This is a genomic window from Faecalibacterium sp. Marseille-P9590 (genome assembly GCF_017377665.1).
Lineage (GTDB): Bacteria > Bacillota > Clostridia > Oscillospirales > Ruminococcaceae > Faecalibacterium.
Window position 1 is genome coordinate 1 of sequence record NZ_JAFREF010000017.1, and the last position, 46,736, is coordinate 46,736.

44 protein-coding genes and 1 riboswitch are annotated in these 46,736 nt (G+C 59.2%); of the genes, 12 read left to right on the plus strand and 32 right to left on the minus strand.

Annotated features, from left to right (window positions below; all coding sequences use genetic code 11):
* Positions 1–233 precede the first annotated feature (233 nt).
* Positions 234–309: riboswitch (cyclic di-GMP riboswitch) on the minus strand.
* A 204-nt stretch (positions 310–513) separates the two neighbouring features.
* From acrA to coaD, 7 genes are all read right to left on the minus strand, one after another.
* On the minus strand, positions 514–1,608 hold the full coding sequence (acrA, locus tag J3349_RS13305; protein WP_015565089.1) for an acryloyl-CoA reductase electron transfer subunit beta: 1,095 nt from the start codon (positions 1,606–1,608) through the stop codon (positions 514–516).
* 21 nt (positions 1,609–1,629) lie between these two features.
* Positions 1,630–2,424 carry an acryloyl-CoA reductase electron transfer subunit gamma gene (gene acrB, locus J3349_RS13310; RefSeq protein ID WP_158394818.1) on the minus strand — a complete coding sequence of 265 codons (795 nt, stop codon included), beginning with the start codon at positions 2,422–2,424 and terminating at the stop codon, positions 1,630–1,632.
* A gap of 17 nt (positions 2,425–2,441) precedes the next feature.
* Positions 2,442–3,611, minus strand: coding sequence for an acyl-CoA dehydrogenase (locus tag J3349_RS13315; RefSeq protein ID WP_015565091.1), 1,170 nt, complete (start codon positions 3,609–3,611; stop codon positions 2,442–2,444).
* A gap of 120 nt (positions 3,612–3,731) precedes the next feature.
* Positions 3,732–4,604: a 3-hydroxyacyl-CoA dehydrogenase NAD-binding domain-containing protein gene (locus tag J3349_RS13320; RefSeq protein ID WP_149794635.1), complete on the minus strand. Its 873-nt coding sequence runs from the start codon at positions 4,602–4,604 to the stop codon at positions 3,732–3,734.
* Positions 4,605–4,696: 92 nt separating this feature from the next.
* Positions 4,697–5,482: an enoyl-CoA hydratase-related protein gene (locus J3349_RS13325; RefSeq protein WP_149794634.1), complete on the minus strand. Its 786-nt coding sequence runs from the start codon at positions 5,480–5,482 to the stop codon at positions 4,697–4,699.
* Positions 5,483–5,602: 120 nt separating this feature from the next.
* Positions 5,603–6,820 carry an acetyl-CoA C-acetyltransferase gene (locus tag J3349_RS13330; RefSeq protein ID WP_158394820.1) on the minus strand — a complete coding sequence of 406 codons (1,218 nt, stop codon included), beginning with the start codon at positions 6,818–6,820 and terminating at the stop codon, positions 5,603–5,605.
* A gap of 88 nt (positions 6,821–6,908) precedes the next feature.
* Positions 6,909–7,412, minus strand: a complete 504-nt coding sequence (gene coaD, locus J3349_RS13335; protein WP_207677742.1) for a pantetheine-phosphate adenylyltransferase — start codon at positions 7,410–7,412, stop codon at positions 6,909–6,911.
* A gap of 516 nt (positions 7,413–7,928) precedes the next feature.
* Here coaD and J3349_RS13340 point away from each other — a divergent pair.
* A complete protein-coding gene (locus tag J3349_RS13340; protein ID WP_207677743.1) occupies positions 7,929–9,275 on the plus strand; it encodes a butyryl-CoA:acetate CoA-transferase in 1,347 nt (448 codons plus the stop codon).
* A gap of 48 nt (positions 9,276–9,323) precedes the next feature.
* On the plus strand, positions 9,324–10,604 hold the full coding sequence (locus J3349_RS13345; RefSeq protein WP_207677744.1) for an AI-2E family transporter: 1,281 nt from the start codon (positions 9,324–9,326) through the stop codon (positions 10,602–10,604).
* A 93-nt stretch (positions 10,605–10,697) separates the two neighbouring features.
* On the opposite strand, the gene J3349_RS13350 is transcribed toward J3349_RS13345, so the two are convergent.
* Together J3349_RS13350 and J3349_RS13355 are read right to left on the minus strand one after the other, a co-directional pair.
* The gene (locus J3349_RS13350) at positions 10,698–12,137 is read right to left on the minus strand and encodes a radical SAM protein (RefSeq protein WP_207677745.1); all 1,440 of its coding nucleotides are present in this window, start codon (positions 12,135–12,137) and stop codon (positions 10,698–10,700) included.
* A gap of 140 nt (positions 12,138–12,277) precedes the next feature.
* Positions 12,278–12,853, minus strand: a complete 576-nt coding sequence (locus J3349_RS13355; protein WP_347565016.1) for a TetR-like C-terminal domain-containing protein — start codon at positions 12,851–12,853, stop codon at positions 12,278–12,280.
* Between the two features lie 305 nt (positions 12,854–13,158).
* On the opposite strand from J3349_RS13355, the gene proC reads away from it, so the two are divergent.
* The 3 genes from proC to J3349_RS13370 are packed head-to-tail and all read left to right on the plus strand — an operon-like array spanning position 13,159 to position 16,012.
* Entirely contained in the window at positions 13,159–13,965 is an 807-nt protein-coding gene (gene proC, locus J3349_RS13360) for a pyrroline-5-carboxylate reductase (protein WP_158394825.1), read from the plus strand.
* A 3-nt stretch (positions 13,966–13,968) separates the two neighbouring features.
* Entirely contained in the window at positions 13,969–14,748 is a 780-nt protein-coding gene (gene proB / locus J3349_RS13365) for a glutamate 5-kinase (protein WP_207677747.1), read from the plus strand.
* 1 nt (position 14,749) lies between these two features.
* Positions 14,750–16,012 (plus strand): glutamate-5-semialdehyde dehydrogenase, encoded by a 1,263-nt coding sequence (locus J3349_RS13370; protein WP_207677748.1) that lies wholly within the window; start codon positions 14,750–14,752, stop codon positions 16,010–16,012.
* Positions 16,013–16,035: 23 nt separating this feature from the next.
* Here J3349_RS13370 and J3349_RS13375 read toward each other — a convergent pair whose 3' ends face one another.
* Positions 16,036–16,197 (minus strand): hypothetical protein, encoded by a 162-nt coding sequence (locus tag J3349_RS13375; protein ID WP_207677749.1) that lies wholly within the window; start codon positions 16,195–16,197, stop codon positions 16,036–16,038.
* A gap of 255 nt (positions 16,198–16,452) precedes the next feature.
* On the opposite strand from J3349_RS13375, the gene J3349_RS13380 reads away from it, so the two are divergent.
* A complete protein-coding gene (locus J3349_RS13380; protein ID WP_158394827.1) occupies positions 16,453–16,887 on the plus strand; it encodes a methylglyoxal synthase in 435 nt (144 codons plus the stop codon).
* Between the two features lie 135 nt (positions 16,888–17,022).
* On the opposite strand, the gene J3349_RS13385 is transcribed toward J3349_RS13380, so the two are convergent.
* On the minus strand, positions 17,023–19,050 hold the full coding sequence (locus J3349_RS13385; protein WP_207677750.1) for an FAD-binding protein: 2,028 nt from the start codon (positions 19,048–19,050) through the stop codon (positions 17,023–17,025).
* Positions 19,051–19,321: 271 nt separating this feature from the next.
* Entirely contained in the window at positions 19,322–20,020 is a 699-nt protein-coding gene (locus tag J3349_RS13390) for a response regulator transcription factor (protein ID WP_158394829.1), read from the minus strand.
* A gap of 85 nt (positions 20,021–20,105) precedes the next feature.
* Between J3349_RS13390 and J3349_RS13395 the strand changes: the two genes are divergently transcribed.
* Positions 20,106–21,860 (plus strand): HAMP domain-containing sensor histidine kinase, encoded by a 1,755-nt coding sequence (locus J3349_RS13395; RefSeq protein ID WP_207677751.1) that lies wholly within the window; start codon positions 20,106–20,108, stop codon positions 21,858–21,860.
* 157 nt (positions 21,861–22,017) lie between these two features.
* Here J3349_RS13395 and J3349_RS13400 read toward each other — a convergent pair whose 3' ends face one another.
* The 4 genes from J3349_RS13400 to murD all read right to left on the minus strand — a co-directional run bounded on the left by J3349_RS13400 (position 22,018) and on the right by murD (position 26,724).
* Positions 22,018–23,214, minus strand: a complete 1,197-nt coding sequence (locus J3349_RS13400; RefSeq protein ID WP_158394831.1) for a pyridoxal phosphate-dependent aminotransferase — start codon at positions 23,212–23,214, stop codon at positions 22,018–22,020.
* 66 nt (positions 23,215–23,280) lie between these two features.
* Positions 23,281–24,543, minus strand: coding sequence for a methionine gamma-lyase family protein (locus J3349_RS13405; protein WP_207677767.1), 1,263 nt, complete (start codon positions 24,541–24,543; stop codon positions 23,281–23,283).
* Between the two features lie 25 nt (positions 24,544–24,568).
* Entirely contained in the window at positions 24,569–25,327 is a 759-nt protein-coding gene (locus J3349_RS13410; protein ID WP_207677752.1) for a GNAT family N-acetyltransferase, read from the minus strand.
* Positions 25,324–26,724 carry a UDP-N-acetylmuramoyl-L-alanine--D-glutamate ligase gene (gene murD / locus J3349_RS13415; protein WP_207677753.1) on the minus strand — a complete coding sequence of 467 codons (1,401 nt, stop codon included), beginning with the start codon at positions 26,722–26,724 and terminating at the stop codon, positions 25,324–25,326. The genes J3349_RS13410 and murD overlap by 4 nt, the downstream gene beginning before the upstream one ends.
* 335 nt (positions 26,725–27,059) lie before the next feature.
* Between murD and J3349_RS13420 the strand changes: the two genes are divergently transcribed.
* Complete coding sequence (locus J3349_RS13420; RefSeq protein ID WP_207677754.1) at positions 27,060–28,631, plus strand: ABC transporter substrate-binding protein; 1,572 nt, start codon at positions 27,060–27,062, stop codon at positions 28,629–28,631.
* 60 nt (positions 28,632–28,691) lie between these two features.
* Here the strand turns inward: J3349_RS13420 and fabZ are convergent, their stop codons facing one another.
* From fabZ to J3349_RS13485, 13 genes are all read right to left on the minus strand, one after another.
* The gene (gene fabZ / locus J3349_RS13425; protein ID WP_158394835.1) at positions 28,692–29,150 is read right to left on the minus strand and encodes a 3-hydroxyacyl-ACP dehydratase FabZ; all 459 of its coding nucleotides are present in this window, start codon (positions 29,148–29,150) and stop codon (positions 28,692–28,694) included.
* A 3-nt stretch (positions 29,151–29,153) separates the two neighbouring features.
* Complete coding sequence (gene fabF, locus J3349_RS13430; RefSeq protein ID WP_158394836.1) at positions 29,154–30,392, minus strand: beta-ketoacyl-ACP synthase II; 1,239 nt, start codon at positions 30,390–30,392, stop codon at positions 29,154–29,156.
* Between the two features lie 15 nt (positions 30,393–30,407).
* Entirely contained in the window at positions 30,408–31,157 is a 750-nt protein-coding gene (gene fabG / locus J3349_RS13435; protein WP_149794615.1) for a 3-oxoacyl-[acyl-carrier-protein] reductase, read from the minus strand.
* On the minus strand, positions 31,154–32,092 hold the full coding sequence (gene fabD, locus J3349_RS13440; RefSeq protein ID WP_207677755.1) for an ACP S-malonyltransferase: 939 nt from the start codon (positions 32,090–32,092) through the stop codon (positions 31,154–31,156). The genes fabG and fabD overlap by 4 nt, the downstream gene beginning before the upstream one ends.
* Positions 32,089–33,156 (minus strand): nitronate monooxygenase family protein, encoded by a 1,068-nt coding sequence (locus J3349_RS13445; protein ID WP_207677756.1) that lies wholly within the window; start codon positions 33,154–33,156, stop codon positions 32,089–32,091. The genes fabD and J3349_RS13445 overlap by 4 nt, the downstream gene beginning before the upstream one ends.
* On the minus strand, positions 33,150–34,145 hold the full coding sequence (locus tag J3349_RS13450) for a nitronate monooxygenase (protein WP_207677768.1): 996 nt from the start codon (positions 34,143–34,145) through the stop codon (positions 33,150–33,152). Before J3349_RS13450 ends, J3349_RS13445 begins: the two co-directional genes overlap by 7 nt.
* 4 nt (positions 34,146–34,149) lie before the next feature.
* Positions 34,150–35,106, minus strand: coding sequence for a beta-ketoacyl-ACP synthase 3 (locus J3349_RS13455; protein WP_207677757.1), 957 nt, complete (start codon positions 35,104–35,106; stop codon positions 34,150–34,152).
* The gene (locus J3349_RS13460; RefSeq protein ID WP_158390715.1) at positions 35,103–36,068 is read right to left on the minus strand and encodes an acetyl-CoA carboxylase carboxyltransferase subunit alpha; all 966 of its coding nucleotides are present in this window, start codon (positions 36,066–36,068) and stop codon (positions 35,103–35,105) included. Before J3349_RS13460 ends, J3349_RS13455 begins: the two co-directional genes overlap by 4 nt.
* Positions 36,065–36,940, minus strand: a complete 876-nt coding sequence (gene accD, locus J3349_RS13465; protein WP_207677758.1) for an acetyl-CoA carboxylase, carboxyltransferase subunit beta — start codon at positions 36,938–36,940, stop codon at positions 36,065–36,067. The genes J3349_RS13460 and accD overlap by 4 nt, the downstream gene beginning before the upstream one ends.
* Positions 36,941–36,942: 2 nt before the next feature.
* The gene (gene acpP, locus J3349_RS13470) at positions 36,943–37,176 is read right to left on the minus strand and encodes an acyl carrier protein (protein WP_149794608.1); all 234 of its coding nucleotides are present in this window, start codon (positions 37,174–37,176) and stop codon (positions 36,943–36,945) included.
* 386 nt (positions 37,177–37,562) lie between these two features.
* Positions 37,563–37,946, minus strand: a complete 384-nt coding sequence (locus tag J3349_RS13475; RefSeq protein WP_207677759.1) for a VOC family protein — start codon at positions 37,944–37,946, stop codon at positions 37,563–37,565.
* The gene (locus tag J3349_RS13480) at positions 37,943–38,161 is read right to left on the minus strand and encodes a hypothetical protein (RefSeq protein ID WP_207677760.1); all 219 of its coding nucleotides are present in this window, start codon (positions 38,159–38,161) and stop codon (positions 37,943–37,945) included. The genes J3349_RS13475 and J3349_RS13480 overlap by 4 nt, the downstream gene beginning before the upstream one ends.
* Positions 38,162–38,189: 28 nt before the next feature.
* The gene (locus tag J3349_RS13485; protein WP_207677761.1) at positions 38,190–39,083 is read right to left on the minus strand and encodes an AraC family transcriptional regulator; all 894 of its coding nucleotides are present in this window, start codon (positions 39,081–39,083) and stop codon (positions 38,190–38,192) included.
* Positions 39,084–39,377: 294 nt separating this feature from the next.
* On the opposite strand from J3349_RS13485, the gene J3349_RS13490 reads away from it, so the two are divergent.
* Complete coding sequence (locus tag J3349_RS13490; RefSeq protein ID WP_149794605.1) at positions 39,378–39,617, plus strand: hypothetical protein; 240 nt, start codon at positions 39,378–39,380, stop codon at positions 39,615–39,617.
* A 105-nt stretch (positions 39,618–39,722) separates the two neighbouring features.
* Here J3349_RS13490 and J3349_RS13495 read toward each other — a convergent pair whose 3' ends face one another.
* Positions 39,723–40,100: a PH domain-containing protein gene (locus tag J3349_RS13495; protein ID WP_158403534.1), complete on the minus strand. Its 378-nt coding sequence runs from the start codon at positions 40,098–40,100 to the stop codon at positions 39,723–39,725.
* Between the two features lie 158 nt (positions 40,101–40,258).
* Here J3349_RS13495 and J3349_RS13500 point away from each other — a divergent pair, with 158 nt between their 5' ends.
* Genes J3349_RS13500 through J3349_RS13510 form a run of 3 tightly spaced genes read left to right on the plus strand, consistent with a single transcriptional unit; the run spans position 40,259 to position 42,772 of the window.
* The gene (locus J3349_RS13500; RefSeq protein ID WP_207677762.1) at positions 40,259–41,254 is read left to right on the plus strand and encodes a nucleoid-associated protein; all 996 of its coding nucleotides are present in this window, start codon (positions 40,259–40,261) and stop codon (positions 41,252–41,254) included.
* Between the two features lie 15 nt (positions 41,255–41,269).
* Positions 41,270–42,199 (plus strand): AEC family transporter, encoded by a 930-nt coding sequence (locus tag J3349_RS13505; RefSeq protein ID WP_207677763.1) that lies wholly within the window; start codon positions 41,270–41,272, stop codon positions 42,197–42,199.
* 12 nt (positions 42,200–42,211) lie between these two features.
* Positions 42,212–42,772 (plus strand): GNAT family N-acetyltransferase, encoded by a 561-nt coding sequence (locus J3349_RS13510; RefSeq protein ID WP_207677764.1) that lies wholly within the window; start codon positions 42,212–42,214, stop codon positions 42,770–42,772.
* A gap of 47 nt (positions 42,773–42,819) precedes the next feature.
* Here the strand turns inward: J3349_RS13510 and J3349_RS13515 are convergent, their stop codons facing one another.
* The gene (locus J3349_RS13515; protein ID WP_207677765.1) at positions 42,820–44,706 is read right to left on the minus strand and encodes an ABC transporter ATP-binding protein; all 1,887 of its coding nucleotides are present in this window, start codon (positions 44,704–44,706) and stop codon (positions 42,820–42,822) included.
* Complete coding sequence (locus J3349_RS13520) at positions 44,703–46,484, minus strand: ABC transporter ATP-binding protein (protein WP_207677766.1); 1,782 nt, start codon at positions 46,482–46,484, stop codon at positions 44,703–44,705. The genes J3349_RS13515 and J3349_RS13520 overlap by 4 nt, the downstream gene beginning before the upstream one ends.
* Positions 46,485–46,736 lie beyond the last annotated feature (252 nt).

Consider the following 46,736-nt stretch of genomic DNA (forward strand, 5'->3'; position numbering starts at 1 on the left):
GGATGTCAACACTTTTTTGCAAGTTTTTTCAGGTTTTTTCGCGCTGACTCAAATCAGCTTCATCCTCTTGGATTCTTTGTGTAAGGCGTCCCGACACCGCAGACAAAAATAAAAACCCCACAGATGTTTCCTGCTCATCTGTGGGGTTTCGAGAGACATCATCACATGAACTGTTCCGGCGACTAAAAAAAGGAATCACGATACTCAAAGACAAAGTAAAGGTAATTCCTTAAAAATGCAACTGGCTACCATTTTACAGGCCCTTTAGCTTTGCGTCACAGCTTTTCAACTGCTTTGCTAAATATTCTATTCGCAAACTCTTTTTTGAGTCAATTACATTCAAGTGATTTTCCAGTGCCTGAGCACCTTCATCTCTCTGGATAGAATATATCATATTTCTTCTTTCCTGTCAATGGGAAAATCATAGAGTTTTCTTTCTTAATTTATAAAAGTAAAATGCAAAAAGAGGGCAGCTCTCTCGAGCTGCCCTCCCGGACCTTATTTCTCAGCTGATCACTGAGCAGCCTTTGCTGCCTCGACCTGCTTGATGAGTTCGGGAACGACCTTGAACAGGTCGCCCACGATGCCGTAGTCAGCCACACCGAAGATGGGGGCGGACTCATTCTTGTTGACGGCAATGATGCACTCAGAATCCTGCATACCTGCGGTGTGCTGGATAGCGCCGGAGATGCCCAGAGCCACATAGATCTTGGGATGGACGGTCTTACCGGTCTGACCGACCTGATGATCAGCGGTCATCCAGCCGGCATCGGTGACAGCACGGGATGCGCCGACAACGCCGCCGCCCAGAGCTGCAGCCAGCTGCTCAGCCAGCTCGATGCCCTTGTTGACGTCCTTGCTGATGCCACGGCCAACAGAGACGATGACGTCTGCACCGATGAGGTCGACCAGCTTCTCAGCTGCCTTCTCAACGCTCAGGACCTCAGTCTTGATGTCGTCAGCGGTCAGGCTGAATGCGGGCTTCACGATCTGGCAGGCATCGGCCTTGGCCTGATCGAAGGGAGCCTTCTTCATGACGCCGGGACGGACGGTAGACATCTGAGGACGGAAACGGGGGCAGATGATGGTAGCCATCAGATGGCCGCCAAAAGCAGGACGGGTCATCTTCAGGTTGCGGTCCTCGTAATCGAACTTCTGCTTGGACAGGTCGATGGTGGAGCTCTCCTTCAGGAACTCGACATACTTTGCAGTGTCGATGTCCAGATGGGTAGCATCAGCGGTCAGACCGGTGTGCAGACGAGCTGCGCAGCGGGGGCCAAGGTCGCGGCCGATGTTGGTAGCACCGATCAGCAGGACCTCAGGCTTGTACTCGTTGACCATGTCGCAGACGACCTTGGCGTATGCGTCAGTGGTGTAATCCTTCAGCAGCGGGCTGTCGCAGACCATGACCTTATCGGCACCATAGCCGCCCAGCTCTTTTGCAATGCCTTCGACGTTGTCGCCCAGCAGCAGGCCGGTGACTTCGCAGCCCAGCTCATCAGCCAGCTTGCGGGCCTCGCTGACCAGCTCAAAATCAGTGGACATCAGTGCGCCCTGGCGCTGCTCGCAGAAGACCCAGACGCCCTTGTATTCGTTAAAATCAGCCATTGTAATCCTATGCTCCTTTCATCAGATCAGGTGCTTCTTGGCCAGGATACCAGCCAGCTGTGCAGTGGTATCGTCGCCAGTCAGCATAGTGCCTGCGCCCTTCTGCGGAGGAGTGAAGGACTTGAAGACGTTCGTCGGAGAACCCTTCAGACCGATGGTATCGACCTCGATCAGCGGATCGTCCTTCAGAGCGTTGTAATCGAACACTTCCATCGGCTTGTCGTAGCAGGTGAAGATGCCGTTGACGCTCATGTAGCGGGGCTGATTCAGCTCCTTGATGCAGGTCAGCAGGCAGGGAGTCTGCACCTTGACCATCATGTAGCCGTCTTCCAGCATACGCTTGACCGTGAGGCTGTTGCCATCCTTCTGGATGTCAGCAACATAGGTCACCTGAGGCAGGTGCAGCTTCTCAGCGATCTGAGGACCGACCTGTGCGGTATCACCGTCGATTGCCTGACGGCCGCAGAACACGACGTCCTCGGGGCCGACACCGATCTTATTGACAGCAGCAGCGAGGATCTGGCTGGTTGCGAAGGTATCAGAACCACCGAACTCACGACCAGAGACCAGAACAGCTTTATCAGCACCGCGGGCCAGCAGCTCACGGAGCATACCCTCGGCCGGCGGGGGACCCATGGTGACGACGACGACTTCGCAGCCGGTCTCGTCCTTCAGCTTCAGAGCGGCCTCCAGAGCGTTCAGGTCATCGGGGTTGGTGATGGTTGCCATAGAGGCACGGTCCAGAGTACCATCCGCCTTGACAGCCACCTTACCGGAGGTATCAGGAACCTGCTTTACACAAACGATTGCTTTCATTGTAAATCTTGCCTCCCTTACTTCAGCAGCGCGCCGGAAATGACCATCATCTGCACTTCGCTGGTGCCCTCGTAGATCTCAGTGATCTTGGCATCACGCATCATGCGCTCGATGGGGTAGTCACGGGTGTAGCCGTAGCCACCGAACAGCTGCAGGCAGCGGCGGGTCACGTCGCTTGCGGTGCGGGCTGCGATGAGCTTAGCCTGAGCAGCCTCGACGCTGTAGCGGACCTTTGCGCCATTCATAGCTTCCTGCTTCTTCAGAGCGGCAGCGTAGACCAGATACTTTGCAGCCTCGATACGGGCCTTCATCTCGGCCAGCTCGAACTGGGTGTTCTGGAAAGCGGAGATGCTGCGGCCGAACTGCTTGCGCTCCTTGACGTAAGCGACGGTCTCCTGCAGAGCGCCCTCGGCGATGCCCAGAGCCTGGGAAGCGATACCGATACGGCCTCCGTCCAGAGTAGCCATAGCCAGCTGGAAGCCCTTGCCGCGCACGCCCAGCATACGGTCCTTCGGGATGCGGCAGTCCTCAAAGATCAGCTCGCAGGTAGAAGAACCACGGATGCCCATCTTATCCTCAGCCTTACCGACGGAGAAGCCCGGGTCGGTACGCTCCACGATGAAAGCAGAGCACAGCTTGGTGGGACGGCCCTTCTTATCGAGGACCTTATCGGTAACAGCGATGACGATGAACACGTCAGCGTAGCCTGCGTTGGTGATGAAGATCTTGGAGCCGTTCAGCACCCAGTAATCGCCATCTTCCACAGCAGTGGTCTGCTGGCCCTGAGCGTCAGTACCAGCGCCCGGCTCGGTCAGACCGAAAGCACCCAGCCACTCGCCGCTGCACAGCTTGGGCAGATACTTTTCCTTCTGCTCGGGAGTGCCGTTCTCATAAATAGGTGCTGCGCACAGGCTGGTGTGTGCGGAAACGATAACACCAGTGGTGCCGCAGACCTTGCTCAGCTCCTCAACAGCCATGACGTAGGACAGGACGTCGCCGCCTGCACCGCCAACAGAGGTGGGGAAGTAAATGCCCATCATACCCAGCTTGCCCATCTTCTCGACGGTCTCCTTGGGGAAATACTCTTCGGCATCGACTTTCTTTGCCAGAGGCTTGACTTCGTTTTCAGCAAACTCGCGGTACATCTTCTGCACCATCTGCTGCTGCTTGGACAGAGTAAAATCCATCGCTATATCCTCCTAACGGATGTTTTTCTTTCAGCACAGGGCAGCTACACTCATGTCCTGTGCAAACAAATTCCTCCCGGCCGTTTTCTTCGGGACGACCGAGAGAAATTTCAAACTAATTTACAGCTCGTCGACAGGGGTCTTGGTGCGGTCTGCGTTGTAAACGTAGAAGCCCTTGCCAGACTTGCAGCCCAGGTTGCCGCCGCGGACCATCTTACGGATGAGCGGGCATGCACGATACTTGCTGTCGCCGGTCTCCTTGTACAGGACGTCCATAATGGCGAGGCAGATGTCCAGGCCGATGAAGTCGCCCAGCTCCAGGGGACCCATCGGGTGGTTGGCACCCAGCTTCATAGCGGTGTCGATGCCTGCAATGTTGGAAACGCCCTCCATCTTGATGAAGGCAGCCTCGTTGATCATCGGGATCAGGATGCGGTTGACGACGAAGCCGGCAGCCTCGTTGACCTGGACCGGCTGCTTGCCGATGGCAACGGAGATCTCCTTGATCTTCTCGACAGTCTCAGCGGGAGTGTTGCAGCCAGCGATGACCTCGATGAGCTTCATGCGGTCTGCGGGGTTGAAGAAGTGCATACCGACCAGAGGACGGCTGACACCCTTGCCGATCTCGGTGATGGACAGAGAAGAGGTGTTGGAAGCGAAGATGCACTCGGGCTTGCAGATCTTATCCAGCTCGCCGAAAGTGGTCTGCTTGACCTTCATATCCTCGAAAGCAGCCTCAACGACGAGGTCGCAGTCAGCGCACAGGTCTTCCTTCAGGCCCGGGGTGATAGCAGCGACGATAGCGTCAGCCTTTTCCTGAGTCATCTTGCCCTTAGCGACCAGCTTTTCATAGCCCTTCTTGATCTTTGCCAGACCATTCTCGGCCCACTCCTGCTTGATGTCACACAGAGCAACCGTGTTGCCCTCGACCTGAGCAAATGCCTTTGCGATGCCCTGGCCCATAGTGCCAGCACCGATAACACCGATCTTCATGGGAAATCTCTCCTTTATTATATCTTCTGAATGTAGTGCCTCTCCGTGCCTCCCCTTTCCGGGGAGGCGCTGCAGAGGCGTTATGGTTTAGTTTAGTTGTTCGTGAACACTGCCTTGGGCTTCGGCTTTTCACGGCTCAGGAAGCAGGCCATGCCTTCCTTCTGGTCATGAGTCTCGAAGCAGTCGCCGAACAGCTTTTCTTCGACTTCGACAGCCTTCTCGATGGGGAGGCTGATGCCGTCGTTGATAGCCTTCTTGCAGTTGCGCACGGCGATGGGAGCATTCTTGGCGATCTTGTTGGCCAGCTTCAGGACATTCTCCATCAGCTCAGCCTGCGGATACACTGCGTTGACCAGGCCAATGCGATAAGCCTCGTCAGCCTTGATGTTCAGTGCAGAGTAGACCAGCTGCTTTGCCATGCCCATGCCAACCAGACGTGCCAGACGCTGGGTGCCGCCGAAGCCCGGGGTGATGCCCAGACCGACTTCCGGCTGACCAAACACAGCGTTGTCGGAGCAGATGCGGATGTCGCAGCTCATAGCCAGCTCATTGCCGCCGCCCAGTGCAAAGCCGTTGACGGCTGCGATGACGGGGATGGGGAAGCTCTCGATCATCAGGAACACATCATTGCCCAGTTTGCCGAAAGCCTCGCCCTCGGCCTTGGTCATGGTGCTCATGGAGCCGATGTCAGCGCCTGCCACGAAGCTCTTGTCGCCTTCGCCGGTCAGGACGATGCAGCGGATGGCGGACTGGTCAACTGCCTCAAAAGCAGCCTTCAGGTCTGCCAGAACTTCGGGGTTCAGGGCGTTCAGTGCCTTCGGGCGGTCGATGGTGATGATCTCGACTGCGCCCTGCACCTCGGTTTTTACAAATGCCATTGTGAAAACCTCCATTCAGGTTATATCTTATTCAAAACAGCCCCCGGACAAGGGGCAAGTCTCCGGTCTCGCCCACTGTCCGGGCTGTATCAATATCCGGAGTGACCCTTCAAAGGGAAATCAGTCCATCTCGACGATGGTTGCGCAGCCCATGCCGCCGCCAATGCACAGGGTAGCCAGACCCTTGTGAGCACCACGATGCTTCATAGCGTACAGCAGGGTGACGAGGATACGAGCACCGGAAGCGCCGACCGGGTGGCCCAGAGCGATTGCGCCGCCGTTGACGTTCAGCTTGTCCTTATCGAAGCCCAGAGCCTCGCCGACTGCGATGGACTGTGCTGCGAATGCCTCGTTGGCCTCGACCAGGTCCATATCAGCAACGGTCATGCCGGTCTTAGCCATGACCTTCTTGGTAGCAGCGATGGGGCCAAGGCCCATGACCTCAGGCTCGACGCCTGCCAGAGCACCTGCGACCCAGGTAGCCAGAGGCTTCACGCCCAGCTCCTTGGCCTTCTCTTCGCTCATGATGACCAGAGCAGCTGCGCCATCGTTGATAGCGGAGGAGTTTGCAGCGGTGACGATGCCGTCCTTGGTGAAGGCGGGCTTCAGCTTTGCCAGCACTTCGGGAGCGCTCAGACGGGGGCCTTCATCGGTATCGAACACGGTGTCGCCCTTCTTGCCCTTGATGACAACAGGAACGATTTCATCCTTGAAAGCGCCGTCCTTGATGGCCTTGTCAGCCTTCAGCTGGCTGTGGTAAGCGAAATCATCCAGCATCTCGCGGGTGATGGGGCTGTAGCCGTACTTCTTCTGATAGGTCTCGTTGGTGCAGACATTCTCAGCGGTCATGCCCATGTGCTTGTTGAAGCCGCAGGCATCCCACAGAGCATCGTTGACCATGGTATCCACGATCTCGCTCTTGCCCATGGGAGCGCCCATGCGGTAGCCGTAGCGGCCCTTCATCATTGCGAAGGGAGCCATGTCCATGTTCTCCATGCCGCCTGCGACCACGATGTCAGCATCGCCGGCCTCGATCATCTGAGCAGCCATGTTCACGCAGTTCAGGCCGGAGCCGCAGACCACATTGACGGTGACAGCAGGAGTCTCGACGGGCAGGCCAGCCTTCAGGGAAGCCTGACGAGCGACGTTCTGGCCCAGACCAGCCTGGATGACGCAGCCCATGTAAACATGATCGACCTGCTCGGGTTTCACGTTAGCACGGTTCAGGGCCTCCTTGATGACGATGGAGCCCAGCTCTGCAGCAGGGACGTTTGCCAGGGTGCCGCCAAACTTACCAATAGCGGTACGGCAAGCAGATGCGATAACAATTTTCTTCATGTTAATAGCCTCCTGAATTTATATGTTTCGGGGTTTCGTAAAACTATTTATCAAAAAGCCCGAGGGCCTTTCTGCATTATAAAAGGTATCAGAGCGTTTTTCCTTCCGCCCGGAGCTGCTCCACTTTGGCGTGGATGGCATTCTCTACGTTGGGCGTCACGAACTTGGAGATGTTGCTGCCGTAGCGGGCAGCCTCCTTGACGATGGTGGAAGAAAGGTAGCTCCACTTGATGCTGGTGGCAAGGAACATCGTCTCGATGCCGGGCATCAGTGCGTGGTTCGTCTGGGCGAGCTGTATCTCGTTTTCGAAATCCGTCACCGCCCGCAGGCCCCGCACCATCACCGAAGCGTGGCGCTTCTTGGCGAACTCCACGGTCAGGCCGTCGAAGCTCTCCACCGTCACATTCGGGATGTCCTTGCAGCATTCCCGCAGCAGCGCCACCCGTTCTTCTACGGTGAACAGAGGGTTCTTTGCGCTGTTGATGAGCACTGCCACAATGAGCTGGTCGTTTATCTTTGCAGCTCGCTTGATGATGTCGAGGTGTCCTCTCGTGACCGGGTCGAAGGACCCGGGGTAAACTGCTGTTGCCATCGGTATGGTCTCCTTTATTTGCGCGCTTTGGAAAAGCGCATTTGGTGTTGCCATGATAGCACTTTTCAGTTTCTGCTTCAAGTACCAGGCCGCATCGCCATCGCTACATCGTTAATTTTTAGTCAATTAACTTCGCACTGGGACGCATCGTCTTGGTACACCCTTAGCAAACCATATCGTCAAAATTTTATCAAGTACTTTTTCGAAAAAAATTGTTTTTGCTATACCAAACAATCGCCACAAATACCTAAGAAATTTAGTCAAATTGTCCTGCGAGACATTTTTTCGCGGAAGAGGGCTTGATTATAATGTTTGTTAATGTTATAACTAAGCTGTGCAGGTATGCCGCTGCCGGAGGCTTCTGCCCTGCCGACCCCAAGGATACCGCCGGGGTGTGATAAGACAGTGTCCGGACTGGGAAAAAACGGTAAATTTCCGGCTAAGATTTTGTCCCGTAGAATTGTAAATAATAAATTTACAATTCTTTTATGTTCTTAAAGGAGAGGATGGTTTATAATGGATTTCATGGAAATGTATGCCCAGAAAAAGATGACTGCCGAGCAGGCTGCTTCTCTGGTCAAGAGCGGCGACTGGGTGGATTACGGCTGGTGCGTCAACACCCCCGTGGCCGTGGACGCCGCCCTTGCCAAGCGCCTGCCCGAACTGGAGAACGTCAATTTCCGCGGCGGCATCCTGATGTGGGTGCCTGAGATCTTCCAGATCGACGACCCCGCTGCCCACATGACCTGGAACAGCTGGCACATGGGCGGCATCGAGCGCAAAGCCATCGCACAGGGCTTCTCGTTCTACTCCCCCATCCGCTATTCGGAGCTGCCCCGCTACTACCGCGAGAGTCCCGACCCGCTGGACATCGCCGTCTTCCAGGTGACTCCGATGGACGAGCACGGCTACTTCAACTTCGGTCCCAGCGCTTCCCATCTGGGTGCCGTCTGTGAGAAGGCCCGGAAGATCATCGTGGAGGTCAACACCAATATGCCCCGCTGCCTCGGTGGTATGGAAAACTGTGTCCATATCTCCCAGGTCACCGGCATCGTGGAGGGCGACAATCCGCCCATCGGCCAGATGGCCGCTGCCGGCCCCGCTTCCGAGGTCGATTTGAAGGTCGCAAACCTCGTCGTGCCGCAGATCCCCAACGGTGCCTGCCTGCAGCTGGGCATCGGCGGTATGCCCAACGCCATCGGCAGCCTCATCGCCCAGAGCGATTTGAAGGACCTGGGCGTCCACACCGAGATGTACGTTGACGCTTTCGTGGACATCGCCAAGGCCGGCAAGATCACCGGCGCACACAAGCAGCTGGACAAGGGCCGTCAGGTCTACGCCTTCGGTGCCGGCACCCAGAAGATGTACGACTACCTCAACAACAACCCCGAGTGCATGTCTGCTCCCGTCGATTACACCAACGACATCCGCAGCATCTCCGCGCTGGACAACTTCATCTCCATCAACAATGCAGTGGACATCGACCTGTTCGGCCAGGTGAATGCGGAGAGCGCCGGCATCAAGCACATTTCCGGTGCAGGCGGCCAGCTGGACTTCGTGCTGGGCGCATACCTTTCCAAGGGTGGCAAGAGCTTCATCTGCCTGTCCTCTACCTTCTTTAATAAGAAGACTGGTCAGCTCGAGAGCCGCATCCGTCCCACGCTGGAAAACGGCAGCATCATCACCGATACCCGCGCCAATCTGCATTACCTCTGCACCGAATACGGCTGCGTCAACCTCAAGGGTCTGACCACCTGGGAGAAGGCCGAAGCCCTCATCAATGTGGCACACCCCGACTTCCGCGAGGAGCTTATCAAAGAGGCCGAGAAGATGCACATCTGGCGCCGCAGCAACAAAATCTAAACATCGCCGTACCGGCTCCTGCCGTCTGCGGCAGGAATGGAGTCACACATGATGGACAAAAAGCCGCACATCAAGCCCTATATCTACGGAATGCTCGCGGGCTTTGGTGCGATAAGTCTAAGCATCCTGTTCTTCTTCTTCATCTACCGCTTCGACGGGTTCGGCGACGCGGTCTCCAAGGTGACCGGCATCCTGATGCCCTTCATCTATGGTGCCGTCATCGCCTATCTGCTCAAGCCGGTGTGCAACACCATTGAGGGCTTTCTGCACCGCATCTTCCCCGAAAAGCTCCACAGCATGGCCAATATGCTTGCCATTGCAGCGACGCTGCTGTTCGGTGTGCTGGTGGTCTACGCCCTCGTGATGATGGTGGTGCCGCAGCTCATCACAAGCGTCACCTCCCTCTACTACACCGCGCAGACCAGCATCACCCGATTCATGCGTTGGGTGAACACACAGAAAGTCTTTTTGGATAATGAGACACTGATGGGCTACTTCAACGATGCCTACGATGTCATTGTTGCCAATCTGACCACTCTGCGCACCACCCTGCTCCCCTCGCTGCAGAATTTACAAGGCATCCTGAGCGGTGTGGGCGTTGGCGTCATGAATGTGGTGATCTGGTTCAAGAACCTGCTCATCGGCCTTATCGTCGCTGTTTACCTGCTGGCCAGCCGCAAAAAGTTCGCCAAACAGGCCAAGATGATCCTCTACAGCGTCGTCAAGCCCCGCTGGGCGCAGCTCATCCAGGAGGAAGTCCTCTACGCAGACAAGATGTTCGGCGGCTTCATCAACGGCAAGATCATGGACTCCGCCATCATTGGCGTGCTCTGCTACTTTGCCTGCATCATCTTCAAGTTCCCGAGCGCACTGCTGGTGTCGGTCATCATCGGCGTCACCAACGTCATCCCCTTCTTCGGCCCCTTCATCGGTGCCGTGCCTGCAACGCTGCTCATCCTCATCCAAAGCCCCATCAAGGCCATCTGGTTCGTGCTCTTCGTGCTGGTGCTCCAGCAGCTGGACGGCAATGTTATCGGCCCGAAGATCCTGGGCAACACCACCGGCCTTTCGAGCTTCTGGGTGCTCTTCTCCATTCTGCTGTTCGGCGGTCTGTGGGGCTTCGTGGGCATGATCGTGGGCGTGCCGCTGTTCGCCGTCATCTATGACGTCATCAAGAAGCTGGTCTTCCACGGCCTGCGCCGCAACGGCCAGCTCGACCAGATGACCGTCTACCACGACGAGTTCGGCGATCCCGGCGACCCGGCTCCCGCGCCTGTAGAAGATGAAAGAACGGAAACCGAAATCGTCATTGATTCCGGCGAAGAATAAAATAACAAGATAAAGCCCCCATCCTCCCGGCTGCCTCAGCCGGTGAAGATGGGGGCTTTTCTGCGCATTTTTATCTTTGAAAGACCGATAAAGTCATTTCGCTTGAGCAGTGGAATGAGCCGGTTCCCAATCCTTGTAATTCTCGTACCGGCTCTCCCTGAGGGTGACGTGCGACCAGATCTCGTCGGCTACAGGCTGCCAGTCGGCAGCATATGCACCGCATTTGTCGCAGAGGTGGTCTACGCTCTCGGGCGACTGCAAGTCGGTGCTGTGAGCACCGGTGTCATGCACCATCTGGCGCAGAAGCTCGGGGTTTTCCAGCATCGGGCAGGGACGCAGATGGTTTTTATTGAAGGGCTGGCCGTTGTGGTAGGCCATGAAGAGCGGGCTGCGGAGAATATCGAGGATGCTGCTGTCGTGGATGTTGGCGTTGGAATAGTGGATAAAGACGCACGGCTCTGCATCGCCCGCCGAATTGATATGAAAATAGTTGCGTCCGCCTGCGATGCATCCGCCCACAAACTCGCCATCGTTCTGGAAGTCCATCGGATAAAACGGAATATCGCTCTTTTCTGAGCGGAGATACCGGATGCGCTCGATCATGTACTTGCGCTGAGCAGGCGTGGGCATCAGCTCCGGCGCAGCCTCGTTGCCTACCGGCATATAGTGGAAGTAGAACCCGAAGTGCGCGCCCTTGTCGCAGAGCATCCGCATAAAGTGGTCGCTGGTGACGGCTTCGAGATTGTCTCTGGTATAGCAGATGGAGGTGCCAAAAAGGATCCCGTGGGCCTTGAGCAAGTCCATCGCATTCATGACAGCGGCATAGTGGCCGTCGCCCCGCCGGGCATCATTGGTAGAGGGAGTTCCCTCGATCGAGAGCATGAAGGCGATATTGCCCAGTTTTACGACCTCTTCGCAGAACGGCTCATCGATGAGGGTAGAGTTCGTGTAAATCGCAAACTGCACATCGTTGTGCTTTTTTGCCAGACGGAGAATATCCGCCTTCCGCACCAGAGGCTCGCCGCCGGTGAGCATATAGAGATAGACCCCCAGCTCCTTGCCCTCGGTGATGATTTTGTCCATATCCTCAAAGCTGAGGTTGTTTTTGTGGCCGTACTCGCCCGCCCAGCATCCCACGCAGTGCATATTGCAAGCCGAAGTGGGGTCGAACAAGATCAGCCACGGAATGTTGCAGTGGTACTTTGTGCGGTTCTCGCGGATGGTCTTTGTCCCCCGGAAGAACGCCTCATAGCCAAGGTTGAGCGCCGTGGTGCGTGCCACGTTGGGCGCGGTCTGGTCGAGCACACAGTTGATGAGCTTCGACCACTTGCTGTCCGCATCGGTCAGTACTGCGCGGGCGTGCTCATACGTCTCCTCGCTGAACGAGTCGCCATAGAACTGCTTGGCGACGTCCACCATCTCGGCAAACGCCTTCTGACGGTCTTTTCTGACATGAGCCAGTGCCACATCCACCATCGTTCCGACAGCGGTACGCTGTACCTTATGGCTCAACGGCTCCAACGCGATACTCATAAAAGTCTGCCTCCTTGTGTGGGTCTTTGCCAGCCCTTTGTTTTGACAATACTTTAACATTTTTCCGACAAAGGTTCTATAAACAAGCAGAGCAGGGTGATAGTTTTTCTATCATCCTGCTCTGCTTGTTCAGATTTTTATCAGTCATCGGTTTTTGATGCTCTGCCGTCAGTACTGAAACGCATCAGCGCCCGCTTCAAATCACCATGCATCATGATGTTGAGCCGTTCGGCCATGATGGCCGGTTCGGTCTTCATATCGCGGCGTATCCATTCCAGCACCATGCCCACAAAGCCATACTTATAAAAATCAATGATGAACTGCTTGTCCTCTTCCTGCACCGGGATGTTTTCACGCTCTACAAACATCCGCAGCAGAGGGTCAAGCATTTTATAGAGATACTGCTCCACCTGTTCCCGGCTGATGGAGCGGTAGACATTCAGCACCAGCACCCGGTTGGCCTGCACCTTTTCCAGCATATCGCGGAAGGCGTCGCTCCACGTCTCAAAGTCCTGATGGCCTTCCAGCGCCTCGGCGGCATCCTCCACCAGGATCCAGTCCACCAAATCGTAAATATCCTTGAAATGGTAGTAAAAGGTCATGCGGTTCACGCCGCAGTCCTCGGTAATGTCGTTTATCGTTATCTTATTCAGCGGCTTGCGGAGCAGCAGCTTTTTGAGCGATGCTTCCAGCGCGCGTTTTGTCGTCTGTGCCACGAGAATGCCCATCCTTTCGCGTTTGCCCCGTTCTGTGCGGAGTTTTCCAACTTCTATCTATTATGATACCTCATCTGCCCGTGCAGGTGCAAGCACCTTTTTCGACTTTTTCATGAACTTTTTATGTTTTCTTAAGATTTGGACAGCAAAAAAGCTGCGCCGCCGCAGCGCGTCTATCAGGAGCTTTCCGAAAAGCTTTGACATTTTCCGGCTTTCCTCTTGATTTCTCCCCCGGCCCTGCTTACAATGGAGACACAGAGGGGGGCATCTCCCCTGTTCTTTTGATTGGGAAAGAGGGTTTTCTTATGCTGAATACCATCGGTTTCTTAGGCTGCGGCAACATGGGCGGGGCTATCGCCCGGGCCGTCTGCAAGGCGGCAGACCCGCAGAACGTCTGGCTGGCCAACCGCACCGCCGCCAAGGCAGAGGCTCTGGCCGCTGAACTGGGCTGCAACACCACCATCAACGACGAGGTGGCAGGCCGCTGCGACCTCATTTTCTTAGCCGTCAAACCCCAGATGATGGAGGAGCTGCTGGCACCGCTCCGCTTCACGCTGGCCGAACGGCCCAGCCGCTTCGTGCTGTGCAGCATGGCGGCGGGCCTGTCCATCGCCCGCATTCAGGAGATGGCGGGCGGCGACTACCCCGTCATCCGCATCATGCCCAACACGCCCGCTTCGGTGGGGGCCGGTATGATCCAGTACTGCACCTCCAATGTCACCGCCGAGGAAGAGGCCGAGTTCCTGAAATTGATGGCCCCCGCCGGGCGGCTGGATGCTGTGCCGGAAAGCCTCATCGACGCGGCCAGCTGCGTGTCCGGCTGCGGCCCGGCCTGGGTGTACCAGTTCATCGAGGCGCTGGCCGACGGCGGCGTGGCCTGCGGCCTGCCCCGTGCCAAGGCGCAGGAGTACGCCGCCCAGATGGTCCTGGGCAGCGCAAAGCTGGTGCTTGAGAGCGGCCAACACCCCGGCGCACTCAAGGACGCCGTGTGCAGCCCCGGCGGCAGCACCATCCAGGGCGTGCGGGTGCTGGAAGAAAAGGGCCTGCGGGGCGCGGTGATGGACGCCGTCATCGCCTCCTACAACAAGACCAAAGAGATGGGGAAGGGTTGATCTATGCGCATCGTAGTCAAAGTCGGCACCTCCACACTGGCCCACTCCACCGGACGGCTGAACATCCGCCACACCGAAGAGCTGGTGAAAGTGCTCAGCGATTTGAAGAACGCCGGACATGAGATCATCCTCGTGTCGTCGGGTGCTATCGGCATGGGTGTGGGCAAGCTGTCGCTTTCCGCCCGCCCTACCGATATGTCCTCCAAGCAGGCTTGTGCTGCCGTGGGTCAGTGTGAGCTGATGTACACCTACGACCGGCTGTTCAGCGCCTACGACCACACGGTGGCGCAGATTTTGCTCACCGGTGTGGACATCGAGCACGCCAGCCGCCGCGAGAACATCCAGAACACCCTCACCCGTCTGCTGGAGCTGGGCGCACTGCCCATCATCAACGAGAACGACACCGTCGCCACCGACGAGATCACCTCCATCGGCGACAATGACACCCTCGCCGCCATCGTCACCTGCTGCATCAAAGCCGATCTGCTGGTGCTGCTGAGCGACATCGACGGCCTCTACACTGCTAACCCCCACACCCACCCGGACGCAAAGCTCATCCCGCTGGTGGAGGACATCACGCCCGAAGTGATGGCGCTGGCCGACGGGGCCGGCTCGGCGCTGGGTACCGGCGGAATGTCCACCAAACTCCGGGCCGCCCGGATGGTGACCTCCAGCGGAGCTGACATGGTCATCGCGAACGGCGCCCACCCCGAACTGCTCTATGACATCGCCGAGGACCGTGCCGCAGGCACCCGCTTTGCGGCCCACAGACAGGAGGCATAACATGACCACACAGGAAATTCTGGAAGCCGCCCGCGGGGCCAAGACTGCCGTTGCCCTTTCGAACAGCGGCACCCGTGATTCTGCCCTTCTCGGGATGGCTGATGCCCTCTGCGCCCCTGAGTCCATGGACGCCATCCTCGCCGCCAACGCCGAGGACATGGCCACCGCCAAGGGTCGCATCAGCGACGTCATGCTGGACCGCCTCGCCCTGACGCCCCAGCGCATCGAGGCCATGGCCAAGGGCATCCGGGACGTTGCCGCCCTGCCTGACCCGGTGGGCCGGGTGCTGAGCCACATCGAGCGTCCCAATGGCCTCGTCATCGAGAAGACCGCCGTGCCGATGGGCGTCATCGCCATCATCTACGAGAGCCGCCCCAACGTCACCAGCGACGCTGCCGCCCTCGCCATCAAGAGCGGCAATGCCTGCATCCTCCGCTGCGGCAAAGAGGCGTGGCGCTCGGCCAACGCCATCGTTCAGGCCTTGCGGCAGGGTCTGCGGGCAAACGGTCTGCCTGAAACAGCAGTCTGCCTCATTGAGGACACCACCCACGCCTCGGCCAACGCCCTGATGACTGCCGTCGGCTATGTGGACCTGCTCATCCCGCGTGGCGGGGCCGGACTCATCCGTGCCTGCGTCGAGAACGCGAAAGTCCCCTGCATCCAGACCGGCACCGGCATCTGCCACATCTTCGTGGACGACACCGCCGACCAGACCAAGGCGCTGGACATCATCGAGAACGCCAAGGCCAGCCGCCCCAGCGTCTGCAACGCCGAGGAAGTCTGCCTCGTCCACAGCGCCATCGCCGCTGAGTTCCTGCCGAAGCTGGCTCAGCGCCTCGGCCCCGACCGCACCTCCAAGGGTCTGCACCCGGTGGAACTGCGGCTGGACGAGCGCGCCGCCGCCCTCATCCCCGGCACCCCTGCCGGGCCGAAGGATTTCGACACGGAGTTCCTCGACTACATCCTTGCGGTGAAAATCGTGGACAGCGTGGAGGAAGCCATCGCCCACATCGCGGCTCACTCCACCGGCCACAGCGAAGCCATCCTGACCCGGACTGACGCCCACGCTGCCCTCTTCACGGCGGCAGTGGACAGTGCCGCCATCTACGTCAACTGCTCCACCCGCTTCACCGACGGCGGAGAGTTCGGCCTTGGCTGTGAGATGGGCATCTCCACCCAGAAGCTCCACGCCCGGGGTCCCATGGGCCTCGGCGAGCTGTGCAGCTACAAGTACATCATCCACGGCAACGGCCAGACCCGGTAATTTTCGGGTTTTTCCGGGATGCATCACCCTTTCGGTAAAAATTTTCTCCACAGGCCGGGGTCAAATGCCCCGGCCTGTATTTTTGTTTCATCGAGATGGATCGTTTTTCTCTCAAGCACACTTTTGGCTAAAAAAGTTTTGCAAATACATCCGAGAATAATTCCTTGTATCCAAATTTTCTCCATTCTCCACAAAGCCATAGTCATACTTTTGCCATTTTATCTTGCAAAAATCACAACAAACCTCTTGACACACGGGCCTTCTGCGGGTTAAATTTAAAATGAGAGTGTGATTCGACACAATCGCACTGGTTTAGTCTGTTTGTCGAGAATTGTTCTCCGCAAGACTTCAACTTTTCAGACCGTTTTACTGCGGAGAACACTCTTCCGAGCATATCCGCCCACTCACAACACTATACTTGGAATGAAGGAGAGAGCGTTATGACGATTGCTATTCTTGCACATGATTCCCGCAAAGAGCTGGCGCTGCAGTTCTGCACAGCTTATAGCGGCATCCTATCCCGCAACACAGTCATTGCCACCGGCACCACCGGTCGGATGCTGGCGCAGGCCACCGGCCTGCCCGTACACTGCTACCTCTCCGGGAAGCTGGGCGGCATCCAGCAGATCTCGGCCCGGGTGGCCTGCGACGAAGTAGACCTCGTGCTCTTCTTCCGCGACCCGCTCAAGGCCGAGAACGGCAGCAGCGAGCAGAACCTGCTGCGGCTGTGCGATATGCACAGTGTGCCGATCTCTACCAACATCGCCACCGCCGAAGTGCTGCTGCGCGGCCTCGACCAGGGCGACCTCGACTACCGTGAGGGCATCCACCCCGACATCGTGGAGCCGCTGCCCGTCCATCGGGCCGTGTGCTGAGCCTGTTTTTAAGACTTTTCCGCCATTTGTGGTTTTGTGTATAGAGGGTTTTCGACAAAGAAAGACACCGCAGAAGCTTTCACACTTCTGCGGTGTCTTTTTATCTTATGCGCTCAGGTACCACTGAGGGATAACTTATTCCAGACCGCCCATCTGCTTGATCGCCTTGATGGCGTAGGTCAGGGTGCGGCCCATAGCCACGCCTGCCATCAGGCAGGGATAGTTGTTGGCGAAGAAGGAGCCGGACATATCGCCGGTGACATACAGGCCGGGCATCGGCTTGTTGTCGTTGTCCAGAGCCTGACCCTTGTCGTTGATGGCGATGCCCTGCTCGGTGGTCAGCAGAGAGGCACCCAGCCAGCAGCCGTAGAAGGGAGCGGTGCGGATGGCGCTCAGACGGTAAGCGGGCTTACCGAAGTCCTCGTCGTTCTGCTTATCGTACAGCTCGTTGTAACGCTCAACGGTAGCGAGGAAGGTGTCCTTGGCCTCACCGGTGAAGCCCAGCTTGTCGGCCAGCTCCTCGATGGTGTCGCAGACGAACAGGGTGCCAGCTGCAACAGCCTCATCGACCTTGCCCTGGAAATACTTCTCGCCGCCGTTGCGGGTCTGGGCAGAGCAGCCGATGGTGTGGAAGCGCTTTGCATCCTCCAGAACATTGGCGTCGCAGATCTGTGCGTAGACGCGACCCGGCTGATGAGCAGCAGCGTAAACAATATCGTTGTAGGGGCTGCTCTCGTTGGCGAAGCGCTCACCGTTGCGGTTGACCTTCAGGAAAGGCTGAGTACCGGGGTTGTACTGGCGGATGGGGCCGGGGAAGGCCTTGCCGCCGAAAGCGGAGTCGCTTGCCACATAACCGCCGTCCACGCCGGGAGCCACGATGCCGCGGTCGAACAGCATGGGAGCAGCTTCCTTGTCGAGGTTTGCACCGGCCCAGACAGCGGCACGGATGCCGTAGCCCTTATCGGCCGGAGAGTAGGAGCAGGCGGTGGTGACGGAGGTACCCAGCGGGTCCAGCTGCTCCATCATGTAGGGGTTGCCGGGGAAGCCGCCGCAGGCCAGCAGAACGCCCTTATTGGCGTTGTAGCGGATGAAGTGGTCATCCTCGGTGCTCTGGGCGATGATGCCGGTGATGCGGCCGGTGGAGTCCTTCTCCAGCTTTGCCAGAGAGGTCTTGAAGTCCACATCGTAGCCCAGCTCCTGAATGTACTGCAGCAGCAGCTCGTTGCGGGGCTTGCCAGAGGCAGACTCGCTGGCCATGTAGTTGTGCTCCTGCACGGGGAAGAGGTAATCGGTGTTGTGCTCGGCGTTCTCGGCAGGCCATGCTGCCTCCGCGCCGGAAGTGAAATCGCAGGTCCAGCCGTACTTATCTTCCAGAATGCTGCGCATGAAATCGTGCATTGCAGCAGACTCATTGATCCAGGTCTTGACAACGCGCTGGTCGCACTTGCCGGAAGCGTAGCGGGAGATCTCGCTCAGCAGCTTGGCACGGTCAGCGGGCTTTTCACCTGCTTCCTTTGCGGCAGCAGAATCGATAGCGCCGTACCAGTGACGGGTATCCTGCACGTTGCCGTTCTGCTCGATGACACGGAAGTTCAGGCCGTTGGCGGCAGCATAGGCGGCAGCGAATATACCGCCGTTGCCTGCACCCACGATGAGGATGTCGGTGTCCACGGTCTCGGTGATGGCAGCCTCGTCGATGTCAGGCTCCTTGCCCAGCCAATCGTTTTCGTCACCGGTGGGCAGCTGGACGGAGGTCACAGTAGCCTCGCCCTTGGCCTGAGCGTAACAGCTCTTGGCAGCCTTCATGACAGCGTCGGAAGTGATGGTGGAACCGGAAACGCCGTCGATCTCAGCAGAGCCTGCAGCCATCAGCTGCTCACGCAGCTGGTCGGCAGCAGCAGCGCCGTAAGAAGCGGTCTCGCCGGAGGTATCGACCACAACGTCGGTCACAGCGCTGTCGGAGAAGGTCATGGTGACCTTGACGGTAGAAGAGATGCCCTCAGCAGTACCCTCATAGGTGCCGGGAATATAGGTGCCGGCTGCACCGGAAGCAGCGGTGGAAGAGCTGGCAGCATTGCAGGCAGCCAGAGCACCGGCAGTCACACCAGACATGGCAGCTGCGGCAGCGATCTTCAGAAAACCTTTACGGGAGATCTTGTTCATTTTGCGTGGTTCCTTTCTTCGTGTCTTTTTCTTCTTCTCTATTCTTTCTCATAGCTCCGTGCAGCGGCAGACCTTCTTGCACTGCCGCCCACATCGTTCGATAATAATTTAACACAAATTCAAAGGTCTGTCTTTTAAGAATCCTTAAACATCCTGGCCATTTCTTAGTTCAATTCTGGACATTCTCGTTAATTATTTGCTTAACAAGTCCAAAAAGAGCGCCGACTGCTTAAGTTTCCTTAAGAAGTCGGCGCTCTCATCAAAACGATTCTTAAACCTTGCCGCCGTCCGGCTGGAAGACATAGCCCTTGCCCCAGACATTTTTTAAGTAGACAGGCTTTGCCGGGTCGGGCTCTATCTTGCTGCGGAGATTGTGGATATGTACCTGCACCGTCCGCACATCGCCGAGGCTTTCCTTGCCCCATATCTTCTGGTAGAGCTCGTTGGCCGTGAAGAAGGTGTTCGGGTAGCGGACGAAGAGGGTGAGGATGCGATATTCCATGTCGGCCAGATGGACGCTGCGGCCATCCTTCTCCACACTGTGGCTGTTGGCATCCAGCGTGAAGGCCGCGCAGTGGTAGCCGTTGACGCTGGGCTCTGCGCCGTCCATCTGCACCCGGCGGATGTTGGCCATGATGCGGGCCAGCAGGATCTTGTTATTATAGGGCTTTGCCAGAAAGTCGTCGCCGCCCATTTCCAGCGCGCGGACGATGGTATCGGTATCGTCCAGACAGGATGTGAAGATGATAGGGCAGTGGTGCCAGCTGCGCAGACGCTGGCAGAGGTCCACGCCGTTGGTGTCCGGGAGAAGGATGTCCATCAGGATGACATCGAACTTTTCCCGCGCATGGCTCAAAGCGTCGCCGCCCGTCTCTGCACAGACCACCTCAAAATTCTGCTGACTTTTCAGAAAATAGCATGTGGTGTCGCGGATCACGGGGTCATCTTCCACCAACAATACGCGGATCATCCTGTCAGCCCTCCCCTTTTTTCGCACGATTTGTTATACTATAGTATACCTTATTTTTTGCGCATCTACAAGGGGAGGCATCGCCATGAAGCAAAAATGGCCCATTCTGATTTTCTCCGCCCTGCTTACGGCCTTTATCGTGCTGGCCGGTATCTGGGGCAACGCGCAGTTCGAGCGCCTGCACAGCGGCAGCGTGCTGACGGCGGAACACGCCGCCCAAGGCATCGCGCTGGACGGCTGGCGGCAGGAAGACCCCGGCCAGTGGCACTTTACTTTCACGGTGGGGGAAGACATCCCGTCCCTCACCCTCTGCGTCACCAACACAGCGGTACCGCTGGCCCCTGAAAGCCTCACCAGCCTCGAGCGCTCGGGAGAGCTGTATGCACTGGACGTCGCGCCCGGCGAGACGGTGGAGCTGATGTTCACCTGCAGCCGCAGCCCCCAGACATGGCTGATGACTTCCGCCTTCGCCTCCCGGGCATTCCGCTTCCGCACCATGACTCAGCTCATCGCTCTGACGGCCTTTGTGACCATGGGGATGGTGCTGCTGGCGCTCTACCACTATAAGCACCTGCCGGAGCTGGGGTACTTTCTGCTCTACCTCGTCATTATGAGCGTCTGGGCGCTGATGGTCTTCTTCTTCCCGGCCATCCGAAACCGTCTGCTCCAGCGCATCCTCCGCTCCTTCTTCTCCCTCACTGTGCTGGCCTCGGCACTGCTGGCGGCAGGGCTGCTGGGGGTAAAACTGCCCCGCTCCGGGCGGGGGCTCCTTGCGCTTGCCGCCGGATGCGTCGTCTTCTTTGCGCTGTCCACGAGCAGCTATCCCCCGCTGCGGGTCGGGATGCTGGTAGCGGGCATGTGCCTCTGCCTTTATTATTTAATGGCCGCCGTGAACGCAGACTATGAGGGTGCCGCTCTGATGCTCCTGCCCGGTGCTGTCACCACCGGCTTCCGGGTCTGGGCGCTGATGCCCGGGCTGGACAGCGTGCTTTTTGTGGAGTCTGTTCCCTTCTACCTGCTGCGCTGCGCCCGCCTCTACGACCTTCCCTTTGCCATCGGCTGCATGGTGTTCGTCTGCCGGAGGTTTGCTCTCCTCTTCGACCGCACCGAGCAGCTGGCTCGGGAGCTGGACGCCCGGGTGGCAGAGCGGACAAAAGAGCTGACCGCCGAGACCGAGGCCCGCAAGAGCATGATGCTCAACATTTTTCACGACCTGCGCAGCCCTCTCTTTGCCGTCAGCGGCGGGCTGGAAACACTGGAATCGGCCCCCGAGGCCCTTCCGGCCTTGCTTCCGGCTCTGCGTCAGCGCATTGAATTCCTGCGGCGGCTGACGGAAGACCTCTTCCTCGCGGCAAAGCTCGAGCAGAAGCAGATCCTGCTCAACGAAGACCGCGCCGCCCTCAACGAAGAAGCCGCCGCCGTCTGCGCCGCCTGCCGGAGCGAGGCCGACCAGAAGGGCGTCGAACTCCATGTCAGCGCCGACACGCCTCTGCCTGTCTGGGGCGACAGCGTGCGGTTACAGCAAATTATCCAGAACCTTGTCACCAACGCCATCCACTATACTCCCGCCGGGGGCAGCATCCATGTGGACTGCCGCGCCGAGGGCGAAACGGCCTGTGTCAGCGTACAGGACACCGGCTGCGGCATCGCGCCGGAAGACCAGAGCGCTGTCTTTGACCGATACTTCCATACCACCGCCGACAAAAAGCACGACTCCACCGGCCTCGGCCTGACCATCGCGCAGGAGCTGGCCCACCTCCACCACGGCGAGATCACATTGCAAAGTGAAGTCGGCAAGGGCAGCATTTTCACGCTGCGGCTTCCCTTACTTACAGACTGAGCGGGCAAGGCCGCTGATAAGATCTATCTCTCGATAGAGAAAGAGGACATCACGCAAAAAAATCGCATGATGTCCTCTTTCTTATCGCAATTTTCAAAAATAGTGCCGGTTAAAACTGCGTCTTTGCGATATGCAGTTTGCGGCTGTTGCTTGTGCATTAAAAACGCAAACTGCTATATTTCAGCAGCTCCGTCAGCTTTGCCAGACGATGCACAGCCTCGTCCAGCACGTCGGTGCCGCGGGCAAAATGCATCCGGATGAGGTGGTTGACCGGCTCTTTGAAGAAGCTCGAACCGGGGACAGCCGCCACACCGATGTTCTTTATCATCCACTCACAGAATTCCAGGTCGGTCCAGCCCTTGAACTGGGGCAGGGCGAGGAAATCCGAAATGTCTATCATGACAAAATAAGTACCCTGCGGGACGTTGTGCTTGAGGCCGATGGCATCCAGCCCGGCAAGGAAGTGGTCGCGCTTCTCGGTGTAAAGAGCGCGCAGCCCTTCATAATAGCTTGCGGGCATGGTCAGACCGGCGACGGCGGCCTCCTGCAGGGGTGCGGCTGCACCGACAGTCAGGAAATCATGCACCTTGCGGGCGCCCTCGATGACGTAGGCCGGGCCGATGAGGTAGCCCAGACGCCAGCCGGTGATGGAGTAGGTCTTGGAGAGGGAGTTGCAGGTAATGGTGTGCTCGAACATACCGGGCAGGCTGGCCATGCAGATGTGCTCTGCCGGGGCGTAGACGATGTGCTCATACACTTCGTCCGTCACCACAAAAGCGTCGTACTTGATGGCAAGCCTGGCGATGGCTTCCAGCTCGTCGCGGCGGAAGACCTTGCCGCAGGGGTTGGAGGGGTTGCAGAGGATAAGCGCCTTGGCACCCTCGGCAAAGCCCTTCTCGATGAGGCTCAAATCGAACTCATACTCCGGCGGCACTAATGGGATGTAGATGGGTTCAGCCCCCGAGAGGATGGCGTCTGCGCCGTAGTTCTCGTAAAATGGCGAGAATACCATCACCTTGTCGCCGGGGTTGCAGATGGTCATCATGGCGGCCATCATGGCCTCGGTACCGCCGCAGGTGACGCAGATTTCCGTGTTGGGGTCCACCTCGTGGTGGAGCGCCGGGCTGGTCTTTTTCGCCAGCGCCTCCCGGAAGTTCTGCGCACCGAAGGTCACGGCGTACTGATGGGGGCCATCGTGGGCGGCTTTGGCCAGCGCGTCGGTCAGCTCCTTCGGCGGGTCGAAATCAGGGAAGCCCTGCGACAGGTTGATGGAATCGTATTGGTTGTTGATGCGGGTCATCCGGCGGATGACAGAGTCGGTAAAGGTTCCGACGCGGTCGCTTAATCGTGGCATTTTTTGATCCTTTTCATCTTAGACTCCCCTCGAGAAGGGAACTGGCACCGAAGGTAACTGAGAGGTTCAGTCCTTAAAATACGCATTCTGCACAGCCAGCAGGACGCCTGCGCGGCTGGCGGCGAAGTTCAGGCCGCCCTGCAGGTAGCAGGTATACGGCTCACGCAGCGGGCCGTCGCAGGAAAGCTCGATGGTGCTGCCCTGGGTAAAGCTACCGCTGGCCATGATAACTTCGTCGGTGTAGCCCGGTTCCGGAGAAGGTTCCGGGGCGGCATAGCTGTCCACGGGGCTTGCGGCCTGAACTCCCCGGCAGAAGCCGATGAGGGCGTCCGCCGTACCAGCATCAAAGCAGGTGACGATGTCGTTGTGGGCCTCGCAGTAGCGAGGGATGGGCTTTTTGCCCACCAGTTCCAGCAGGCACTGGGCGTAGATGGCCGTCTTGATGGCCTCGCAGACCACGCCGGGGGCGTAGTAGAAGCCCAGATACATATCGCGGGGCGTCTCGAGGGTGCAGCCCAGCTCCTTGCCGAGGCCGGGGGCGTTCAGGCGGTAGGCGCAGAGCTCCACGAGGTCTTTCCGGCCTGCGATATAGCCGCCGGTGGGGGCAATGCCGCCGCCGGGGTTCTTGATGAGGCTGCCCACCACGAGGTCTGCACCTGCCTGGCAGGGTTCTTCCTTCTGGGTGAACTCGCCGTAGCAGTTGTCCACAAAGATGATGATGTCGGGGTTGGCGGCACGTGCGGTGTCGGCGACCTTGCGGATGGTGTCGAGGTCGAAGGCGTTGCGCTGCAGGTAGCCGCGGCTGCGCTGGATGTGGCAGACCTTCGCGCCCGGGGCTTTCTGGGCGATGAGCTCATAGTCCGGGGTAAAGTCGGCCTTCAGCGGGGCCTCGTCGTACTTGATGCCGTAATCCATCAGGGTTCCGGTGCCTTTGCCCTTGCCATCCAGACCGATGACGCCTTCCAGCGTGTCATACGGACGGCCCGTGGCAGCCAGCAGGGTATCGCCTGCCCGCAGCAAACCAAAGAGGGCCACGGCCAGCGTGTGGGTGCCGCTCTGGAACTGGCTGCGCACCAGTGCATCTTCGGCGCCCATCACCTCGGCAAAGATCTGCTCGAGCTTGGCGCGGCCGCTGTCCCACAGGCCGTAGCCGGTGGTACCCAGCATATCGGTGGAGGACATCTGGGTGTCCGCAAAGGCTTTCAGCATCTTGAGCTGGTTGTAGTCGCGGATGTCCTCCATCTGCTTGAAGTAGGGCTGGCAGAGCTCGAGGGCTTTTTCATCCAGCGCCAGAACTTCGGGTTTATAATCGAAAAAGTGATTTAACATTGACATTATAATGAATCCTTAATTGTTATTGTACTTCATATCGTGCATACTCCCCCATCTTCTCAAAGCCCAACCGGGTATAGAAATGCACCCGCTCGGGGCTGCACAGGAAGACAGGCATCCAGCCTTCGGCGGCGAGGGCGTTCGCCATCTCGACGATGAGCCGCCCGCCGACGCCTTTGCCCCGCAGAGCTTCCACGGTCTCGCCGCAGGCCATGTACGCTTGACCATTTGCCAGCGCGTAGGCTCCCACAGTACAGATGATGTTTCCTTCCCGTTCCAGCGTCCAGACCCGGGCAAGACCCCGGCTGCGCTTGGAGCAGAGCTCAGAGTAAAAGTCGTCCCGTTTTGAGGGCCTGTCAGGGAAGAGCATATCCGCTGCTTTTCCGGCGGCAGGTTCTGTGTTTTTGGCAAGACTCTGCCAGAGGGCAGCGTCTGCCTCAGGCAAGGGCAGCTGACGCCCTGGCACAAGGCCGAAGACGCTGTGCGTCTTTGCCCGTTTCCAACCGGTGGGCGGCGGATACTCGGCTTCATCCAGCACCACAGCCTCACAGCCGCAGAAAGCCAGAAAGCCCGCCAGCTCCTCGGGGTTGGCGTGACCCGCCAGCCACGCGGTGCTGCCGCCGACATCCAGTGCCAGCGTCGGCCCGGCGAAAAAGCGGCCCGGCTGGCTCTTACCGAAGAGGGCGAACGCCAGCGGCATAGTCGCCCCGAGACAGAGCTTGCCCCGGCAGGCGTTCAAAAAGCGCTGCTTCTGGCGGGGCGTTTTGATTTGAGCGATCACTTCAGCGCGTTGACGATGCTCTTGAACTCGCGGCCACGCACTTCAAAGTTCGGGTAGAGGTCGAAAGAAGCACTGGCCGGCGAGAGGATGATGATGTCACCGGGCTTTGCGCAGGCGCGGGCCAGCTCCACGGCGTGCTGCATATTGTCGGCGTGCTGGATGGGCAGCTCGGCCTCGTTGAAGTTCGGGTCTTCGCGCACGGCCTTCTCGATGCGGGGGCCGGTAGCACCCATCAGCACGAGGTTCTTGACATGAGCCGTGATCTCAGGGGCCAGCGGCTCATAGGGGATGTGCTTGTCGTAGCCGCCTGCGATGAGGATGACCTTCTGGTCGAAGCTGCGCAGACCGGCGATAGTGCGGGTGGGGCTGGTGCCGATGGAGTCGTTATAATAAGTGACGCCGTCCAGCACGCGCACCGGCTCGATGCGGTGCTCCACGCCGGTGAAATTACTGCCCACCAGCTGGATGGCCTCCACAGGCACCTCGCCCCAGACGGCGGCGGCAGCGGCCAGCAGGTTCTCAATGTTGTGCAGGCCCCGCAGCTTCACGTCCTTCTGGGCGAGGAAGGGAGTCACGACGCCGTTCTCTGCCATGCAGAGCATCCCGTCATCCCGCAGGAACGCGCCGTTGTCCGTCTCGTGCAGGCGGGTGAACCAGACCTGCTTGCCCTTGCAGTCCTTCTGCATGGAGCGGCTGATCTCGTTCTCATAGCCGAGGACAGCGCGGCAGGGCTGCTTCTGGTAGAGCAGGATATTCCGCTTGGCGTCGATGTACTCCTGCATATCCTTGTGGTGGTCGAGGTGGTTGGGGGTCACGTTGGTGACGACGGCGATGTTGGGGCTCTGGTGCATACTGATGAGCTGGAAGCTGGACAGCTCCACCACGGCCACGTCGTCGGGGCTCACCTCGGGCAGCATGGGCAGCAGGGCTGCGCCGATGTTGCCGCCCAGATGCACCCTGCGGCCTGCGGCCTCGTAGAACTTGGAGATAAGGGTGGTGGTGGTGGTCTTGCCGTCAGAACCGGTCACGGCCACGATCTCGCAGGGGCAGAACTGGAAGAACAGCTCCACCTCGCTGGTGACCATGGTGCCGGCGGCCATGGCGTCCTGCAAAGGCTTCTCGAAATAGCCCACGAAGCCCGGGGTGCGCATGATGATGTCCTGCCCCTTGAAACCGTCGAGGTAATTCTCGCCGAGGCTCAGATCGATGCCCAGCTCCTTGATGGTGGCGGCGTAGTCGCCGAAATCTTCCACGCTCTTTTTCTGGTCGCAGAGGGTGACGTGCGCACCCAGCTCCACGAACTCCTTGATGAGCGTCTTATGGCTGACGCCCGCGCCGATAAAGGCAACCTTTTTGCCCTTGATGAGGTTTGCAAGCTCCTGCTGTTCCTTCTGCATAAAAAAGGACCTCCTCTATAAATGTATATTACCATAGCACCCCCGCCGCACACAGCCGCAGGAGAAAATGCATTGCTGTCCCCCATTATAGACCATTTGTTTCCGATTGGCAACGGAAAAACACAAACCGTGGCTCAAAATGTCCACTCAAATCAACAAAATGTCGATTGTCTTTTCTGCCTGTTTCTGTTACACTTATAGCGATTTCGATTTTTGGCGCAGCATCAACAGCATTGCACCGGCTCAACACCAGAATTTTCCTGCGCCTGTCCGGGTGCAGTTTTCGTGTTTCTTATCACTTTCTAAGACAAACAGGGCCGCACCGGCCCGAAAGGATGCATTTCTTGAAACAGCTTCGCTTTGTCGCGGCTTTACTGGCTGCGTTTTTTGTTCTGAGCCTGACCGCCTGCGGCTCCGGCTCCAACAGCTTTACCTGGTTCGTGGACTCCATCCCCGCGAACCTCGACCCGCAGGTGGCGTCCAGCGCCTCGGACATCATCGCCTGCGAGAACCTCTACAGCGGCCTCGTCCGCCGCGCACCGGACGGCAGCCTCGCGCCGGAATTGTGTGAGCGGTGGGAGGTATCTGCCGACCGGCTCACCTATACATTCTATTTGAAGGACGGTCTGACCTATACGGCCTCGAAGGGAGATCCCACCGACTTCGCCATCACCGCTGAGGACTTCGTCTTCGCGTTCCAGCGGATGTTCCTCCCCGGCACCAACTCCCCCTACGCCGTGGAGTTCTCTGCCCTCGAGAACAGCGCCGCCGTTCTGGCCGGTCAGAAGCCCGCCAGTGCGCTGGGCGTCACCGCTGCGGAACCGCTGAAACTGGTGTTCCGACTCTCCTCGCCCGACGAGACGTTCCTCTCCAAGCTGACGCTGCCCGGCGCGATGCCCTGCGACGAAGCGTTTTTTGACAGCACCCGAGGCACCTACGGTCTGACCAGCGCCTCCACCCTTTCCAGCGGACACTTTTACCTTTATAACTGGACGTCCAGCGGCCTTTTCCTCCGCCGGGCGGCTTCGGGGAATCAAATCGACAGCCTGCGCCTCGTGGAGAACACCACGAGCTCCGGCCAGTCCGCCGAAGAGCTCATCAATAACGAAAAATGCACCGCCGCCCTCGACGACAGCGGTACCCCCACCTCGCTGCAGAGCGTGTCCTACTCCGACACCACATGGGCGCTGCTCTTCAACTGCGACTCCATCTTTGCTTCCACTGAGCTTCGGCAGGCACTGGGCAGTGTAGCCGCTTCGGCAGTGGAAGTCCCTGGCGGCGGGCTGTTCGCAGAGGCAAAGGGCCTCATCCCCGACGGCCTGACTGTGGACGGCATCGACTACCGGCAGACGGCGGGCGATGTCCGCCCGGCCTTCGGCGACCCCCGCGCACTTTACATCGCCGCCCGCGACGGCGGCGTCTCCCCCTCCGACTTTGGCCGCGTCTCCCTGCTGCTGCCTTCCGGCAGCGGCCTCAGTGACACCGCCGAGCTCATCAACAGCGCATGGCAGAAGGAGTTTTCGCTCTTCTTCTCGGTTGAAGAGGTGGAGCCGGAAGAGTTCCAGAAGCGGCTCGAAAACGGCAGCTACACCATCGCCCTCGCCCCTGTGCAAGCCGAAGGCGGCAGTGTCTACACCGCGCTGGCCCAGTTCTCCCCCACCGGCGGCGGGCTGACCGGCTACAGCGACGCCCTTTACACCACCCAGCTCTCGGCCAGCGCCACAGCCACCGGCAGCACCCGCTGCTCTCTGCTGGCCGCCTGTGAGCGCCAGCTCCTCGAACAGGCTGTTGCCGTGCCACTCTTCACCCAGCAGAAGCGGCTGCTGGTGGCCAACGGCATCGAGGGCCTCGTCTTCGACCCCTTCGGCCCCGTGCTGGATGTGACGTATGCCACCAAATCAAAATAAAAAGCATAAAAACAGAGAGGATAGTTCAGGAATGACTATCCTCTCTGTTTTTATGCTTTTTTACGTTAATACGAAGGTCAGCTCTGCGGTGGCGGCGCACTTGCCGTCCACATAGGCGGACGCTTTGCCGATGCCCACCGGGCCGCGCTGCTCGACCAGCTCACAGTGAAGGGTGAGCACGTCGCCGGGGGTGACCTGCTTGCGGAAGCGGGCGTTCTTGATGCCTCCGAAGAGGGCCAGCTTACCCTTGTTCTCAGGCAGGCTCAGGGCCGCGACAGCGCCGGTCTGGGCCAGTGCTTCGAGAATCAGGACGCCGGGCATGACCGGCTGGCCCGGGAAGTGGCCGCAGAAGAATTCTTCGTTGCGGGTGACGCACTTGCGGCCAATGGCCCACTGACCCGGCTCGTAGTCCAGAATGCGGTCCACGAGGGCGAAGGGATACCGGTGGGGCAGGATGGCCGCGATGTCCTCGCTGGTCAGGCTGTTTGCGTTTTCACGCACGGTGCGGGGTTCTGCCATCGCTCAGCCCTCCCACTTCTTGAAGGCCAGGCAGGCGTTGTGTCCGCCGAAGCCCAGGCTGTTGCTCAGAGCGTACTCCATCTTCATCTCACGGCCCACATTCGGCACATAGTCCAAATCGCACTCCGGGTCGGGCTGCTCGTAGTGGATGGTGGGCGGCGCGAACTGGTCGCGGAGGGCCAGGGCGGTGAACACGGCCTCGATGCCGCCTGCGCCGCCCAGCAGATGGCCGGTCATGCTCTTGGTGCTGACGACGGCGATATCCTTGGCGTGGTCGCCGAAGACGGCGTGGATGGCGGCAGTTTCGCAGCTGTCGTTCATGTGGGTGCCGGTGCCGTGGGCGTTGATGTGGTCGATCTGCTCGGGGGCAATGCCGCCGTCCTTGAGAGTCAGCTTCATGCAGCCAATGGCACCTGCGCCGCCGGGTGCGGGAGCTGTGAAGTGATAGGCGTCGCAGTTGGCGCCGTAGCCCACGACTTCGGCATAGATGTGTGCGCCGCGGGCCTTGGCGTGCTCCAGCTCTTCCAGCACCAGCACACCGCTGCCCTCGCCCATCACAAAGCCGCCGCGCCGTGCGTCGAAGGGCAGGCTGGCCGCATCAGGGTCCGTAGCAGTGGAGAGAGCCTTCATGCTGGTAAAGCCGCCAATGCCCAGCGGGCTGATGCAGCTCTCGGCACCGCCGCAGACCATGACCGGCTCGTAGCCGTCGCGGATGCGGTGGAAAGCATCGCCCACAGCGTTGGTGCCGCCTGCGCAGGCCGTCACCGGGCAGGTACACATCCCCTTGAGGCCGAAGCGGATGGCGATCTGTGCTGCCGCCATGTTGGCGATAGCCATGGGGACGAAGTAGGGGCTGACCTTCTCCATGCCCTTTTCCTCGCCGCGGCTGTGCTGCTCCTCGATGGTGGGCAGACCGCCGATGCCGCTGGACACGATGACGCCGATGTTCTCGGCCTCGGCTTCGCAGTCGATGCCGCTGTCCTGGATGGCCTCAGCGGCAGCGCCCAGCGCCAGCAGGGTGAAGCGGGCCATCTTGCGGGCTTCCTTTTTGTCCACGACGGTCTCGGGGTCGAAGCCCTTGACCTCGCCTGCCAGCTTGCACTTGAACTCGCTGGCGTCGAACTGGGTGATGGGGCCGATGCCGCACTTGCCTGCGCGGGCTGCGGCCCAGCTGTCGGCGGTGTTATTTCCAAGAGGGTTCACGGTGCCAAGACCGGTGATGACGACTCTGCGTTTTTCCATAGAAAAAGCTCCTTTTTACATTGCCATGCCGCCGTCCACACAGAGCACCTGCCCGGTGAGATAGCTGCTTTGTTCGGCGGCGAAGAAAGCCACCGCGTTTGCCACGTCCTCCGGCTGGCCGGCGCGTCCCTCCGGGATGGTCTTGCACATCTCGGTGCGGACAGCCTCCGGCAGAGCGGCGGTCATATCCGTGGCGATGAAGCCGGGAGCCACCGCGTTGACGGTGACGTTCCGGCTGGCCAGCTCCTTGGCGAGGCTCTTGGTCAGGCCGATGAGGCCCGCCTTGCTGGCGGAATAGTTTGTCTGGCCTGCGTTGCCCCGCAGACCCACCACGCTGCTCAGGTTGACGATGCGGCCATAGCGCTGGCGCACCATCCGGCGTGCGGCCTCCTTGCAGCAGAGGAACGCACCCTTGAGGTTGGCGTTCAGGACGGTGTCAAAATCTTCCTCGGAAAGGCGGAGGATGAGGTTGTCGCGGGTGACGCCTGCGTTGTTGACGAGAATATCCACGCGGCCAAAGGCATTCACTGCTTCTTCGAACAGCTTCTTGCAGCCCTCGGCAGTGGAGACGTCGGCCTGCACGGTGACGGCCTCGACGCCAAGCTCTTTGCACAGTGCGGCAGTCTCGGCGGCAGCGGCCTCACCGTGGCAGTAGTTGACCACCACATTGCAGCCCTGCTTTGCCAGCGCAACACAGACAGCCCGGCCGATGCCCCGGCTTCCGCCGGTGACGACGGCGGCACGGGTCAGCTTTTCTTCGCTCATGCCTGTGCCTCCTTCCAGCTGGTGAGGAAAGCTTCCAGCTCTTCTGCCGTCTCGACAGCGGTGCAGTGGACGTCTGCGCCCAGCGTCTTTTTCACGAAGCCGCTCAGGGCCTTGCCCGGGCCGACTTCGAGAATGTCGGTGACGCCCAGCTCGCCCAGACGGCGGAGGGTATCTTCCATGTAGACGCTGCTCTGCACCTGCTTTTCCAGCAGAGCGGGGATGCTGTCGCTGTCTGCCTTTTCGTGGCCGAGGCAGTTGAAGAGGACAGGCGTCTCCATCTCGCCGAAATGCTCAGACGCAAAGCGCTTTGCCAGCGCGTCACCGGCGGGGTGCATCAGCTTGGTGTGGAAGGGACCGCTGACCTTCAGCGGGATGCAGCGGCGTGCGCCTGCGGCTTTTGCCAGCTCAGCGGCCTTTTCCACGGCGGCTTTTTCGCCGCCGATGACCAGCTGGCCCGGGCAGTTGTAATTGCAGATCTGGACACAGCCCAGAGCGGACGCCTCTTCGCAGCACTTTGCCAGTGCATCGCGGTCAAGGTTCATCACAGCGGTCATGCCGCACTCGATGCCCTTGGCGGCGTCGGCCATGGCTTTGCCACGGAAGGCAGCCAGCTCCACAGCCTGCTTGGCCGTGAAGACACCGGCGGCTTCCAGCGCGGAGTATTCGCCCAGCGACAGACCGGCCAGATAGTCGGCCTTGACGCCGTTTTCCTTCAGGACAGCCGTGACACCGGCGGCGAAGGCCACCATGCAGGGCTGGGTGTACTGAGTCAGATTCAAAACGCCTTCCGGGTCGTCGAAGCAGACGCTCTCCAAATTAAAGTCAAGGTCTGCGGCGTTGAACGCCTCCCGGAACGCGGGGTATCTCTCGTAAAGGTCTTTGCCCATGCCGGGGTGCTGAGAGCCCTGACCGGCATACAGAATGGCAAGCTTCATTGGTGTTTCCTCCAATCATCCATCAGTTCATCCATCAGCTCCCGGACACTGCGCATCCGGTCGAGACGGCCCACGTTGGCCCCGCAGAAGAAGAGTCCATCTTCCACATTGCCCTTCACGGCCTCGATGAGGGCGTGGGTGATGCAGTAAGGCACCTTGGCCGGCTCACAGGCTTTGAGACAGCGGGCGCAGTGCTTCGGCGGGAAGCGCAGGCCCTGTTCAAGCTTCTGCACCAGCGGAGTGGCCAGCGCACGGCCCGGCATTCCCACAGGGCTGTGGATGATGCGCACATCTTCGGGCTTGGCCGCCAGCAGGACATCTTTATAGGTCTGGCTGGCGTCGCACTCGTAGGTGGGGATGAAGCGGGTGGCGAGCTGTGCGCCCGCAGCCCCCATCTTAGTATAGTGGGCGATGTCCTCGCCCGTGTAGACACCTCCGGCCACGAAGACCGGGATGTCGTGGCCGAACTGAGCCTCGAAAGGCTTCACCTCGGCCAGCACTTCGGGCAGGATCTCGTCGAGGGTCTGGCATTTTCCGGCCAGAAGCTCTTCTTCCGAAAAGCCCAGGTGCCCGCCGGCCTTGCAGCCCTCGATGACCACGAAGTCGGCGGTGCGGTTGAAGGCTTTTGCCCACCGACGGAGGATGAGCTTTGCAGCACGTCCGCTGGACACGATGGGTGCCAGCGCAACATCAGCTTTTTCCACCAGGCCGGGCAGCTCCAGCGGGAGGCCCGCACCCGATACGATGGCATCCACACCTGCCTCCACAGCAGTGCGGACGGCGTCGGCGTAGTTCTGGGTGGCGACCATCGCGTTGATAGCCACCAGTCCCGCGCCGCCTGCGATCTCTTTCGCTTTGGCGATCTCTTTTTTCAGCGCACGGAGATTTGCTGCGCAAGGGTCGCGGGCAAAATCAGGTTCGCGGTAGCCTGTGTCGGCGGTGGAAATGCACCCCATGCCGCCGCAGGCCGCGACCGCCCCGGCCAGCCCGCCGAGGGAGACGCCCACTCCCATGCCGCCCTGTAAGACAGGCACGGCCAGCGTCTTGCCTGCGAGGGTCAGCATAACTCACTCAGCGAATGCATCCGCTGCCTCCCGCTCTCCCACAGCTCGTCGAGGATCTCAGCCACAGGCCGCACCTCGTGGAGCATACCGGCCACCTGACCGGCCATCAGACTGCCTGTGGCGGTATCGCCCTCAAAGACGGCGCGCCGCAGACTGCCCAGCGTGTATTTTTCCAGCTCCATCTTGTCGGCACCGGCCTTTTCCTGCCGGACATACTCGCGGCTCATCCGGTTTTTCAGCACACGGACGGGGGTGCCGCCGATGCGGCCGGTGACGATGGTGTCGCTGTCCTTGGCGCGCAGAAGCGCGGCCTTGTAGTTCTCGTGGACGGGGCATTCCTCACTGACCAGCAGGCAGGTACCCACCTGAACGCCGCAGGCTCCCAGTGCGAAGGCTGCCGCCAGCTGGCGGCCATCGGCGATGCCGCCCGCCGCGATGACAGGGACATCTACAGCGTCCACCACCTGGGGGACAAGGGCCATGGTGGTCATCTCGCCCACATGGCCGCCGCTCTCGGTGCCTTCGGCGATGACGGCATCCACGCCCAGAGGGGCAAGGTGCTTGGCCAGAACGGCCGCTGCCACCACGGGGATGACCTTGATACCGGCTTCCTTCCACATGGGGATGTACTTGCCGGGGTTGCCTGCGCCGGTGGTGACGACCTTGACGCCCTCTTCCACGACGATTTTGGCAAACTCGTCGGCCTGGGGGTGCATCAGCATGATGTTGACGCCGAAAGGCTTGTCGGTGAGCGCCTTGCAGCGGCGGATGTTCTCCCGCAGCGTCTCAGCGTTCATGCCGCCTGCGCCGATAAGACCCAGCGCACCGGCATTGGAGCAGGCGGCGGCAAACTCGCCGGTGGCGATGTTGGCCATTCCGCCCTGAATGATGGGGTATTTCGTGCCTAATATCTCGTTGAGTAATTTCATGTAAATCGTCCTATTTATAGGTTTTACTTTAGAGCGCTCTCCCTTTGGGAGAGCTGGCATGGCGTCAGCCATGACTGAGAGGGCTGTACGTAACCAGCATCCCGCCCCAGGTCAATCCGCCGCCGAAGCCGATGCAGGATACCTTCTGCCCGGCTTTGAGCAGACCGGCTTCGGCCATCTCGTTGAGGGCCACCGGGATGCTGGCCGCGCTGGTGTTGCCGTGGCGGTCCATGTTCTTGTAGAACTTTGCGGCGTCGGCGTGGAGCGCTTTCACACAGTGGTCGATGATACGGCTGTTGGCCTGATGGCAGACCACCCAGTCCACATCGTCCAGCGCCAGCTGCGTCTCGTCCAGCACCGCGTGCAGACAGCGGGGCAGTGCGTCCACCGCAAAGCGGAAGACGGCACGCCCGTCCATGCTGATGGGGGCCGAACCGGTGCGGCAGGGGCCTCCTGCGTGGATAGCCTCGTCGCCCCGTGCGCCCAGCGTGATCGCAAACGGTACGTCGCACAGTTCAAAAATCGCTGCGCCCGCACCGTCGCCAAAGAGCACACAGGTGGAGCGGTCGGTCTGGTCCATCAGGCGGGACAGCGCTTCGCAGCCCACCACGAGGGCGTACCGTCCACCCAGCGTCGCCATCAGGCCGCGGGCCACGGCTGTGCCGTAGATGAAGCCCGAGCAGGCGGCGTTGACATCCAGCGCGGGGCGGTTTTCGGGCAGACTCAGCGCCCGCTGCACCTGACAGGCCACACTTGGGGTGGCGTCAGGTGCCGAAAGGGTAGCGCAGACACAGCAGGCAATATCCTGCGGCGAAAGACCACTGCGCTCCAGCGCCTGCTTTGCCGCCGCGATGGCCAGCGTGGCGGCGGATTCTTCCTCCGTACACCAGTGGCGGGCGCGGATGCCGGTGCGGGTGGTGATCCACTCGTCGCTGGTGTCCACGGTGCGGCTCAACTCTTCATTGGTGACCGTGCGGCCGGGCAGAGCTCCGCCGGTGGCGATCAACTGCAAACCGTTCATGCTCGTTTCGCTTCTCCGATCTGACGAAATTTTTTGTACCGCTGGTCGGCCAGTGCCTTGCCGCTCATCTTGCAGAGGGCGGTGAGGTGGTTTTTCAGGGCCGTATCCATGGCGGCAAACAGGGCCGCGTGGCTGCGCTGTGCGCCGCCAACAGGCTCCGGGATGATCTCCTCGACGATGCCGTCCTTGTAGAGGTCCTGTGCTGTCAGCTTCATGATCTCGCAGGCTTCGCCGCTGCGGGAGGAATCCTTCCACAGGATGCTGGCGAAACCTTCAGGACTGAGCACCGAGTAGACTGCATTTTCCAGCATGAGGATGTGGTTTGCCACACCCAGTGCCAGTGCGCCGCCGGAAGAGCCCTCGCCGGTGACGACAGCGATGACGGGAACCGTCAGACCGCTCATCTCCATCAGGTTTCGGGCAATAGCCTCGCCCTGTCCCCGCTCTTCAGCCTCTTTGCCGGGGTATGCGCCCGGCGTGTCGATGAAGGTGATGATGGGGCGGCCAAACTTTTCGGCTTGCTTCATGAGACGGAGGGCCTTGCGATAGCCCTCCGGTCCCGGCATACCGAAGTTGCAGGCCATGTTCTCTTCCAGTGTGGAACCTTTGCGGTGGCCGATGACGGTCACAGGCATCCCGTGGAAGCGGGCGATGCCGCCCAGAATGGCGCTGTCTTCCCGGCACTGACGATCGCCGCACTGCTCAAAGAAATCGGTAAACAGAGCATTGATGGTCTCGTCGATATGGGGGCGCTCCGGGTGGCGTGCCAGAAAGACCCGATCCTCAGCGGTCAGCGGGCCGCAGCAGCGGAGGATTTCATCTTCCTCCACAGCCAGTTCGGCCAGCTCGGAAGCGTGGGCCGTGATAGCGGCCATCTGGCTCTCCTCGTCCTGTGCGCCGCCACGCAGGGCAGCGATCTGGGCGTCCAAAGGAGCAAGCTGCTCCAGAAGTTCTTTTATCATTCTGTTTTCCTCCCGCCTGCGTGGAGCTGCAGCAGCTGGATGAGGGTGGCGCGGAGCTCACTGCGGGGTACGACCTTGTCTACAAAGCCGTGTTCCAGCTGGAACTCGCTGCGCTGGAAGCCCTCGGGCAGGCGCTCGCCGATGGTCTGCTCGATGACGCGAGGGCCTGCAAAACCGATGAGTGCGCCCGGCTCGGCCAGCATGATGTCGCCAAGGCTGGCAAAGCTGGCGGTAACGCCACCGGTAGTGGGATGGGTCAACACACTGATGTACAGCCCGCCCTTGGCCGAAAAGCGCTCGATGGCGGCGCTGGTCTTGGCCATCTGCATCAGGCTGAAAATGCCTTCCTGCATCCGGGCGCCACCGCTGGCCGAAAAGATGACCAGCGGCAGTTTTTTCGCCGCCGCGTACTCGATGGCGCGGGTGATCTTCTCGCCCACGGCCGTGCTCATGCTGCCCATAAAGAAGCGGCTGTCCAGCACAGCAGCCACCACCGACACGCCGCCGATGCGGCCCACTGCCGCGACAGCAGCCTCGCTGAGGCCCGTCTTCTGGGTCTGGGCGCTGAGCTTTTCGGGATAGCCCGGGAAACCCAGCACGTCCTGCGGGGCCAGCTCTGCATCCAGCTCCCGGAAACTGCCGCTGTCCAGCACTAGGCTCAGGCGGTAGTACGCACCGATGGGCTGGTGATTGCCGCAGTTGGGGCAGACGAAGAGGCTCTTGGCCCAGATCTGGCGGGTGGCACGGCGGCCGCACTGCTTGCATTCCACAAACTGCGGCTCATGCCACGCCACACCGGTGTCCCGCCGGGCTTTGAGCTGGAAGGCGCGCTCCCGCATCCGGCCCGGGAACAAGTCTCTAATGTCGTTCATCGTTATGCCTCAGCGTGTGCAGTCAGGTAGTTGAAGATGTCGCCGACGGTCTTCATGTTGGCCAGCTCCTCGTCGGGGATGGAGACGCCGAAAGCGTCCTCCAGAGCCATGTTCAGCTCCACAGCGTCCAGGCTGTCAGCCTCGAGATCCTCGGTCAGGCTGGCCTCCATCGTGACCTTCTCTTCCTCGCAGTTCAGGGTGTCAACGACGATTTTCTTCATATCCTCAAAAGTCATGGTGATTTTCTCCTTTTATCTTGTGTATGTGTGTTGTACTATCGTATCTTGTTCGGGCAAATCAGTTCACGTCATTTAGTTAAATGTTTTGAACGATTTGATAAGGCAATTATACTCGCGAGGCCACCATTGTCAATAGTTTTATCTAAAAAGTTTTAGTTTTCTCATTTCTTTCACAGGTCGTTGCGCAACCAATACAATATTTTCGTCGTGTATTTCGGGCTTTTTGTAGTTTTTCCCGGCCCCTGTGCTATATTCGGCCCAGAAAATATGTATCTCATCATCTCACTTGCTGCGGCGGGCATCGTGGTTCTGCCGGGCTGATAGATCCATAACAAAAAGAGCAGAGACTTGCGGGTTTTCACCGCAGGCTCTGCTCTTTTGTGTTACACCGTTATCTCGATTTGATTTCCTTCCACCGCAAGGACACAACTTTCATAATAGCCGTCTCCGGTGGTGCGGGGGCCGCTGAGGACTTCGCAGCCGTCGGCCTTGAGGTGGGCCGTCAGCGCATCCACCTTCTCCTGACTGCCGACGCTGAACGCGATGTGCGCGTATCCGGTGCGGGCGGCAGGCTTCGGCTCGTCGGACATCCCGGGTTTGTTCATCAGCTCCAGGCGTGCGCCGTCCGTGAAAGTGAGAAAGTAGGAGCGGAAGTCCGTCCTCGGGTTGTGGTAGCCCGCATTCGGCACGGCGTCAAAATAGCGCACAAAGAAGTCCTTTGCAGCCTCGAGGTCGTTGACGTACAGGGCGATGTGCTCGATTTTCACAGCGTCTCCTTTCTATGTTTCACCAGATAGTAGCCGATGCCGATGGCGTCCGCCAGCGCCCAGCCCGCAATGAGGGCGAAGGACTGGAAGACGCTCTGGCGCATTTTATCGTACTCACCACTGCCGTACTGCATCGAGATGGCCGCGCCGCTGCCCATGCAGAGGCCCAGCAGGATGCTGCCGGTGATGGGGCCGGACGTCAATGCACGCTGCATGGAGATAGATTTCTCTTTTTCTTACATCTCAACAAAATTTCATACGGTATTCTTTGGGAGTACAGTGTTTTATCTCCCGGAAGATCTTGATAAAGTAGCTGCTATCGGTGAAGCCGCACTCCGCGCCGATCTCGCCGGTCTTGAGCCGGGTGGAGCGAAGCAGATCAGCGGCCTTTTCCACCCGGTACTGCTTGACGTACTGGATGGGCGTGATGCCCAGCATCTGCCTGAAACTGCGCAGACAGGCGCTCTCGCTGAGGGCCACGCTGCCCGCGATGAGCTGGACTGTCAACTCTTCTGCGTAGTGTTCCTCCACGAAGCGGAGCATCTGCTTCATCCGCTCGGAGGCGATCTGCTCCTGCTGGGAGACTTTCGTCCGCCCGCCCACGCACTGGGTGCTCAGCAGCCGCAGGGCCAGAGAGAGGTAGTAGCGCACCCGGTTCTCGTAGTCGAAGGGTTCGTCCGACACAGCCTTCCAGCTCTCGTGCAGACAGTCCAGCACCTGTTTCTGCCACGGCACCAAGGCATCCAGAAGGAAAAATGGCGGGGCGTCGGGCTGGGTCATAGGGCGGATGAGCTTCTGCCAGAAGATGGTATCCATACCGCCCACAAGGCGCGGATGGAACACGCCCGAGTGGAGCAGGGCCGTGCCTTCCGGTGCCTGCTCCACCGCGTGGAGGACGCCCGAGTTGATGAACACTCCCTGCCCGGTCTGCAAGGTGAGGCGGGTCTTGTTGACGTCCACATGGAGCGGTCCCTTCGTGCAGAGCACATATTCAAACTCTTCGTGCCAGTGCCACGCCACCGAATAGCTGGACAGATCCTCGGCATAGCAGGCGATGGGAAACAGCGCGCTGCCGTGCTGCACAAGTTCCCTGCCCTTTTCGCTGGCGACGATGTTGGAGCTGATATTTAGTGCCATATTCGCCAATTCCTTTCCCCAATACATTGAAGATTTTTTATCAAAGCCGATTTTGTTGTACAAAGAATGTGTTTTTGTTCTATCATCTGTGCCGGTTTCGTGGTATTATTTCATCGGAGCTGATAAGCTCAGTATAACACTGAAACGGGGCAGATACAACCCACAACGAAGCTTTGCTTCCAAGGGTCTGTGTACACTGTCCCACAGCTCCAAGGCCGCGATGCCGCCTGCACCCCGACCCACAAGGCTTTTGCAAAAGCCTTACACACTTTACCGAACACGGAGGTATTTATTATGCTTCGCATCGAATATTTTGATAAAAACCGCTTCATGAAACAGGTCGCCGCAAGCCGCGGCAGCGTCATCCTGCACCTGGACAATGGCTCCACCTGCGACCTTAAGAAGGACAACGAGGCTTCCGCCATCTTCCAGACCCTGGACGCTCCCAAGAAGGGCTTCAGCATCAGTGTGAGCGACCCCGCTGATGTCACCGGCTTCCTGCGCTATATGCTCGAGGCTGGCCGCGCCTGCTGAAAACGCCATCATCTATTCTTCATTATTCATCATCACAGCAAAACGGGACAGCCCCGCTCTGGCACATCTCAGAGCGGGGCTGTCCCGTTTTGTTGCATTTTTATTTTACAGGATGCACCGGCTGATGGCCTGCGCCACAGCCAGCAGCTCTTCCTGCCCGATGAAGCCGAACTTCATCTCGTGCTCGTCGGCGTAGCAGACCGTCAGTTCCGAAGTCTGCAATGGGTCGCCGAAGCCTGCCGTCTGGATGCCGAAGTGGACGATCTTCCGGTAGGGCAGGACGAAGATCTCCTGCCGGGTGCCGGTAACGCCCTGCATATCCACAATGAAAATGCGGTGGCTCGTAAAAACGGCCTGATCGCGCACCGTCTTGTATGCGCCCACGATGCTTTCGCCGTCCAGCAAAAGCGCCTGCACATTCTTGCAGATCTCCTTCTCCTTGATGCGGATGAGGTTCTGCATCGGCTTTTCCCGAAATTCCATACCGGAGTCTCCCTTCTTTTGCCCTATATAATAGGTGTTTCTGGGCCAAGTATAACATTTCTGCCACAGAGCTTCAAGTCATTCTCGCCTTTTGGGCCGGGTTGTGTTATACTGACAGGTGATTTGAGATTTCTTGTATACAAAAAAGAGGTTCACATATGGAGATCATCGTACATCAGGCCATTCTCCACGTTCTGGATACCACGCTGGATGCCCCCGTGCTCAGCGGCAGCTGCATGGAGATGACAGCCGAAAAGACGGCCTATCTGCAATACCACATCGAAAAGCTGCTTGCCAGCGACGACATCCGCCAGTGCCGCCCCCTGCCGGACTCGGCATTTCGGTACGAGCTGGAACAGAACAAGGACTTTATCGACCTGTCCTGCCGCATCGCGGGCGTGCTGTTCGACTATATGCACGCTCATACCACCATTCCGGGGGCCGACCTCGCTGTGGTGGACTTCACCCGGGACGGCCAGCCGTGGCTGGGCATCCTCAAGCTCAACTATAAAAACGGCTACACCCACTACACCGAGAGCGTAGACGGTGCGCCGGTCAACTCCATCATCCAGCAGCGGGCCTGCCTGCCTACCCAGAGCGGCAAGGTGGAGGAAGGCGCACTGGTGGACCTGACCGACTACTCCATGAAGCTGCTGGAGAAAAAGTTCGACATCGACGGCCACAAGGAGTTTTATCTTTCCACCGTCGTTTTCCAGTACACCACCGCCGAGCCGGAAAAGAAAAAGCTGCAGGCCATTCAGGACGCCGCCGTCCAGGCCGTGCAGGAGAACTATCAGGACGAGCCCCATGTGGAGGCACAGGTGGCCATGCTCATTGCCAATCAGGCCGCTGACAACGACAACAAGGTGACGGTCGAGCAGGTGCGCCGGCAGCTTGCTGAGGAATACCCGCTGGCGGCTGTCCCCTTCGACGACTATGTGGAGAAAAGCGACGTCCTCGAGCCGACGCAGGCCCAGCAGCCCGTCACTGTCTCCCCCGCCCGCATCCGCCGGATGGAGAGCCGCAGCATCCACACCGCCAGCGGCATCGAGGTAAAGATCCCTACCGAGATCCTCTCTGAGGATTCTGCGGTGGAATTTCTCCACGCCGAGGACGGCAGTGTTTCGCTGCTCATCAAGAACGTCATCCTGTAAGGAGGGGATCTTATTATGGACCTTGCTGTCATCACCGCCCAGCAGGTGGCGGAACTGTTCATCCTCATAGGGCTGGGGGCTCTTGGTGCCAAGACCGGCCTGCTCCGCCCCGAGGGCAAACAGACTCTCTCGAACCTTCTGGTCAACCTTGTCGTCCCGGCCATGATCATCAACTCCTACCGCATGGAGTTCAGCGCAGAAATTCTGCACAACCTCATGGCCGCGTTCGCCCTGAGCACCCTGTCCATCCTGCTGGGACTCATCATCACCCTGTTGTTCACGGCCCGCAGCAGGGACAGCCGGACGCCCATCTTCCGGTTCGCCTGTGTTTTCTCCAATGCGGGCTATATGGGCCTGCCCCTCATTTCGGCTCTCTTCGGCTCCGAGGGCCTGCTTTATGCCAGCGCCTTCTTTACCATGTTCAATCTTCTGCTCTGGACGGTGGGCTACAGCATGGTCAGCGGCAGCTCCGACCCCAAAAAGGTCGCCCAGAGCCTGCTGCACTGCCCGGCCATCTACGCCATCGTCGTGGGTCTTGCCATCTACCTGCTCCAGATCCCGCTGCCCGACCTCATCGTCCAGCCCATGGAACTTCTGGGCGACATGAACACTCCCCTCTCCATGCTCATCACCGGTATGCTCATCGCCTCGGGCGACCTGCACCGCACCCTCACCGATCAGCACATCTGGAAGCTCACCGTGGTCCGAATGCTTTTCATTCCGGTGCTGACCATCGCAGCTTTCGCCGCGCTGGGGCTCTTCCGCTACGGCATGGTCACGCAGGTCATCGTGCTGCTGGAATGCTGCCCGGCTGCATCCATCACCTCGGTGTTCGCCGTCCAGTTCCACCACGATGAGCAGTTTGCCGCCGGCAGCGTCGTGCTGACCACCCTGCTCAGCATCGTGTTTCTGCCGCTGTGTGCGCTTATCATTACGATGTTCTGAGGAGTAAAAACCATGTCCGATATTACCATCCGTAACGCCACATTGGCCGACGCACCCCGCATTCTGGAAATCTACGCCTACTACATCGAGCACACGGTCATCACTTTTGAGTACGATGTGCCGTCGCTTGCCGAGTTCGAGGGCCGGATGCGGGCCATCATGCAGAAGTACCCCTACCTCGTCATCGAGCGGGATGGCCGCATCGAGGGCTACGCCTATGCCCACGCTTTTGTGGGACGTGCCGCCTACGACTGGGCCGCAGAGCTGACCATCTACCTCGACCACGACGCCAGGCGCGGCGGTATGGGCCGCGTCCTCTATGAGGCGCTGGCCGACCGGCTCAAGGCCATGGGTGTCCTCAACCTCTACGCCTGCATCGGCTACCCGCTGGTGGAGGACGAATACCTCACCAAAAACAGCGCCCAGTTCCACGAACATCTGGGCTTCACACTGGCCGGTACCTTCCACAACTGCGGCTATAAGTTCGGGCGCTGGTACGACATGATTTGGATGGAAAAAATCATCGGCGAGCACCGCCCCGACCAGCCGGACATCGTGCCGTATCAATATTGAGCCTATGCAAAAAAGCAGGTGCATCATGCGATGCACCTGCTTTTGCTTTACTGTTTATCCATTTGTTCTTTGTGGTATTGCAGCGTGTACAGCTGATAATACCGGCCATGTGCGGCGAGAAGCTGCTGGTGAGTCCCCTGCTCCAAGATCTTGCCGCGCGACAACACGATGATGTTATCTGCGTGCTGGATGGTGGAGAGGCGGTGTGCCACGATGAGCATGGTGCCGACGCTGCGCATCTTTTCCAGCGAATCCTGGATCAGAAGCTCCGTCTCGGTGTCGATGTTGGCGGTGGCCTCGTCCAGAATCATGACGCTGGGCTTATGCAGGATGGTGCGGGCAAAGCTGAGCAGCTGGCGCTGGCCCGCCGAGAAGTTATTGCCGCGCTCCCGGACTTCTTCGTCGAGGCCGTGCTCGAGCTTGTTGATGAAGTGGTCGGCATTGACGTACCGGCAGACCTTCATGATTTCTTCGTCCGGAATGTTCTCCTCCCGCAGGACGATGTTGCTCCGGATAGTACCCGAGAAGAGGAAGACGTCCTGCAGCATCTGGCCGAAGTGACGGCGGAGGGAGGAGATCTTGATTTTGCGGATGTCGATGCCGTCGATCAAAATCTGTCCCTTCTGGAACTCGTAGTTGCGGCAGATGAGGGAGAGGATGGTGCTCTTGCCCGAGCCGGTAGAGCCGACGAAGGCCACGGTCTGGCGGGGCTCCACATGGAAGGAAACGCCCTGCAGCACCCACTCGCCGGGGATATAGCTGAACCAGACATCCCGGAACTCGATGTCGCCCTTCACTTCGTCCAGCTCAACGGCGTCGGGGGCGTCCACCATCTGGGGCTGGATGTCCATGATGGAGAAGACCTTCTCCGACGACGCCAGCGCCGACTGCAGCCAGTTGAATTGCTCGGCGAGGTTCTGGATGGGGGTGAAGAACTTGGAGATATACATATAAAAGGTAACGATGGTGCCGCTGGAAATGGTCTGCCCGAGGAAGGTGACATGGTTCAGATGGCCCATGCCGCCAAGATAGAACAGGCAGAGGATCGAGCTGATATACAGCATATACACCAGCGGACGGAAGACGCCGAAGACGAAGATCTGCTCCTGCGTGGCCTTGGCGAGGGTCTGGCTCTTCTGGCGGAACTCCTCCATCTTCTCGTCCTCGCGGCCAAAGATTTGGGTAACTTTGATGCCGGAGAGATTCTCGGAGAGGTAGGTGTTGATGTCGGTGGTCGCGTCCTTGACCTTGCGGTAAGCGCGGCGAGAGAACTTGCGGAAGATGACCGTGAACAGGAGGATGAAGGGTACGAAGCAAAGCACCATCAGGGTCAGCTCGTAGTTCAGGAAGAGCATCGCCACCAGAATGCCCAAAATGACGAAGGCATTCTTGGTGAGGTTGACGAAGAGGTTCGTGAACATCATCGAGATGGCGTTGGTGTCGTTGGTCACGCGGGTGACGAGCTTGCCCACCGGGATGTCGTTCAGCTGGCCGTGGGAGAGGCTTTCAATGTGGGTGAAGAGGTCTTCACGCAAATCGGAGATGATGCGCTGGCCCACACGCTGCAGAATGACGGCCTGCAAATAGGTGCTGGCCATCGAGAAGACCAGCACACCCGCGTACACGGCCACACTGACATAGAGGCTTTTCAGTTCGAAATCGCCCACCACAAGCTCTTCGATGTAGCCCACGATGAGGGGCGACGCGATGTCGTAGGAGATGGAGAAGAGGACGAGAAAGCCCACGACGACGAACTGCCTGAGGTAGGGCTTGGCGTAGCCGAAGAGGCGGCGCAGGATCTCGCCGTCGGCCATGCTGCGCTCGAAGCCCATAGCCGTTTTCTTGTCTTTGACGCAGGCGTAGGCGATGAGCAGCAGCACCGACACGGTGCCGATGACACCGCCTACGAGAAGAAGCGGATTCAGACTCATCATGCGTTGCCACCTCCCACTTCGTCTTCAAGCTTCTGCAAATCGACCATCTTGTGGTACTCCGGGCAGGATGCATAGAGCCGGTCGTGAGGGCCGACGGCCTCCACTCTGCCGTCTTCGAGGAAGATGATCTTATCCAGTCCCTCCACCGTCGAGATGCGGTGCGCTATGAGCAGAGTGGTCTTGCCTGCACGGCTCTTTTTCAGGTTGTCGAGGATGATTTTTTCCGTCTTGGCATCCACCGCCGAAACCGAGTCGTCGAGGATCAGGATGGGCGCATCTTTCAGCAGGGCGCGGGCGATGGAGATGCGCTGCTTCTGACCGCCCGAGACGGTGACGCCGCGCTCGCCCAGGACCGTCTCGTAGCCATCCTTGAAGTCCACAATGTTGTCCCGGACGTCAGCAAGGCTGGCCGCCCGTTCAATGTCCTCGGGGGTGGCGTCATCCACGCCAAAGGCGATGTTGTGGGCGATGGTATCCGAGAAGAGGAAGTTCTCCTGCGGGACATAGGCACACGCCTGCCGCACCGAGTGGATGGAGACGCCGTTGACGTCCTTCCCGTCCACGAAAAGGGTGCCGTCGGGGACGTTATAAGTGCGCAGGAGCAAATCGACCAACGCCGTCTTGCCTGCGCCGGTCTTGCCCACGATGCCCACGCTCTCGCCGGGCTGGATCGTGAAGGAGATGTTTTTCAGCACATCGAACTCGCCGTCCGGGTAGCGGAAGGTCAAATCGCGGAACTCAATGCCGCCCTTGGGGTTTTCGAGGTCCGGCACACCGGCGCGGTCGGCCACATCAATGGGTGCATCCAGCAGCTCGGTGATACGGTTGAGGGAGGCATTACCGCGGGAGGTCTTTTCGATGAGCATTGAGATCGCCATGATGGGCCAGACGATCGCCTCGAAATAGCCGATGTACTCCACCAGCTGGCCCGCATTGAAATCGCCCTTGTAGACAAGATAGCCGCCGTAGCCGAGGATGACGCAGATGACCGACTCCACGAAGAACGTCACCATTACTTCGAGCAATACCGAGATGCGGGTATACTTTACGTTGACCTCTTCGTTGTCTTTGTTGAGTTTGCGGAAAGCGATGAGCTCTTTGAGCTCCTTGACAAACGCCTTGATGACCGCGATGCCGGAGAAGTTCTCCTGCGCAAAGTCGGACAGGTCAGAGAACGCCTGCTGGCGCTTCTCCCACGTTTTGGTCATGGTCTTGCCCATCACGGTGCCGATGGCAAACATGAACGCTGCCGGGATGAGGGCCAGCATGGTCATGCGTCTGTCCATGCACCACATCCGGTAGAGGGCCAGCAGACCCAGCACCAATGCGTCAAAGAACATCAGGATGCCGTCGCCGAAGCACTCCTGGATGGTGTCGAGGTCGTTGGTGTAGAGGCTCATGAGGTTGCCGACCTTGTTCACCTGATAGTACTGCTGGGACAGACGGCGGCTGTGGTCGAACATCTTCTCCCGCAGATCCGCCTGCACCCGGATGCTGGTGCCGAAGAAGCAGATGCGCCACAAAAAGCGCCCCACCACCATGAACAGCACGATCCATATCATGGGCAGGCAGATGTGCTGGAACAGCACCTCTTTCGTGAAAGGCATTGTCTCGCCCCTCACCACCACCTGTCCAAGGTTGACGCCGTTGATGACCAGACGATAGAGCTGCGGCACAAGCAGCTGGATATAGTCCACCATCAGCAGCGCAAGGATGCCCAGCAGCAGCGCGGGCGCGTGGCGCAGGTAATAGCGGTTGATGTACTTGCCGAATATCACTGGTTTTCCCTCCTTTTCCCATAGCACAGAGGCGAGCCAACGCCCGCGGGCCGAACTCCCGCAAGCGGTCAGCCCGCCTCTGTTTGTTGCACGATAGTCTCAGTATACGGCCCGGAGCATCGAGTTGTCAACATTTGATGCAGTTTCTGTTGAAAAAAGCCATCGTCGTGCATCTCTGCACAAACGATGGCTTCATGTTGGAGCGGCCGACGAGGCTCGAACTCGCTACCTCCACCTTGGCAAGGTGGCGCT

Coding starts and splice junctions, on each gene's coding strand:
- acrA (WP_015565089.1), bottom strand. CDS start 1,608: ATGGCTGATTTTAACGAATACAAGGGCGTCTGGGTCTTCTGCGAGCAG.
- acrB (WP_158394818.1), bottom strand. CDS start 2,424: ATGAAAGCAATCGTTTGTGTAAAGCAGGTTCCTGATACCTCCGGTAAG.
- J3349_RS13315 (WP_015565091.1), bottom strand. CDS start 3,611: ATGGATTTTACTCTGTCCAAGCAGCAGCAGATGGTGCAGAAGATGTAC.
- J3349_RS13320 (WP_149794635.1), bottom strand. CDS start 4,604: ATGAAGATCGGTGTTATCGGTGCTGGCACTATGGGCCAGGGCATCGCA.
- J3349_RS13325 (WP_149794634.1), bottom strand. CDS start 5,482: ATGGCATTTGTAAAAACCGAGGTGCAGGGCGCAGTCGAGATCATCACC.
- J3349_RS13330 (WP_158394820.1), bottom strand. CDS start 6,820: ATGAAGAAAATTGTTATCGCATCTGCTTGCCGTACCGCTATTGGTAAG.
- coaD (WP_207677742.1), bottom strand. CDS start 7,412: ATGGCAACAGCAGTTTACCCCGGGTCCTTCGACCCGGTCACGAGAGGA.
- J3349_RS13340 (WP_207677743.1), top strand. CDS start 7,929: ATGGATTTCATGGAAATGTATGCCCAGAAAAAGATGACTGCCGAGCAG.
- J3349_RS13345 (WP_207677744.1), top strand. CDS start 9,324: ATGATGGACAAAAAGCCGCACATCAAGCCCTATATCTACGGAATGCTC.
- J3349_RS13350 (WP_207677745.1), bottom strand. CDS start 12,137: ATGAGTATCGCGTTGGAGCCGTTGAGCCATAAGGTACAGCGTACCGCT.
- proC (WP_158394825.1), top strand. CDS start 13,159: ATGCTGAATACCATCGGTTTCTTAGGCTGCGGCAACATGGGCGGGGCT.
- proB (WP_207677747.1), top strand. CDS start 13,969: ATGCGCATCGTAGTCAAAGTCGGCACCTCCACACTGGCCCACTCCACC.
- J3349_RS13370 (WP_207677748.1), top strand. CDS start 14,750: ATGACCACACAGGAAATTCTGGAAGCCGCCCGCGGGGCCAAGACTGCC.
- J3349_RS13375 (WP_207677749.1), bottom strand. CDS start 16,197: ATGGAGAAAATTTGGATACAAGGAATTATTCTCGGATGTATTTGCAAA.
- J3349_RS13380 (WP_158394827.1), top strand. CDS start 16,453: ATGACGATTGCTATTCTTGCACATGATTCCCGCAAAGAGCTGGCGCTG.
- J3349_RS13385 (WP_207677750.1), bottom strand. CDS start 19,050: ATGAACAAGATCTCCCGTAAAGGTTTTCTGAAGATCGCTGCCGCAGCT.
- J3349_RS13390 (WP_158394829.1), bottom strand. CDS start 20,020: ATGATCCGCGTATTGTTGGTGGAAGATGACCCCGTGATCCGCGACACC.
- J3349_RS13395 (WP_207677751.1), top strand. CDS start 20,106: ATGAAGCAAAAATGGCCCATTCTGATTTTCTCCGCCCTGCTTACGGCC.
- J3349_RS13400 (WP_158394831.1), bottom strand. CDS start 23,214: ATGCCACGATTAAGCGACCGCGTCGGAACCTTTACCGACTCTGTCATC.
- J3349_RS13405 (WP_207677767.1), bottom strand. CDS start 24,543: ATGTTAAATCACTTTTTCGATTATAAACCCGAAGTTCTGGCGCTGGAT.
- murD (WP_207677753.1), bottom strand. CDS start 26,724: ATGCAGAAGGAACAGCAGGAGCTTGCAAACCTCATCAAGGGCAAAAAG.
- J3349_RS13420 (WP_207677754.1), top strand. CDS start 27,060: ATGCATTTCTTGAAACAGCTTCGCTTTGTCGCGGCTTTACTGGCTGCG.
- fabZ (WP_158394835.1), bottom strand. CDS start 29,150: ATGGCAGAACCCCGCACCGTGCGTGAAAACGCAAACAGCCTGACCAGC.
- fabF (WP_158394836.1), bottom strand. CDS start 30,392: ATGGAAAAACGCAGAGTCGTCATCACCGGTCTTGGCACCGTGAACCCT.
- fabG (WP_149794615.1), bottom strand. CDS start 31,157: ATGAGCGAAGAAAAGCTGACCCGTGCCGCCGTCGTCACCGGCGGAAGC.
- fabD (WP_207677755.1), bottom strand. CDS start 32,092: ATGAAGCTTGCCATTCTGTATGCCGGTCAGGGCTCTCAGCACCCCGGC.
- J3349_RS13445 (WP_207677756.1), bottom strand. CDS start 33,156: ATGCTGACCCTCGCAGGCAAGACGCTGGCCGTGCCTGTCTTACAGGGC.
- J3349_RS13450 (WP_207677768.1), bottom strand. CDS start 34,145: ATGCCAGCTCTCCCAAAGGGAGAGCGCTCTAAAGTAAAACCTATAAAT.
- J3349_RS13455 (WP_207677757.1), bottom strand. CDS start 35,106: ATGAACGGTTTGCAGTTGATCGCCACCGGCGGAGCTCTGCCCGGCCGC.
- J3349_RS13460 (WP_158390715.1), bottom strand. CDS start 36,068: ATGATAAAAGAACTTCTGGAGCAGCTTGCTCCTTTGGACGCCCAGATC.
- accD (WP_207677758.1), bottom strand. CDS start 36,940: ATGAACGACATTAGAGACTTGTTCCCGGGCCGGATGCGGGAGCGCGCC.
- acpP (WP_149794608.1), bottom strand. CDS start 37,176: ATGACTTTTGAGGATATGAAGAAAATCGTCGTTGACACCCTGAACTGC.
- J3349_RS13480 (WP_207677760.1), bottom strand. CDS start 38,161: ATGCAGCGTGCATTGACGTCCGGCCCCATCACCGGCAGCATCCTGCTG.
- J3349_RS13485 (WP_207677761.1), bottom strand. CDS start 39,083: ATGGCACTAAATATCAGCTCCAACATCGTCGCCAGCGAAAAGGGCAGG.
- J3349_RS13490 (WP_149794605.1), top strand. CDS start 39,378: ATGCTTCGCATCGAATATTTTGATAAAAACCGCTTCATGAAACAGGTC.
- J3349_RS13495 (WP_158403534.1), bottom strand. CDS start 40,100: ATGGAATTTCGGGAAAAGCCGATGCAGAACCTCATCCGCATCAAGGAG.
- J3349_RS13500 (WP_207677762.1), top strand. CDS start 40,259: ATGGAGATCATCGTACATCAGGCCATTCTCCACGTTCTGGATACCACG.
- J3349_RS13505 (WP_207677763.1), top strand. CDS start 41,270: ATGGACCTTGCTGTCATCACCGCCCAGCAGGTGGCGGAACTGTTCATC.
- J3349_RS13510 (WP_207677764.1), top strand. CDS start 42,212: ATGTCCGATATTACCATCCGTAACGCCACATTGGCCGACGCACCCCGC.
- J3349_RS13515 (WP_207677765.1), bottom strand. CDS start 44,706: ATGATGAGTCTGAATCCGCTTCTTCTCGTAGGCGGTGTCATCGGCACC.